The following is a 57,671-nucleotide window of genomic DNA, read 5'->3' as shown; positions in this document are numbered from 1 at the left end:
GCGGCAGGTTCGTTGACCCTCAGATGCTCCACGTACAGGGGCAGGAAAGGCAGTAGCAGGGTCATGGCTACGATGTTGGTGAATGAACCGAACACGCAAACCCATAGGTTGCGTTGCCAATGGGGTTCGAAGCCGGCCATGTTCAGATGCCTCGCCAGGGGAATCCGGCTACGTTACCCTCAGGCTTGGCATAAATAAAATTCATGTTGAGAATGTATTGGATTCTTTAAAGGAATCTCTCGGTTGTGTCAGCTGCTGAAGTTCGGCCCGCGGCGCAGGCGAATCGGCCCGTGGAAGGGGCCCTCGGCGGGAAGTTGCCGAGAGCCTTGGGTGATGACCACCTTGCCGGTGCGCGCCAAGGCCTGTGCCTGGGCGCGCACCGGGTCCATCAGTGCCCGCCAGGTATCGGCGTCGCCAAGCGCACGGGCGACGTCTGACGGGCAAATGGATGCGCCGGGGTCCCGCTGGGCCAGTAGCGCCAGCAAGCAGGCGCTGATCTCCCCGGCGTCCATGGTTACTGCGCGCTGAAGCGGAACAGCGTGGTCTGGGTGTAGGTCTTCCCTGGGTCCAGGCGGGTGCTGGCGAAATTGGGCTGGTTGGGCGCATCCGGATAATGCTGGGTTTCCAGGGTGAACGCGCCCCAGTGAGGGTAGGTCTTGCCGCCTTTGCCAGCAAAGCCCTTGAGGAAGTTGCCGGTGTACAGCTGCACTCCAGGCTCGGTGGTATACAGCTGCAGGCGCCGGCCGGAGCCCGGATCGGTCACCTCCGCGGCAAGCTTGCCCAGGTCGCCGGCGCTATCCAGTACCCAGTTGAAGTCGAAGCCGCCTTGTTGAGGTTCGGCGAATTTCAGCTGCTCATGGTCATCGCGGATGTGCTTGCCAAAGGCCACGGGATGGGTGAAGTCCATGGGCGTGCCGGCCACCGGCGCCAGTTCGCCGGTCGGGATCAGGGTTTTGTCGATGGGGGTGTAGCGCGCCGCATGCAGGGTCGCGACCTGGTTGAGGATGTCGCCTTCGCCCGCGCCAGCGAGGTTGAAGTAACTGTGGTTGGTGAGGTTGAGCACCGTGCTGCGGTCGGTGGTGGCTTTGTAGCGGATGCGCAGCACGTTGTCCTCGTTGAGGCTGTATTCGACCTCCACGTTCAAGTTGCCGGGGAAGCCCATTTCGCCGTCGGCGGAGTGGTAGCTCAGCGTTACCCCGACCCAGCCCTTCTCATCGGTTTCGCGGGCCTTCCACACATGCTTGTCGAAGCCCTTCGGGCCGCCGTGCAGCGCGTTCGGGCCATCATTTACCGGCACCTGGTACTGCTTGCCGTCGAGGGTGAACTGGCCCTTGGCCAAGCGATTGCCGAAGCGCCCGATGGTGGCGCCGAAGTATACGTCCCCGTGTGCCTGGTAGCCCTGCACGTCATCGAAGCCCAGCACCACGTCTGCCAATTGGCCGTTGCGGTCGGGCACCAGCAGCGATTGTAGCGTTGCGCCGTAGGTCAGGATGCTTGCCTGTACCCCGTGGCTGTTGCGCAACAGATAGCGCTCCACTGGGGTGCCATCGTCGAGGGTCGCGAAGCTGGCGTGTTCACGGGTCAGGCCAGCGGCTTGCACGGTACCTGCCGCCAGGCTGATGGCCAGGGCCAGGCCGGCCGCCTGGCCGCTGCGTGCGAGGAAGGGTTTCATGGGCGTTCTCCGTACGGTTGTTGTTATGGATAAACGGGTAGCCGCGATCGCGACCTCTTGAATATAGTCATACCAATTTCAACGGCAAGCGGTGCAGGTTTGGTCATGGTTGAGGTCACATGCCTCGCAACCGAGGGCTTGAAGTCTAAATAGTAATATTATTTAATGCCTCAGTCCTGTCAGCCGCGGTTGGCTCGAACGTACAACAACAATTAAAAGCGGAGGCGCCATGCACTGGCAGCCTGTTTTGCCCGAACGCTTCAAGCTGGGTGAAGGGCCTTTCTGGGACCCGCCGACCCAAGCGTTGTATTTCGTCGACATCGCAGGGCATCTGGCCTGTCGCCTCGATGCTGGGGGCTTGACCCGTTGGGCGCTGAGCGAACCGGTGTCGGCATTTATCCCCACCACCCGCGGTGATGCCCTGGTGGCCTTGGCCAGCGGCCTGTATCGGCTTGACCTGACCTCTCCCACAGACCGCCCCAGCCTGCGCTTGTTCACCGAGGTGGATCCGGTTGCCGGAAATCGCCCCAACGAAAGCCGCTGCGATCCCCAGGGCCGGCTGTGGCTCGGCACCATGCAAAACAACCTTACCCCCAGCGGCGGTGACCTGCCCGTGACCCGCGACAGCGGCGGGCTGTTCCTGATCAGCCCCGGAGCAGGCGCGCCCCAGGTCACGCCGTTGCTCGAAGGCCTGGGCATCCCCAATACCCTGGAATGGAGCGCGGACGGCCGCTATCTGTATTTCGCCGACAGCCGTGCCGGCCAGCTCTACCGCTACGGCCTTCGGCCCGACGGCAGCCTGGGTGAGCGTGAGGCCTGGGCCGCCGATGGGCCTGGCGCCCCGGACGGGTCCGCGCTGGATAGCCAGGGCTATCTCTGGAACGCCCGCTGGGGTGCCGGCTGCCTGTTGCGCTTCGACCCAGAAGGGCGCATCGCCCAGCGCATCGAAGTGCCGGTGAGCCACCCCACCAGTTGTGTCTTCGGCGGCCCGGACCTGCGCACGCTTTATCTGACTTCGGCAACGCCAGCGGCAGGGCAGAGCGCCCTCGACGGTGGTTTGTTCAAGGCAACAGTGGAGGTAGCCGGCAGGCCGTGCCATCGCTTCGCCGGCTGATGGACCTGCGCACGTGGGCTTGAGTGACACTTCGTTACATATTGCCCACAGCGCTGTGCTTGACTGAACTCGCGGTAATCGGCCCCGCCGGTACCGTTCGGCTTTCTAACAAGAACAAGGAGTGAGCCATGCCCCTATCCAAAGGGTTCCGCGTCTTTTGTGGCGCCGTAGCAACCACCGCCGCGCTGGGGTGGGCGGCACAGGCGCCTGCCGCCGACGAGGTGAAGATCGGTTTTCTGGTCAAGCAAGCGGAGGAGCCCTGGTTCCAGACCGAATGGGCTTTCGCCGAGAAAGCCGCCAAGGCCAAAGGCTTCACCCTGCTGAAGATCGCCGTGCCAGATGGCGAAAAAACCCTCGCTGCCATCGACAGCCTGGCCGCCAACGGGGCCAAGGGCTTCGTGATCTGCGCGCCAGACGTTTCCCTAGGCCCTGCCATCGTGGCCAAGGCCAAGGCCAACGACCTCAAGGTCATGGCCGTGGACGACCGCTTCGTCGACGCCAAGGGCAACTTCATGGAAGACGTGCCGTACCTCGGCATGGCTGCGTTCGAAGTGGGCCAGAAGCAGGGCGCGGCCATGGCCGGCGAGGCGAAGAACCGTGGCTGGGACTGGAAAGACACTTGGGCGGTGATCAACACCTATAACGAACTGGACACCGGCAAGAAGCGCACCGACGGCTCGGTGGACGCACTGAAGAAAGCCGGTTTGCCCGAAGACCATATCGTGTACGCCCCGCAGAAAACCCTGGACGTGCCCGGCAGCATGGACGCCACTAACTCGGCCCTGGTGAAGCTGCCGTCGGCTGCCAAGAACCTGATCGTGGGCGGCATGAACGACAACACGGTGCTGGGCGGGGTAAGGGCCACCGAGAGCGCGGGCTTCAAGCCGGCCAACGTCATCGGCATCGGCATCAACGGCACCGATGCCATCGGTGAGCTGAAAAAGCCGGACAGTGGCTTCTTCGGTTCGATGCTGCCTAGCCCCCACATCGAAGGCGAGCGGACCGCGACCCTGGTCTATGAGTGGGTAACCACTGGCAAGGAGCCGCCCAAGTACACCGCCATGGACGAAGTGACCCTCATCACCCGCGCCAACTTCAAGCAAGAGCTTGAGAAAATCGGCCTGTGGAATTGAGCCCGTCCGCGAGGAATTCCCCGATGTTGTCGACCGTTTCGCAACCCCGAGCCCCCGAGGCGCTTTCATTCAGGGGCATTGGCAAGCAGTTTCCGGGCGTGCGCGCCCTGGCCGATATCAGTTTCACCGCGTACCCCGGGCAAGTGCATGCCCTGATGGGCGAGAACGGCGCGGGTAAATCCACGCTGCTGAAAATCCTCGGCGGCGCCTACACGCCGTCGGAGGGCGAGCTGCAACTGGGCGAGCGCGTGCTGAAGTTCCGCAATGCCGCGGACAGCCTGGCCAGCGGCATCGCGGTCATTCACCAGGAGCTGCACCTGGTGCCAGAGATGACCGTGGCGGAGAACCTCCTGCTAGGGCACTTCCCGTCGCGCCTGGGGATCGTCAACCGGCGCGCGATGCACAAGCGCGCCCGCGAGCTGCTGCACGGGCTGGCGGAGGAGATCCATCCACAAACGCGCCTGGGCGACCTGTCGCTCGGGCAGCGGCAGCTGGTGGAAATCGCCAAGGCGTTGTCTCACGACGCCCGGGTGATCGCGTTCGACGAGCCCACCAGCAGCTTGTCGGCGCGGGAAATCGACCGCCTGATGGGGATCATCGGCCACCTGCGCGACGAGGGCAGAGTGGTGCTGTACGTGTCGCACCGGATGGAGGAAATCTTCCGCATCTGCGATGCGGTGACGGTCTTCAAGGATGGCCGCTACGTGCAGACTTTCGAAGACATGGCCGTGCTCAGCCATGACAAGCTGGTGACCTGCATGGTTGGCCGCGACATCCAGGACATTTACAACTACCGCGCCCGGCCTCACGGCGATATCGCGCTGGAAGTCAATGGCCTGCAGGGCCCCGGGGTGCGCTCGCCGGCCAGCTTCGTGGTGCGCCAGGGCGAAGTGCTGGGCTTCTTCGGCCTGGTCGGGGCCGGGCGCACCGAGCTGCTGCGGCTGCTTTCGGGCCTGACCCCGGCGACCGCCGGCGACGTGCACCTCGATGGTCACCGGCTGAAACTGGCCACCCCGCGCGATGCCATCGCCGCGGGCATTCTGCTGTGCCCCGAGGATCGCAAGAAAGAGGGCATCGTGCCGTTGGCCAGCGTGGGCGAGAACATCAACATCGGCGCGCGGCCGTTGCACGTGCGCCTGGGGTGCCTGCTGCGTGGCCGTTGGGAGCGCGACAACGCCGAAAAGCAGATCCGTGCGTTGAACGTAAAAACGCCTTCGGCGGACCAAGCGATGCTCTACCTCTCCGGCGGTAACCAGCAGAAGGCTATTTTGGGCCGCTGGCTGTCTTTGCCGATGAAGGTGCTGCTGCTCGATGAGCCCACCCGCGGCATAGACATCGGCGCCAAGTCCGAGATCTACCAGATCATCCATAACCTGGCGGCCAATGGCGTGGCGGTCATCGTGGTGTCCAGCGACCTGATGGAGGTGATCGGTATCTCCGACCGGGTGGTGGTGATGTGCGAAGGCGCTGTCACCGGCCAACTGCCCCGTGCCGATGCCAATGAATCCAGCCTGCTGCAACTGGCCCTGCCCGGCGCCCGTGTGGCTTCAGAACAAGAGGTGAAACATGGCTAGCGTACCCCACACCCCGTTGATGTCTGCCCACCGGTTGAACCTGCGGCGGTTCCTCGACGACTGGGTCATGTTGCTGGCGGCCATCGCGATCTTCGCTGGCTCCGCCATCTTCATCGACAACTTCCTCTCGCCGCTGAACATGCGCGGCCTGGGGCTGGCGATCTCCACCACCGGGATCGCCGCCTGCACCATGCTGTTCTGCCTGGCGTCCGGGCACTTCGACCTCTCGGTAGGCTCGGTCATCGCCTGCGCCGGGGTCATCGCCGCGGTGGTGATGCGCGACACCGACAGCGTGGTCTACGGCGTGGGCGCGGCGTTGGGAATGGGGCTGGTGGTTGGCCTGATCAACGGCATCGTGATCGCCAAGCTGCGGATCAACGCCTTGATCACCACGCTGGCGACCATGCAGATCGTCCGCGGCCTTGCCTACATCTTTTCCAACGGCAAAGCCGTGGGCGTGATGCAAGAGGACTTCTCGATCTTCGGCAACGGCCAGCTGTATGGAGTGCCGGTGCCGATCGTGATCACGCTGTTGTGCTTCCTCTTCTTCGGCTGGCTGCTCAACTACACCACCTATGGGCGCAACACCATGGCCATTGGCGGTAACCAGGAGGCCGCACGGCTGGCCGGTGTGGCAGTGGACCGCACCAAGATCGTGATCTTCGCGGTGCATGGCGTGGTCGGCGCGCTGGCTGGCGTGGTGCTGGCCTCGCGGATGACCTCCGGCCAGCCCATGATCGGCCAAGGCTTCGAGCTGACGGTGATTTCCGCCTGCGTGTTGGGCGGGGTGTCGCTCGCCGGCGGCATCGGCATGATGCGCCACGTGATCGCTGGGGTATTGATCCTGGCGATCATCGAAAACGCCATGAACCTGAAGAACATCGATACCTTCTACCAGTACGTGATCCGCGGCAGCATCCTGTTGCTGGCAGTGATCATCGACCGCCTCAAGCAACGGTAGGTGCAAAGGCCGGGGGATGCGTTCGCTGGCGCCAGCTCCCACAGAGGTTGTTGTAGGGGCAGGCGAAGCCGGCGAACCTGTTGGACCTGTTGGACCTGTTGGACCTGTTGGACCTGTTGAACCTGTGGGACCGGGCAACGCCCGGGAACCGGCCCCTACCGCCCCCGCCGTGACCACGTTCACCCACGCTATCAGCACGTGATCCGCGACAGCATCCTGTTGCCGGCAGTGATCATCGACCGCCTCAAGCAGCGGTAGGTACAAAGGCCGGGATGCGTTCGCTGGCTGGCGCCAGCTCCTACAGAGGTAGTTGTAGGAGCAGGCGAAGCCGGCGACCTGTGGGGCCTGTGGGACCGGGCAACGCCCGGGAACCGGCCCCTACCGCCCCCGCCGTCACCGCGTTCACCCACGCTACCAGTACGTGATCCGCGGCAGCATCCTATTGCCGGCAGTGATCATCGACCGCCTCAAGCAGCGGTAAGTATAAAGGCCGGGATGCGTTCGCTGGCTGGCGCCAGCTCCCACAGAGGTTGTTGTAGGGGCGGGCGAAGCCGGCGAACCTGAGGGACCTGTGGGACCGGGCAATGCCCGGGAACCGGCACTACCGCCCCCCGCCCTGACCGCGTTCACCCACGCTACCAGTACGCGATCCGCGGCAGCATCCTATCGCTGGCAGTGACCAACGACCGCCTCAAGCAGCGGTAGGTGCAAAGGCCGGAGGATGCGTTCGCTGGCTGGCGCCAGCTCCCACAGAGGTGGTTGTAGGAGCAGGCGAAGCCGGCGAACCTGTGGGACCTGTGGGACCGGGCAACGCCCGGGAACCGGCCCTACCGCCCCCGGCGTGACCGCGTTCACCCACGCTACCAGTCCGTGATCCGCCACAGCATCCTGCTGCTGGCAGTGATCATCGACCGCCTCAAGCAGCGGTAGGTACAAAGGCCGGGGGATGCGTTCGCTGGCTGGCGCCAGCTCCTACAGAGGTTTTTGTAGGGCGGGCGAACCTGTAGGACCGGGCAACGCCCGGGAACCGGCGCTACCGCTCCGCCGTGACCTCGTTCACCAACGCTATCAACCGGGCCTGGGAGAATGGCTTGGCCAGGCGCGGAAGGTCCGCGATGGGGTCGGCCGTTACGTCGGCATAGCCAGAGACCAGGATCACCGGCAACCGCGGGCGCTGTTCGCGCACCCGCGCCGCCAGTTGGGCGCCGGTCATGTGCGGCATCGCGTGGTCGGTGATCAACAGGTCGAAGTCTTCCCGTTCCAGCCACGCCATGGCCTCGCGCGCCGACGTTGCCGTGCGGACCCGGTGCCCCAGTTCCTTGAGCATTTCCACGGTGTTGGTGAGCACCAGTTCATCGTCGTCCACCGTGAGAATGCTGAGCGGCGAACTCACGCTGGCCACGTCGTCGGCGCTTTCCACCGGGGCGGCTGGCCTGTCCTCGGGTGCGGCGGTCACCGGTAACCAGATCTCGGCGGTGGTGCCAACCCCTGGATTGCTACGCAGCCGCAAGGTTCCGCCGCACTGCTCGGCCAGGCCGAGCGCCATGGACAAGCCCAGCCCCGTGCCTTTGCCAACCCCCTTGGTAGTGAAAAACGGTTCGGTGGCGCGCTTGAGCGTAGCGTCGTCCATGCCTTCGCCGGTGTCGGCCACGCACAGGCACCAATAATCCCCTGGTTTGAGCTGGGGATCGTGGGCCGGCACGTGCTGCAGGCGCGCGCCGATGATGATCCGGCCCTGGCCGCCCATGGCGTCACGGGCGTTGACCGCCAGGTTGAGCAGTGCCGCTTCCAGTTGGTTGGGATCGGTCCGGACCCATGCCGGCACCAAGGCGAACGCGGTTTCCAGCTCGATGGTCGGGCCGAGCGAGCGCTGCAACAGCTCGCTCATGCCAGCCACCAGTTGGCTGAGCTCCACCGTTTCGGCGCGCAGCTCCTGGCGGCGAGCGAAGGCGAGCATGCGCGCGATCAACGATGCTCCACGTTCGGCGCCAGCCTTGGCGTTGTCCAGCAGGCGCAGCAGTGGCGGGTCCGCGGGCAGACGCCGGCGCAGCAGCTCGAGGCTGCCAAGCACGGCCATCAGCAGGTTGTTGAAGTCGTGGGCGATGCCGCCGGTAAGGTTGCCCAGCGCTTCCATCTTCTGCGCTTGCTGCAGCGCCTGCTCGGTACGGCGGATGTTCGCTTCGCTCACCCGCAAGGCTTCGGTGCGCTCGGCGACCCGGGCTTCCAGGTCCTGGCGGAAGCGCTCCTCGCTTTCGCGTCGCTGGGCTTCGGCCCGCACCCGCTCGATATGCGCCCAGGAGCGCTCGGTGACTTCCGTGAGCAATGACAGCTCTTGAGGCGTCCACTGCCGTGGCTGCCGGTCGTGGATCGCCATCAGCGCGGTCAAACGGTCCTCTTTGACCAGCGGCATGCAGATGGTCGCCGCCAGGCCCAGGCTCGAGAACGCCTCGGCCTCGTGCGGAGCCAGCTGGCGCGCGTTGTCGTGGAGAATCAGCGGCAGGCCGGCGTGCAGGTTCTTCATCGCCAGCTGGCCGAAACTGGCCAACCGGTAATGGCCAACGATGCTGCGCGATCCCGGCGCGTTCCAGTCTCCACGGATGGTGAATCCGTCTTGGTCTGCGTCCATGTCAGCGTAGGCACACACCGCGACGCCCAGGTGCTGGCCAAGCATCTGCATGGTGACCGCCATGATCACGTCCGCGTCGGTGCTGCGCGCGGTCTCTTTGCCGAGGGCGTCGAGGAAGTGCAGCCGCCGTTCGTTGGCGCGAACGGTTTCCTCGGCCTCGCGGCGGGCCGTGATGTCGGTGGCGGCGCCGAACCATTCGAGGATCTCGCCATCTTCGTTCATCAATGGCACCGCGCGGGACACCGCCCAGCCGAAGCTGCCGTCCATGCGCTTGATGCGGTGTTCCAGATAGAAGCTGGTTTTATCGCGGATGGCCTGTTCGATGGCTAGCCTTACCCGAGGCTGCTCGGCGGGCTGGATGTAGGTGTCCAGCCAACCGCGGGTAGGGCGGGTGTTGTCATGCACAACGCCGCGGCCTTCGAGCTGATGCAGCTCGTTCCAGTCTGGCGAAAGGCGATAGATCACATCGGCGGTGGCATTCACCAGTGCGCGGAAGCGTTGCTCGCTGTGCTGCAGGTTGCGCCGAGTGAGCACCTGCTCGGTGGTTTCCACCACCACTGCGATCACTCCGGCGGGCTGGCCGAGTTCGTCATACACCGGCGAGTAGTCCAGGTTCATCCACACCTGTTCGGACTGCCCGTTGCGATACAGGGTCAGCTCCTGATCCTTGTACGCCAGGGTTTGCCCGGTCAATACCACACGCATCACGTTGTCGTTGAAGTCGGCCACTTCCGGCCAGCCCTTGCGCACCTCGGAGCCGAGCAGGCGGGGGTGACGGCCACCGGCGAAGGCCGAGTAGGCGTCGTTGTAGATCATGATGCCCTTGACCCCCCACAGCAGCACCATGGGCACCGGCGAAGCCAGCAGCAGGGCGGTGACGGTCTTCAGGCTCTGCGGCCACCCGGCCAATGGGCCCAGGCCGCTGGGGGTCCAGTCATGCCGGCGGATGAGCTCGCCGAGCTCCCCACCATGGAGAAGTTGTGGGCTATCCGCGGAAGACGCCGCGGCAGGGTCCTGGATCATCGAAGCGAGGGTCCGTTATATGGCAGTAAGGCGGGCACATGCCCAAAGGCCTGGCGATCATAGCAGGAAGCGTTGCCGTCCAAGTCAGGCATCGTTCCGTCGGATCTGGCCTATGCTCAACCAACTATAGAGCCCGCAGGGGGTCACATGGTTTCGCCGGGCGATGTACGAAATGTTGTCTACGCTGAAAGACTTTTCATACATCCCTGATTCGCATCCGCCAGGCATGGCCATCGGGCCCGACCGGGCAGGCCTCGCGGCCTCCAGTACCAGACAGGAGCAATGCATGACCGAAGTATTTGACATCCGTGACTATGGCGCCAAAGGCAATGGCGCCGACGATACCGCCGCCATCCAGAAAGCCATCGACGCCGCGGCCGCGGCTGGCGGCGGCAAGGTGTATGTGCCAAGCGGTACCTGGGTAGTGTCCGATGGCGATGGCTCGGGCAACGCGCTGGCGCTCAAAAGTAACGTGACGCTCAGCGGCGACGGCGCGGGGGCGACCACCCTCAAACTGGCCGACGGCGCCACCGCAAGCACCCATTCGCTGCTGGGCGTGGCTGCCGGTGCCACCGTGCAGGACGCCTCGGTCAGCAACCTGACCCTAGACGGTAACCAGGCTCACGCCAGTGGCCAGATCAATGGCTGGTCACAGGTTGGCGCCGGTACGGTCACCAACCTGGTGATCGACGGCGTGACGGCCACTCATTTCAGCGGCAGCGGCTTCGACCTGACCGACCCGGCGGTCAACCTGACCGTGCGCAACAGCACCGCCAGCGGCAATACCCTCGACGGCTTCAGCCTCGGTGGTTCGCTGCCGGCGGCCACGTTCCAGGACAACCGCGGCGTCGATAACGGCCGTAACGGCATCAATGTGAATCTGGGCGGCGAAGCCCTGACCCTGACCGACAACGTGGCGTCGGGCAACGGTGCCGATGGCATCTACGTGCACAACGAAAGCGGCGTGGATACCGGCTACTTCAGCGTGATCGGTGGCGATGTGTACGACAATGCTGGCGACGGCGTGCGGGTGCGCGGCATCGAATACGGCGGCGTGTATCGCCTGGACATCCACGGCAACGGCGGCTCGGGCGTCGACTTGCAAGGGACCACTCACGTAGAGGTCGCCAGCAACGTCATCCACGGCAACTCCCAGACCAGCGACACGGCCGAAGTCGCGATCCGCAGCCTGGGTTCGAACAACGGCAGCCAGAACTTCGTTTACGACAACCTCATCACCGGTGGGGCCAACTCCACCTGGGGCGTGGCCGAGATCCCTTCGGACACCGCTGGCGTCGACGGCAGCCTGATCTTCGGCAACGTGGTCAACGGCACCCAACTGGGCGACATCAACGCCGTGGGCACCGACACTCAGGTCACCAATAACAGTGATGTACTGATCCTGCGGGGCAGCGCCGCGGCCGATGACATCGCGGGCAGCCGTGCCGACGAGTTGATCAGTGGCGGGGCTGGCAACGACCGCATCGACGGGGCGTCGGGGAATGACGTGATCGTTGGCGGCGCGGGTGCCGACCAACTCACCGGCGGCAGCGGCAGCGACGTGTTCCGCTTCACCCAGGTCAGCGACAGCTACCGTACCGCGTCCAGCTCGCACACGGACCGCATCACGGACTTCAACGACTCCACCGACCGCCTCGACCTCACCGCGCTCGGGCTGGTAGGCCTCGGCAATGGCCACCATGGCACGCTCAAGGTCACCTATAACGCCAGCACCGACACCACCTACCTCTCCAGCCTGGATGCAGACAGCCAGGGCAATCGCTTTCAGCTGGCGCTGAGCGGCAACCACCTGACCACCCTGGGCGCGGACAATTTCTTCTCGCTCACCACCGGTACCGGTCATAACGATCGGCTGGTCGGCACCACCGCCGACGACACCTTGGTAGGCAATGCCGGGCGCGATGCATTGCTGGGCGACGGCGGCGCGGATCGCCTGCTGGGCGGCAGCGGCGGCGACACCCTCACCGGCGGTGCGGGCGCCGACACCTTCGTCTACACCAATGTCAGCGACAGCTATCGTAACGACGCCAGCGGCAGCTATGCCCAGCGCGACTTGATCGTAGACTTCAACAGCAATGGCCACGACCGTATCGACCTGACCGCCCTGGGCTTCACCGGCCTGGGTAACGGCCATGACGGAACGCTGAAGGTGGTGTTGAACCTGGCTGGGGACTACACCGCCTTGAAGTCCTTGGACCCAGACGCCAACGGCAACCGGTTCGAGATCCTGCTCAAGGGCAATCACCTCTACGACTTGACCGCCACCAACGTGCTGTTCGCCAATCCTGACCCTACCCATAGCGACTCGTCGCAGCCCATCACCCATCTGGATCTGGCCGGGACTTCAGGGGCAGATACCCTCTACGGCGACTGGGGCAACGACACCCTGACGGGCCTGGCGGGCAACGATACGCTGGCAGGCAGCGTGGGCGATGATCTGCTGGTGGGCGGGGCGGGCAGCGACCGCCTGACCGGAGGCTCCGGCGCGGACACCTTCCGCTACAACAGCATCGGCGACAGTTTCGTGGGCTCGGCTGACCTGATCACGGACTTCTCCAGCGAGCGCGACCACCTGGACGTCTCCGCATTGGGCTTCACCGGCCTGGGCGATGGCACCGATGGCACGCTGAAGGTGAGCTACAACGCCAGCGCCGATCGCACCTATATCCGCAGCAACGAAGCCGATACTGCGGGGCACAAGTTCCAGGTCACCCTGGTAGGCGATTACAGCCACACCTTGACCAATGACCAGTTCGTATTCGCCACCGCGGATCACGCCACTGAAGTGCAAGCGCTCGGCGTGGCGGCTCCTACCGACCATACCGCGTAGGCCACGCCGTGAATCGTGGGCTTCGCCCCGCTCCTACACCAGCGCTGTAGGAGCGGGCGAAGCCCGCGAACGGTCGCCTGAAGGCTAGGGCACCGTTGTTTCGATCAAATCCCTTATCCGCCGCGCCAGGCTATCGACCGAGAACGGTTTGGTCAGCACATGCATGCCATCCTGCACCGGCCCGTTTTCGAATACGCTGGACTCGGCATACCCGGTGATGAACAGCACCTTGAGGTCGGGGCGGCGAACCCGCGCCGCATCGGCCATTTGCCGGCCGTTCATGCCCCCAGGCAGGCCAACGTCGGTAATCAGCAGGTCGATCTCAAGGCTTGAGTTGAGGATCTGCAAACCTGCACGGCCGTCGCCCGCTTCCACTGCGTGGTAGCCCAGGTCCTCCAACACCTCGGTGACCATGATGCGCACCGTCGGCTCGTCGTCGACGATCAGCACGGTCTCACCCAGTTCGGCCCGTGGCGGCGCCCCGGTGGGTACGGTGGGCGTGTCATGAACCTCGCCCAGGTGGCGGGGCAGGTATAGCGTCACCACGCAACCGCGCCCCGGCTCGGAATGAATTCGCGCCTGCCCACCGGACTGGCGAATGAACCCATAGATCATCGACAGCCCAAGGCCGGTGCCCATGCCGATGGGCTTGGTGGTGAAGAAGGGTTCGAACGCCTTGGCCGCCACTTCAGGTGCCATGCCGGTGCCGGTGTCCGAGACCGCGAGCGCCACGTACTCACCGGCCGCCAGGTCGAATGCCTTGGCACCCCGCTCGTCGATCTGCCGGTTGCGGCTGCTGATCGTCAGCGTGCCGCCATCGGGCATGGCGTCGCGAGCGTTGATGCACAGGTTGAGCAGCGCATTCTCCAGCTGGTGCGGGTCTATCAACACGCTCCAGAGGTCGGTGCTCAGGTCGCTGATGATCGACACCGAAGGCCCCACGGTGCGCGAGATCAGCTCTTCCATGCCTTTGACCAGGCGATTGACCCGGGTCGGCTTGGGCGCCAGGGTCTGCCGTCGTGAGAACGCCAGCAGCCGGTGGGTGAGGGCAGCGGCACGCCTGGAGGCGCCTTGTGCGGCGTTGATGTAGCGGTCCAGGTCTTGGGTCCGGCCTTGGGCGATCCGGCTTTGCAGCAGTTCGAGGCTGCCGGAGATGCCGGTGAGCAGGTTGTTGAAATCGTGGGCGATGCCGCCCGTCAACTGGCCGACGGCTTCCATCTTTTGTGACTGGCGCAGTTGCTCTTCGGAGCGCAGCAGCTCGCGGGTGCGCTCGGCCACCAGTTGCTCCAGCCGCGCGTTGAGCTGCTGAAGCTGATGCTCGGCGCGGCGGCGTTCGATGGCAGTGCGGGTTCTTTCGCCCAATTCCCGGGTAAATTCGATGTCCTCGCGGCTCCAGCCACGGGGGTGGCGGCTGTCAGCGAACATCAGCGCCACCAGGTGATCGCCCTCCATCAGCGGAACGTTGAGGAAGGCGCGCACCTGGAAGGGCTCGAAACGGCCTGGCAGAGGGATTCGCGGCTCCGCCTGCACGTCGCTGACGGCGATGGTTTCGCCTGCGAACAGGTCGTCGACGAAAGTGCCCAACTGGCGCAGGTCATGCAGGCCCACCAGGGAGGTACGGCCGTCGCTGGTCCAGTCCCGCTGCACCTCGACCCGGCCGGGCGCACCGCCGATCAGGCAATAACCGGCGCGGTTGGCTTCCAGCACGTTGCCCAGGATCTCCGCGGCGACCGCGGCGATGTCATCCGGCTCCTCCATCACCCGCAGGCGGTCACTCAAGTGCAGCAGCCCCTCGCGCCGTTGCGCGGCGCGGCGTAACTCGCTGACGTCTTGGAAGATGACCATGAAGCGGTCGGCCGGTAGGGGATGCAGGCGCCCCTCATACCAGCGCCGCACATCGTCAAGGGGCCGAATGAACGGCATGGACTGCCCGCTCTCGGCGACGCGCGCGGCATCGGTGACCCAGCCCGGCGCCAGGTTCGGGAACAGTTCGCGCAACGTGCGCGCACGTACGGCCTCGGCGGGGCGCTCGAACACGCGGCAGCAGGCGGGGTTCACGTCGAGGAAACGCCAGTCCACCGCTTGGCCGTCTTCGTCGCGTATCACTTCGGCCAGGGCGAAGGCTTCATCGAAATGCTCGAACAAGCCACGCCAGTGCCGCTCGCTCTGCTCCAGTGCGCGTTCAGCCGCGCGCCGCTCGGTGATGTCGGTGAACAGCACAGAGATCCGGTGTAACTCCGGGGCGCCGATACGCGCCGCCTGAACCATGAAGTAGCGGCCCAGTGCCCGGGCCTCGCTTTCGAATTGCACCGGTTCCCCGGTGCGCGCGACCTGGCCATAGACGTCGAACCAGTGCTCGTCGTGGTCAGGCACCATCTCGCGTATCCAGCGGCCCTCGGCGTGGGCCAGCCCGGTGTGCTTTTCGAAGGCGCGGTTCACGCTCAGGAAGCGGTAGTTGTCCGCCATGCCGCTGGCATCGAAGCGCACCTCGATGATGCAAAAGCCGATGTCGCTGGCGTCGAACACATCGCCCTTGAGGGCACTGAGTTCAGCCCGCAAGGTCGCGTTTTCCGCCAGAAGTTGGTCTCGAGTGCCCTGCGCTGCGCGAACGTCCATGAGAATTCAGTGGCTGCTGTGAAGTGGAATCCGTTCGCGCGAATCCGTCAGCGCGTGGTCTTGGCCGATCATCTCGTCATAAACGGCAGGCTGCACCAGAAAGAGCGGCACGCTGTCCGGCACGTCCACCAACAGTTTGCGTGCCTGATCGACCGATGCCACATGCAGCGTTTCGCCCGTGGCGTCGAGCACCCGTTGCGATTCACCTTCAACGACCGCGTGGAGCGTGTAGGAGCCGCCTTCGACGGACACAAGGTTCAGCTCGGTTACGCCTCCAGCCTTCACGTTGCCGGCAAGATCTTCGACCTTCATGCTGATTCCTCTGGTTTGGGTACTTGATTATTCGAGAGAGGCTTGCGCCGCTAGTTCAGAAATGCCGCCAGGTTGCCGTTCGCTTCAGGCGCGGCCGGCGTGGCGGATCTGCTCGACGATCGCCGCGCCCAGCTCTAGCGTAGTGCCGGTGCCGCCGAGGTCCGGTGTGAGCGGGGCCTGTTCCGGCCCTCGGGCCAACACCGCCTCGATCGCCCGCAGTAGCGCCGCGCCCGCCTGCGCATGGCCGAGATGCTCGAGCATCATCGCCCCGCACCAGATCTGCCCGATCGGGTTGGCAATGCCGCGGCCGGCGATGTCCGGGGCTGAACCATGGACCGGCTCGAACAGGCTCGGAAAGGTGCGCTCAGGGTTGATGTTGGCCGACGGTGCGATGCCGATGGTGCCGGTGCACGCTGGGCCGAGGTCGGAAAGGATATCGCCGAACAGGTTGCTGGCCACCACTACGTCGAACCAGTCGGGGTGCAGCACGAAATGCGCGGCGAGGATATCGATATGAAAACTGTCCACGCGCACGTCGGGGTACGCCACCTGCATCGCTCGCACCCGCTCGTCCCAGTACGGCATGGTGATGGCGATGCCGTTGGACTTGGTGGCGGAGGTGAGTTGGCGACGCGGCCGGCGATTGGCGAGTTCGAAGGCGAAGCGCAGGATGCGGTCCACGCCCACGCGCGTCATCACGGTTTCCTGCAGCACGATCTCCCGCTCGGTGCCGGGGAACATGCGCCCGCCGACGCTCGAATATTCCCCCTCGGTGTTCTCCCGCACCACATAGAAGTCGATTTCACCCGGTTGACGCCCGGCCAGGGGGGAGCGCACGCCAGGCATCAGCCTGCACGGGCGCAAGTTCACGTATTGGTCGAAGCCACGGCGAAACTGCAGCAGCGATTCCCAGAGCGACACATGGTCGGGGACCACCGCCGGCCAACCCACGGCGCCGAAGTACAGAGCGTCGTAGCCTTTGAGAAGGTCGAACCAGTCGTCCGGGAGCATTTTGCCGTGGGCCAGGTAGTAGTCGGCGCAGGCGAAATCGAAGTGATCCCACTGCAGCTGGAGCCCGAACACCTCGGCAACGGCTTGCAGCGCCCGAATGCCCTCAGGCATGACCTCGGTACCGATGCCGTCGCCGGCGATTACGGCGATACGGTGCGCTGTTGCATTCATGCCGGGGCTCCTGTCGATGGCAGGGGCCATTGTGCAGGCTTGCCTCGGGGGCCGCCAGCGCGCGCAAAAAAAAGAAGCCCGGCAAGCGGGCTTCAGAGGGGGTAGCTCGGGTCGATCAGTAGTAGCGGTCGATGACATGAACGCCGGCGGCGTGTTGCGCGGCTTGCCATTCCTGCTTGAGGGTATGCAGCACTCGGCTGACGAATTCACGGTCGGCGGCGGCCTTCTTGCCGACGTAGCCCAGGCCCCGGCGGTAGGTGCGCAAGCGGGCCCGCATGTTCGGGCGGGTGCTTTCGAACTCGGCTTCCTCGGAGTGGGGCGCCAGCCCTTCGACATGGACCTGGCCCGACTCGCAAACCCACAGGATATGGCTGTCGTTACGGTCTTTGCGGATGGCCAGCAGTTGCGCCAGTTGGTCGATCGTTGGTTCGTTGTTCAGGTTCATGTTCATAAGTCCCTTGACCGCTCGTTGGTCTGTCTGGTGGTTGGTATGAACCCGATGTAGCAATGACAGGTAGGCACTACACACAAATCGCAGGCATGGGGTAGGGCGCAATCGGGATGCGGAAGGGGATGACGCGAGGTACACCCACAAGTCGCTCGATATTGCGCCGACTGCCCAACCCTTGTTCGGATGAAGCGTCAGCCGTGTCAATCTGCCTTGTGGGCAGGTACATCAGGAACAGCCCGGCGGCTCGCCGGACAGGCACAGAGTCGTTTACAAGCTCTCCCGATCGGGGAGACGTCTGCATCATGCAAGGGGGAAACGCTGCCGTCAACGGTTTTGTAGTGTAAATTTTTAAGCACTACATATTGTCCGACAATACTGCATTTCAAGGCGCTTTTGGCTTACACGGCGTGGTTCGCGCCAGCGCCAGGCGTGTCATTTACCCAGCGCCTCATACGCCGCTCATGTCAGGCCAGGGCTGGCCAACGGCGCCAGGGCGGCCCGCAACGGCTCTGGCAACGCGGGCAGTGGGCGGCGGTCGGAGGCTTGCACGTACACGTGCACAAACTGCCCCTGCGCCGCGGCCCGGTCGCTACCTTCCGCGAAGATGCCCAACTCGTAACGCACGCTGCTCCGGCCCAGGTTGGCGACCCGAAGGCCGACCTCCAGCGCCTGCGGGAAAGCCACCGACTCGAAATAATCGCAATGGGTATGCACTACCAGCCCCAACCAGTCGACGGCGGGCCCCAGCAGGCCACGCTCGAGCAGGAAACGGTTCACTGCCGTATCGAACCAGGCGTAATACACTACGTTGTTGACGTGCCCGTAGCTGTCGTTGTCTGCCCAGCGGGTCTGGATTGGCTGCCAGTGGGGAAAAGCACTGCGAGGTAAGGCCGCGGCGCGGTCAGTCATGAGGGCTCCTTGCGAAGGTTTTGCCCTGAGCGTAACCGGCGGGCGCCTGCGCCACCAGCGCAGTTGAACCAACGGGCTTTCGCCTTTCGTCGCCTGCCCGGGTAAAGCCTGTGAGCGGGATGGCGGGCGCTGCAGACCTGTGCCAGCTTTCATATAGAAGGCGAGGCTCTCAAGGTGCGGCCGCTGTTGCCTGGACCCTGGAGCGCGCCCGAGCATGCTCGCTATTCCTCCAAGTAGGGTTACCTAGATGTCTGACCTTGAGCCTGTCACTGCCGCTGTCGACCTTTCCCAAACCAGCAAGGCCTACGACCGCCTTAACAGTTACCTTCATCAATACGACCGAGGCACGGGCTATATCAATGGCCACCCGTCCTACACGGTCGACCAGGCCGCCGCGCAGATCGACCGCTACGGCTACCACTTCAACGACACCAACGGCGACGGCACGGTCGCGCTCACCTATAGCTTCACCCAGGCCAAGCCGGCGGACTTCGACAGCAACCTGGGCGACTTCATCGCGTTCAATGCCCAGCAGCAGGCCCAGGCGAAGCTGGCCATGCGCGGCTGGGCGGACGTCGCCAACATCACCTTCACCCAGGCCGCCAGCGGAGGTGAGGGGCACCTGGCGCTGGCCAGCTATTCGGTGTCCCATGGTGAAGCCGCGTTTGCCTATTACCCCAGCGGCAGCAGCCACGATGGCCAGTCCTGGTATTGGGTCAGCGATGACTACCGCTACAACGCCGAAGCGGGCCTGAACAACTACGGCGGGCAGACCCTGGTACATGAACTCGGCCATAACCTGGGCCTGGCGCATCCAGGCGACTATGACGCCTGGAACGGGGTGCTGAGCTATGACGACGACGCCGTTTACGCCGAGGATTCGCGCGGCTACAGCGTGATGAGCTACTGGGACGAATACTTCACCGATCAGAACTTCGCCAATGCCTATGCCTCGGCGCCCCTCATGGACGATATCGCCGCTATCCAGCGCCTGTACGGCGCCAACCTGGACACCCGTTCCGGCGGCACCATCTATGGCTTCCATTCCAACAGCAACCGCGCCGAAACCACGGCGACCTCGGCGCACAGCACCTTGATCTTCTCGGTATGGGATGGCGGCGGGGTCGATACCCTGGACTTTTCCGGCTACAGCATGAACCAGCGCATCAACCTGCATGACGCCAGCTTCTCGGACGTGGGGGGCTTGGTGGGGAACGTATCCATTGCCCAAGGGGTGACCATCGAAAAGGCCATCGGCGGGCGTGGCAACGACTACCTGCTCGGTAACGACGCTGCCAACGAGCTGACAGGGAACGCGGGCAACGACCTGCTCGCTGGCGGCCGCGGGGCAGACAAACTGTGGGGAGGCGTCGGCGACGACACCTTCATTTATTTCGCCCGGTCCGATTCCACCGCCGCCGCGGCCGACCGGCTGATGGACTTTGCCACCGGCCACGACCGCATTGACCTCTCCGCATTGTCCACCGCCGGCAACGATATCATCCACTTCAGCAGAACCCTCGACGGCACGGCCGGGGCTGCGGTACTGCGCGATGCCAGCTACGGGACCAACTTGTCGATCGACTTCAATGGCGACCACACCGCGGACTTCGTGATCAAGATCCTTGGCGATGCGCACACCAGTGATTTTCTCGTTTAGCCCCCGCAGCCTGGCGCGGCCACTGCTGTGGTTGTGCGCGGGTGCGGCGGTGGCGCCCGCACTCGCCAGCAGCCTGGCGCCGGCCAGCTCCCAGGCGTTGGTCGGCAATTGGGTGTTGTTTCCTGATGGCCGCAGGGGGGAGGGTTGCGTGCTCAGCCTGGCCCCGGACAACCGGGCGAGCAGTCACGATCCACATTGCGGAGCGGCCTGGCTCAGCCACCCGATCGCCGCCTGGGCCAGCAAGCCAGACGGCATCGCGTTGTCCAGGGGCGACCTGCATACGTTGCTGATGCTCACGCCGGTGGGCGGCGGCCATTTTCGCGGGCGCACCCGGCAAGGGTTGGTATTGTGGCTGGAGCGGGCCGACTGACCTCGCGGCCCGTTGTGGGCGCGGCCGCTGCTCTATGACTGCGCTAGATGCCCCAGCGCCAGCCCACCAAAGGAGTCAGCTGGGTCGATGTAGCGCATGGCTGACTTGATGTCCTTCCAGCCCACGTAATTCATCAACGACTTCATATCCCAGCCATTGCTCACCGCCCAGGTAGCGAAGCCGCGGCGCAGCGAATGGCTGGTCAGGGCGTCGCCGTCTAGGCCTGCGCGGGCGAACGCGCCACGGATCAAGGGGATGAAGCTGCTGGCATGCAGGCCCGCTTCCCCGAGGTTGCCCCAGCGGTCGAGGCGGCGAAACACCGGGCCATGAGCGATGCCTGCGGCTTCGATCCAGGCGCTATAAGCCTTGACCGGGCATAGGGTGCGCAGGGCGGGGATACGCGCTTGCTGCCCCAGCGCCTGGCGGTCGCCCTTGCTGTGGGCAAGGAAGAACGTGAGCGCCGCACCGGGCTCGACCTGGATGTGCTCCACCCGCAAGCGGGCCAGCTCGTCACTGCGCAGGCCCTTCCAGAAGCCGAGCAAGAGCAGGGCCAGGTCGCGCCGCGCGCGCAGCAGGTCAGGCAGGTTTTGCAGTTCGCGAGCGTGCTGCGCCTGCACCTCGAGCCGTTCGCAAACCTGCTGCAAATGCAACAGCGGCAGGGGTATCGCTTGCCGCGGTGGGGCCGGGTGCAGGGTACGGATGCCGCGCAGCACCTGGCGCACCATGGGCGCCTTGGTAGGGTCTGGAAAGCCTTGGCTGATGTGCCATTGGGCGATGGCGGCGAGGCGCTGGCGCAGGGTGCTCACCGCATGGCTCCCGGCGTGGTCCGCCAGGTAACGGGCGACGCTTTCCGCCGTGGCTGGCAACAACCCGCCCCAGCTCACCTCGAAATGCTCCAGCGCCGCTTTATAGCTGCGCCGGGTATTGGCGCGGGTAGCCGCCTGAATGTACTGATCTACGCGATTCATGCTGCCTTCTTCGCCCCCGTGATCCGCGAAATGCCGGATACTTCAGGAATAAGCCTCTCTCCAGGGAAAAACCTTGGCCTTCATATCAGTGCGCAACCCTGGGCGGTCTTTTTGCGCGGCGAGCTTACGCTCCCGATGATGAGTTCGGCTTGCCCAAATGCGGTTGAAATAGCCTTAGATATCTGCAGAAGGGCCGCGTGATGATACGCGGGTCCGCGGGTTTCGGTTAAAAACAGATGTTACCCGCGCAGTTGCCTCGTTGTTTGATACAACTTGTTTGATACAACCGGGGAGCATTGCTGATGTATGGCAAGAGTGGCCTTGCCGATTCACCCACCAGTCACTGGCGACCCCAGCTACGCACTGGAGCGCAAAGGCCCGGAAGGACGTCCAAAGCCACTATCGAGCGCAAAGGCCTTCCTCCAGGGGCATCGGTGCCTAGAAACCACTGGTCGCGCCTGCTAGGCATTGGCAAGCGCCCCGTGGCCTCGTGCGCCATTGCTAGAGGCTGATGGTCACTCGCTCCTGAGGGCCCCTGGCCGCGCCTTTATAGGCAGTGACCTCGATCTCGAACAGGTACTCTGGCCCGCCCAGCGGCCCGCAGCTTACGCAGTGGGCGTGGTCGATGCCACGAAACCGCTCACCGATGAAAGCCATTACCGCCGGCACGTCGGCCTGGTTGGGAATGAAAATGCGTGAGCGCACCACATCGGCCAGCTCTGACCCCAGGGCCAGCAGGGCGCCTTCCACATTGCGCAGGGCGTTCTCAGCCTGGCCCAAGGCAGTTTCGGGCATCACCCGGCTCTTGTAGTCGCGCCCCGACGTGAGCGACATAAAGATCCAGTTGTCCACACATACGGCGCGGGAGAAGCTTTCTTTTTCTTCCAGGATGCTGCCAGATTTGAGTTTAACGATAGTAGCCATGGGCGTTGTACTTCCTTCGGTTCATGGTAAGTGCCAGGCAGCTCTTGCGCTGGGTATCGCGATAGCAAGTGACTTGAACAGGCTCGGGGTCGGCGGTTAATCACCGGCTGCGACGGGTATCGAGAATATTGCCTTTTGATGATTATCAACAATCCTTGGCCTGTCAATCGGGCTTGATTCCGCCAGATTGGCGCCTGAAGGCGGGCACGCAAGCCCGTGCCAGGATGCGCTTAGCGTTCGGAATTGATTTTTGAGGGAGCTTAACTGGCTGAATTAGATGGGTTTGCGTGGCACAAACGCGTTAAATGACGGCGGGCCGGGCCTGGTCGCTCGCTTGGGGAAAGCGGGATTTGTGTGCGCCGACGGGGCAGGCTTTAGGGGTGACAGCCCGTTCGCGCACCTGAACGGGGCATAAAATAATCTAGATTTTTCCAAGCTGGCACGGGTGCGATGACACACCGTGCCAGCAGTGCGAACGCTTAACGCGTAAGTACCGGCGGCGCTTCCTGGCCTGTCTCACCGGCCCCCACGTGAGCCAGGTAACGCTCTACGGCGCGGTCGAATTTTGCCTGCCAGATGTGCTCAGCCCGCGGCAGGTCGGCGGCTTTGATGGCTTCATAAAGCGCCAGTACGTAATTGGTCGCATCGCTTTCACGATCGGTATAGGCAATGCGCGAGAGGTTGTTGAACCGGTGTATCTCAGCCGTCAGTTCGGCGAAGTACCGCTCGCAGCGCTCCAGCCCGCTCGCTTCGACGATGGCTTGCTGGAACGCCAGGTCATTGGCCACGGAAGCCGCCTGGTCAGCCTGGCGCGCGAGCTTCAGGGCCTTGTTGGCCATGCCCTCCAAGTGCTTGAGCGTCCCCGGCGCGGGTGTTGCGTGCCCGCTCAGGAGTGCTTTCAACGCCAGCTTGCCCAAGGCTGACCGCAGGCTATACACCTCCAGGATCATCTCGACCTTGAGTTCGGCGACGATTGCGCCGCGGTTCACTCGCATTTCTACCAACCCCTCCCGGCTGAGGAGTCGCAACGCTTCGCGCACCGGATGGCGGGAGATACCCAACTGGTCGGTGAGCTGCTTCTCGATCAGACGCTCACCAGGCTTGAACCCGCCCTGAATGATTGCAGAGCGGATTTGCGACGCGGCGTATTCAGCGCTTTCCATATTGCTCATCGGGGCGAGGATCGACGCTGTTTTTTTTATGTTGGAAACCATAGTCCTGGCTCGTGACAAGTAATGCCCCGAGCTTACCACAGGGCAGGCCATGATGAAGATGATCAACAATTTCAGATCAGCGCTTGACCGATTGTTGACAATCTGCAATTTTAAAACTGTCTTCACGCCACAGTGGGTTCTTCACCATGGTTCATCCCGCCGTTCTCCCTGCTCTGCCAGATAGCTTCAAGCACGCCATGCGCCGGCTAGCGGCGACCGTGAGCGTGATCACCTGCTCCGAGGGGCAGCAGTGGTTCGGCCTGACGGCCACGGCGGTCACCTCATTGTGCGCAGAGCCGGCGTCGATCATTGCCTGCATCAATAGCGCCTCTTCGGTGTTGCCTGCCCTTAACGGTTCACGACGCTTTTGCGTGAACCTGCTAAACACCGAGCAGCACGCCATCTCGAACAATTTCGGCGGCCGCCTCAAGGGCGCCGAGCGCTTCAGCGAAGGCCAATGGGAAGTAGGCGAGGGCGGTGTGCCGTTCCTGGCGGGCGCCCAGGCCAACCTGTTTTGCGAGCTGGACCATAGCATCGCCTACGGCACCCACCTGATCGTGATCGGACGGGTTACTCAGGTGCATTTCGCCGAAACCGTGGCCCCGCTCATTTACCAGAACGGCAGCTACGCGGGCACCGCGCCGCTGGCCGCCTCTTTTTGATTAGGAGTACAACCCATGAAGTTCGGTATTTTCAGCCTCATGACCCTGCGCGACCACCCGCAAGGCGCCGCCGGCGTAATGGCCGATACCCGTGAAATGGTGCAGGCCGCCGAACAGGCGGGCTTCGACATCGCCTGGTTCGCCGAGCATCACTTCTGCAACTACTCCTCCTCGCCCTCACCGCTCATGATGGCCAGCTACGCCGCGGGTTGGACCTCCAAGATCAAGCTCGGCGCCGGCGTGCTGGTGCTGCCGCTGTACAACCCGCTGCGGGTGGCGCAGGAGATCGCCCTGCTCGATGTGCAGTCCCAGGGCCGCGCGGTGATCGGCCTGGGCACTGGCTATCAGGCGTTCGAGTTTGAGCGCTTCGGCGTAAACATCGACGACAAGGTCGATATCTTCCTGGAGTACTGGGAAGTGATCGAACAGGCGCTCACCCAAGGCGTAGTCGAATTTCACGGCAAGCACATCCAGGTGCCGCGTACCACCTTCTCGGTCAGCCCGATCCAGAAGCCGCTGCCACCGGTGTACTACACCTCCACCGGCCCGGCGCTGCTCGAGCGTTTCAAGCATACCGACGCGGTGCCGTTTCTGGCCGCCAGCACGCTGGGCTCACCGGTGCTGTACAAGATGATCGACGGCTTGAACGCCAACTGGGAAAAAGTCGGTGTAGCGCCCAAGAGCAAGCCGCTGTCGATCATGCAGTACGTGCACATCACCGATAGCCGCAGCGAAGCCTTGGAGGCCGGCGAGCGCGCACGTTATGTGGGCAGGTTGGCCCACCATTTGCGTCATAACGTCTTGCCCATGGATGGCAGCTTCATTCGCGACCAGGCCGTGGAGGGCGAGCAGAGCGTCGAGCAGTACGCCGACAACATCGTTTGCGGCAGCGTGGAAGAGGTTGCCGCGAAGCTGATCGACAATCTCCAACGCCTCGACCCCGCGCACTTTGCCTGCAACTTCCAGTTCGGCTGCATGCCGCTGGCGCGCGCCCGCCGTTCGCTGGAGCGGTTCACCACTGAAGTGTTACCGCTGGTCGAGCGCGAGCTGGGCCCACTGGAGAACATCGGCAAACGCTGATGGGTTCGCCCCCGCACCACGCGGAACAGCGTGGGCGGCCTACGCCTTGCAACTCCTTACTACTGCCACTTGATGGGTATGTGTGCACGCATACCTGAACGGCCCGTAAAGGGCGGCTGTATCAGAGTGGCACGCCATGTTCGGTTATACCTTCTATTGGTCTCTGGTCTGGGATGCGATCCCCGAGCTGCTCGGCGGTGCCTGGCTCACGGTGCAACTGGCGGCCCTGTCGATGCTGCTGGGTACCGTGCTCGGCCTGCCGCTGGCGGTGGCGCGCCGAAGCGGCGAGGGCCGAAGCTACCGCCTGGCCACGGCGTGGGTGGAACTGGCGCGCAACACCCCCACGTTGTTCCAGATTTACATGATGTACTTTGGCCTGGGCTCGCTGGGCATCCAGATCAGCAGCTACTGGGCAGTGCTCATCGCCTTGACCTTCAACAATGCCGGCTACCTGGCGGAGATCTTCCGCGGCGGGCTAGGCGCCATCGCTCGCCAACAACTGGCGGCGGCGCGTTCGCTGGGGCTGACCGCGCGCCAGGGCTACCTGCATGTGATCTTCCCGCAGCTGTTTCGCATCGTCTTCCCGGGCTACGTGACCCAGGCGGTGTGGGCGATGCTCAACACCTCGCTGGGCATGTTGGTGGGCCTGCATGAGCTCAGCGGCGCGGCACAGTCGGCGCAGTCAGTGAGCTTTCGCAGCTTCGAGTTTTTCTTGATAACCGCCTTGATCTACTACGTGATCGCCAAGCTCATTGAGTTCGGCGCGCGCGCAGTGTTCTGGCGCTGGCTGAGGACCTGAGCATGCAATTCGTACTTGCAGACCCATCCTTGCACTGGCGTGACCTGTGGTTCCTGCTCCAGGGCGCCGGAAGCACGTTATGGGTCACGCTGGTGGCTGGCCTGTTCGGCACCCTGGGGGGCATTGTGCTGGGCTGGATGCGCTTCGGCTCGGTATGGCTGCGCTGGCTCACCGCGCCCTATGTGGATGTGGTGCGCAGCGTGCCGATGATCATCCAGCTGATTCTCGCCAACAGCTTTTTGGCGTTGTCCGGGCTAGGCGTAAATGCCTTCTGGTTGTCGGTGGTAGTGCTCAGCTCGTCGATGGCAGTGGTTACCGGCGAAGTGGTGCGCGCCGGCCTCGAAGCGGTGCCCCCTACCTACCGCCGCGCTGCCCGCTCGCTGGGCATCAGCTGGCTGCAGGAGTTCTGCCACATCAGCGCGCCACTCGCGCTGCGCACCAGCTTCGCCGCGTGGGTCGGCCTGTTGTTAGGGCTGGCCAAGGACAGCGCGCTGGTCAGCGTGGTCGGCTATGTCGAGTACATGAAGTCCACACAGATCCTCATCACCCGCACCCATGAAGCCCTGCTGCTGCTACTCGGCGTAGGGCTTTTCTATTTTGTGATCTGTTACCCGGTGTCGCGCTACAGCGCGAGGCTGGAAAGGAGGATGGCCCTGTGATCGAGATCCGTGGCGTTCGTAAGCAGTTCGGCAACATCGAGATCCTCAAGGGGATCGATCTGGAGGTAAACAAAGGCGAGCTGCTGTGCCTGCTAGGTGCCAGCGGCTCAGGCAAGTCGACTTTGCTGCAATGCATCAATGGTCTGGAGCCGATCCAGGGCGGCAGCATCAAGGTAGACGGCATCGAGGTGCATGCCGCTTCTACCGACCTGAACGGCCTGCGCCAGCGGCTGGGCATTGTGTTCCAGCAATTCAACGCTTTCCCACACCTGAAGGCGTGGGAAAACGTGGCGCTGGCGCCGCGTCTGGTACAAGGCAAAACCCGCCGGGAGGCCCGCGAGGTTGCCTTGCATTACCTGGCCCATGTGGGCTTGGCGGAAAAAGCCGAGCTATTGCCTTCGCGCCTCTCCGGTGGCCAGCAACAGCGCCTGGCCATCGCCCGGGCGCTGGCCATGCAGCCTACTTACATGCTGTTTGACGAAGTGACCTCCGCGCTGGATCCCGAACTGGTGGGCGAGGTGCTCGACACCATGCGTCAGTTGCGCCAGGAGGGCATGACCATGGTGGTGGTCACCCACGACATCACCTTTGCGCGCAACTCCAGCGACCGCGTGGCCTTTCTGCATCAGGGCAACGTGGCCGAAATCGGCACCGTGGCCGAGGTACTGGGCCAACCCCGTAACGAGCACACGCAGCGTTTTTTGCGGCGTGAGCATTGCTGAGCCTGCGTTGTTTCATCAACCAGTATTGAGCGCCGCGCGAGGCGTCGTCGTTGAGCGCTAGCAGCGTGAATTACTGAATAGCGGATTCTTCTTCACTCACCATCGATGGAGCGTGCCATGCAACATTCACCTCTGAAAGCGTTGTTGCCCCTGACGCTGGCTGTTGCCGGGGCTTTCGCCACCCAGGCTCATGCCGAGTCCACCCTCGACCGCGTCGTACAGGCCAAGAAGCTACGCTGCGGCGTAATGCTGGACTCACCGCCTTCAGGCTACCGCACCCCGGACAACCAGCCCGATGGCTTCGATGTGGCCTATTGCAAGGACATGGCCCAGGCCCTGGGCGCCACGGCGGAAATCGTCGAAACGCCCTCGGCCGACCGCATCCCGGCGCTGGTATCCAATCGCATCGACGTGCTGGTAGCCTCGACGACCAGCACTGTCGCTCGTGGGCTGTCGGTGGCCTTCACCCAGCCCTACATGAACTACACCACCGCGGTGATCACTCGCAAGGACAGCGGCATCAAAAGCTACGGGGACCTTAAGGGTCACACGCTGGGCGGGGTCACCGGCACCTCGACCGAGCAGCTGCTCAAGCGCGACATCGCTGCCTGGAACGATGGCAAAACCCAATACACCGCCTACGGCAGCGATACCGAGGCGTTCCTCGCCCTGCAGCAAGGCAAGGTCGACGCTCTGCTGCAGGCCACCGCGGTCGCCTCCGCGCTGATCAAGAGCGGGCAGTTCCCCACCTTCGAGATGGCAGGGCAGGCGCCATTTCCGCCGGACCTCGTTTCCATCGCCGTGCGCCGTGATGACCAACAAATGCTTGGCTGGGCGAAATTGTTCGTGTGGAACCAGGTGTCGTCCGGCCGTTTCGGGCAGTTGTACCAGCAGTACATCAGCAGCACCGAACCGCCGAGCCTGAAGGTTTCCGGCGTCGATTTCTAAACCAATGGCAACTGAACAGGATACTTTCATGATTCGCTTCGAACTCACTAACCGCCGGGTTCTGGTCACCGGCGGCGCTTCTGGTATCGGCCTGGAAACCGCGCGCCGGCTCGCCGAAGCGGGCGCCGACGTGGCCATTAACTTTCTGCCTGGCGATACCCGCGCCGAGCAAGCGCTGGAAAGCCTGGCCCAATACAAAGGCCGGGTGATCGCCGCCCCTGGCGACCTGGCCGACGCGGCTGCTGCTCAGGCCATGGTCGAACAAGCCATTGCCGACCTCGGCGGGCTCGACCTCTTGGTCAATAACGCCGGCACCCCTGGCTTGAGTAAACCCGTACCGGTGGGCGACTTGGACGGCATCAGCGAGGCGCTATGGGCCACGTTGCTCAACGTCAACCTGATGAGTGTATTTCGTTGCTCCAAAGCCGCCGCCAGCGCGTTGAAGGCTAGCCGCGGTGCCATCGTCAATACGGTATCGATCGCCGGGTTCAGCGCGGTGAGCAGTAGCATCTGCTACAGCGCCTCGAAAGCGGCGGCGATCAATCTCACCAAGAACCTTGCCCGAGGGTTGGCGCCCGAGGTGCGAGTCAATGGCGTGGCGCCGGGCGCGGTAGACAGCAGTTGGGCGATCCAGTGGACCGAGCAGCACCGCTCCACCTCCGAAGCCGCTACCCCGCTCAAGCGCTGGGCTACACCGGGCGATGTCGCCGAGGCGATTCTCTACCTGGGCTTTGGCGCGGCCATGACCACGGGTCAAGTCCTAGTGATCGACGGCGGCATCTCAATCTGACGGCCCTTCTCCGCATCCTCAGACCTACGCCAGGCATCTCATAAGGCAGATGCCCTGGCGAGGTTTGCATGATTGAGTTCGATGGGCGTTTGGTTCCAAACCAAACGCCTTGATCGCTGTTCGATCGCACTCAGCATCCCCGCGCCTCCAGCGCGCACGCCTCCAATCCTACCTTGATAGCTTTTGGCCAGTATTGCCGATGGCAATACCCGCGCCGGTGCGGTGTGCCGACCCCTCGATAGTTGGTCCGGAGCGCGCGGTTCAGGCGTACCAGCCGGTGCTCCCACTGCACCGCCATGGCCATTTAAGTGGCTAGCCCGTGATAACGCGCCATTATCCTTTATCAGAAATTCTTAAAAAATCTTGTTATTTGCGTTCTACCCATATGTAATTACACCGTACGTACCACAGAACGAAATCGAGGCGGCAAATGGCACGAGGTGGCATCAACAAGGCGCTGGTAGAAAAGGCACGTGATGCGCTGCTCGCACGAGGGCAGAACCCCAGCATTGATGCGATCCGGGTGGAGATGGGCAATACCGGGTCCAAGAGCACCATCCACCGCTATCTCAGAGAGCTGGAGCAGGCCCAGGGCACGCTTGCCGAAGGCATGGGTTCTATCAGCGACGAATTGACCACGCTGGTGCACACCCTTGCGCAGCGGCTGCATGACGAGGCACAAGCGCGCATCGATGCGGCTCAAAAGGCCTTCGATGAGCGGCTTGGTCAGTTACAAGTGGAGGCTGCCGGGCATGCCAACCGTGCCGAAGGGCTGCAACAGGCGCTTACCCGTAGCGAGGAGGCGCTGGCCCAGGCGCTGGAGCAACTGACTGAAACCCGGGCCAGCGCCCAGGTAGAGCAAACCCGCAACGCGCGGCTGGCCCAGGCCTGCGAGGATTTGGAAGCGCGACTGGCAGACAAACAGCAGCAGGTGGTTTCGCTGGAAGAGAAGCACCGCCATGCCCGCGATGCGCTCGAGCACTACCGCGCCGCAAGCCGCGAGCAAAGGGAGCAAGAGCAACGCCGTCACGAGGGGCAACTGCAACAGGCACAAGCGGAGCTGCGCCAGGCGCAGCAGGCGCTGGTGGTACGCCAGGACGAACTCACTCGCCTCAATCGCGACAACGAGCGCCTGTTGTCCGCCCTGGCGCAAAGCGAGCAACAGCAGGCGAAGGCGGCGGAGCAGGGCGTCGTCTTGCAAAAAGACGTCGCCCGATTGACCACCGCGTATGGGCAGGCGCAGGGCGCGCGCGAGGTGCTGGAGACGCAACTGGGCGAGCTGCGCGCCAACCTGGCTCAGGTGGGCGACGCCGCGGCCCGGCAAGCGCAAGAGCTGGCCGAAGCCACTGCACGTGGGCGCTTGCTCGAGCAGGCACTGGCAGAGGCCAAGGCTACGCAAACGGCCCATCACTCCGATGAAAACCCTGCCTGAGCCCAGGCAAAAAAAAGCCACCGCTCCGGGGAGGCGCGGTGGCGAACTGTTTCTCACCAAAGGACGAAGTGGAGACACGCCGGGCGGACCAGGCGGCGGGGGGTGTCTGGCCACCCGGCGGCGTCTTTACTTCGAGGCCAACGTTAGCACCGTCCTAATCCATTGATGAATCAGCCCAATTAATAGCGATTATTGCTCAAATGCATAAATAGATAAGAGGCTGGGCGGGGTTCGGCGCAAGGGCCAGATTGTTACCGTTGGTTTGAATTCGGAATATTCCGATACTAAACCCCTCTTCCAGCCCCTAAAGTGCGCGGCCAGTTCAACGGCGGCATTTTTGGCCGGGCAGCATATTCCGGGGTTTCCCCCGGAAAGTCTTCAGGCTAAGCTCTGAAAACGGGAGACCTCCCGAGCCAAGCCTTCCGGCGAACTCCCTCCAGGGGCGCCCAGGGGCGCGCCATGAACCGAAAGTTTCGAGGCTTGGCACCATGAAAACCGATTTCGCATTTTTCCCCTTCCTGCCCACGGCTTGGGCGCTGTCCCAGCCTCTGTCTCCCAACCAGGCAGATGCACTGTGAGGGCTACCGCCGCGCCCCTGCGGCTGATGCTCCTAGATGACCACGAATTCATTCTCCATGGCATGTCCCACGTGCTGGCGAATCAGGCCGATATCCAGGTGGTCAGCACGCACCACACCAGCCGTTCGTTGCTCGATGCCTTGCGCAATACCGACGTCAATATCGTGGTCATCGATTACTCGCTGAGCCCCGGCGAGGTGGATGGGCTGAACCTGATCAAGGCCATTGGCACCCGCTATCCCAATACCCGTGTGATCGTCATTTCGTCTCTGCACACCCCGGCCACCGTTGCCCTCAGCCTGCGCTGCGGAGCGGTGGGCTTCGTGGGCAAGGAGCTGGGCGCCGAGGAGTTGCTCAAGGCAGTGCGCACCGTCGCGGCCGGGAGGATCTACCTGCACCCAGACATGGAAGGCGAACTGCACCGCAACAATGTGGCTACCCATCCGCTGGGCCCGGCCGATGCCGACGACGCCGAGCCGGTGGCCGCGCTGGTCAGCACCCAGGGGCTGACCCTGCGTGAGCGGGAAGTATTACGCTGCTGCCTCGACGGCCTCTCGGTGACCGAAATTGCCCGCAAGTTCTCCCGCAGCATCAAGACCATCAGCGCCCAGAAGCAATCGGCCTACCGCAAGCTCGGGTTACGCACCGATAACGAGTTGTTCAAGCTGCGTGCCCAGCTGGAAGGTTGGTAAGGTGGTGTTGCGCGGGGCTGTCCTGCTGCTCGCCACGTTTTGCAGCCTGCCGGTGCTGGCCCAGCCGGTCAGCGATCCCTTGACCCAACTCCACAGCGAAGTTTTCACCGAGCAGGAACGGGCCTGGATGCAGGCCCATCCGGTGGTCCGCTACGCCATCGACCCCTATTGGCCCATGGAGTACCGCGACGAGCACGGGCAGCATCGCGGGCTGACCCGCGAATATGTGGATTACATCGCCAAGGTTACCGGGCTCGTCTTTGAACAGGTACCCAGCGCAAACCTGCAGCAAAGCCTGAAAATGATCGAGCGAGGTGAGCTCGATGCCGTGTCAGCCGTGTCGGCGCGGCTGCTCGAAGATGATCTTCACCACCGGCTGCTGTTCACCGATCCTTATTTCGTCGGGGCCTCGGTCATCATCACCAAGGCCGCCAGCCCGATCGCTTACAACCCTGGCAAGCTGGATGGGCAGGTGGTGGCGGTAAAGGGTGGCGGGGGCTACGAACGCTACCTGAGCCGCAATTACCCCGGCATCCACCTGCTGCTGCTCAACGACCCGGAAGAGGCGCTGGCTGCGCTCGATGAAGGCCGCGCCGACGCGGTGATCGGGCTGGACCAGGCATTGCGGCCGCTGGTGCGGCGCAAGTACTTCGATCAACTGCACCTCTCCGGGGTGATTTCCGATATGCCGGCAGTGATCGCCATGGGCATCGCGCCCACCCAGCCGGTTCTCAAAAGCGTCATCGACAAGGCCCTCGGCACGCTGACGTCCCGGGCCACCGATCAGATGGATGCCCGGTGGGTGGCGCAGAGCGACTTCGGCGTACCGTCGTGGGCGAGCCTGCTGCGCTACTACGGCTGGGAGCTGCTCGGCCTCTGCGCGTGCGTCCTGCTGCTGGTGGCCTTCGCCCGTAACGCCACCCGTGCGCGCAAGGCCGCGCAGCAGAGCGAAAGCGTGAAAACGGCGTTTCTGGCGATGATGAGCCATGAAATCCGCACACCGATGAACGCCATTCTGTCTTCCATCGAGCTGCTCCGGCGCACGCCGCTGGAGCCGCGCCAGGAGCAACTGGCGGCTTTGGCCGGTAACTCCGCCGGCAACCTGCTCGAACTGCTCGATAACGTGTTGGATCTCTCCCGGCTCGAGGCGCGCCGCGTGGAACTGGCGCCGCAGCCTACCCAGCTCTGGGCGTTGGCCGAAGCCGTGGCCGATATCCACCGCCTGGCGGCTCAGGCCAAGGGTGTTGCCTTGCACCTGCATTGCGAGGGCCCGCCGGCACCAACGGTGATGGTCGATGCCGTGCGCCTGCGGCAGATCTTGACCAATCTGCTGTCCAATGCGGTGAAATTCACCGCCGAGGGGCAGGTCGACCTGCGCCTGAGCCTGACTGAAGGCGAGCCGGCGATGCTCCACCTGGAAGTGGTCGACACCGGTGTGGGCATCGCGCCGGAGCGCCAGGCGCAGCTGTTCCAGCCATTCGTCCAGGCCGACAATTCCACCAGCCGGCGCTACGGTGGCAGTGGCCTTGGCCTGGCCATCTGCAAGGACCTGGCAACGCTGATGGGCGCGGACATCGGCCTGCACAGCACGCCAGGGCAGGGGACCACGGTCTGGTTACGCATGCCGCTGCAATGGGCCACCGAACCCGCCCTGGCCTCGCCGCCGGAACCTTCGGCCGCAGCGGCGGCAGACCTACGCCCGTGCCTGTTGCTGGTGGAAGATCACCCGGTCAACCAGCAGGCGATCGGCCTGCAGCTGGAAGCCCTGGGCTATCGCTGTGAAGTGGCGCCGGACGGGCCCGCTGCCTTGGCGAAGCTGGCCAGCGATGACCGGGGCGAGTTGGCGGCGGTGCTGCTCGATTGCCAACTCCCAGGCATGGACGGCTATGAAGTCGCCCGCAGGATTCGCCTGCGCGAGCGCGAGCTCGGCCTGCCGCGCCTGGCACTACTGGCGATCTCTGCCGCCAACGACGACGCCCACCATGAGCGGGTGTTCACCAGCGACATGGACGCCAGCCTGAGCAAGCCGCTGCGCCTGGCGGAGCTTGAAGCGCTGTTGGGCCTGTGGGTGTCGGCGGCGCCCGCGGCGCAAGCGCCGAGCCCGCACCAGCAGCTGCAAGCGATTTTCGTCAGCAGCACCGAAGCGGACCTGCTGGAAATCGACGCCGCGCTCAAGATGGGCGACGCCAGCCGAGTGGTGCACTGGGCGCACAGGATTCACGGCGCCGCGTTGATGGTCGGGGCAGGAGAAGTCGCCGCCCTGGCGGGTGCGCTGGAAGAACAGCTCAGCCGGGAGCCGCCACAGTGGCCCGGCGCCGAGCAAGTGCACGGGCTGCGGGCCGCGCTGCGGCAGCACTCGTCGGCGCTGGGCTGACCGCCCGGCGCCGGCCTTTGTCAGAGCTTGAAGCGCAGCACCGTGTTGTTAAGGCCGACTGCCAGGCGCGACAGGTCATTGCCGGCGGCCGCGGTCTGTTGCGCGCCCGCGGCGGTCTGCGTGGAGAGATCACGGATGCTCACCAGGCTGCGGTCCACCTCGCGGGCGACTTCGGCCTGCTCTTCGGTGGCAGAGGCAATGTTGAGGTTGCGGGCGTTGATCTGCCCGATCGCCGCGGTGATGTCCGCCAGGGCCGCGCCGGCGGCTTGGGCCACTTCTACGCTGACCTTGGCGCGGTCGCTGCTGTCGGCCATGGAGCTGACGGCTTGGTCGGCCCCGGCCTGGATCGCCACCATCATCTGCTCGATCTGCGCGGTGGACTGCTGAGTGCGGTGTGCCAGGGCGCGTACCTCATCGGCGACCACGGCGAAGCCACGCCCGGCCTCTCCGGCGCGCGCCGCCTCGATGGCCGCGTTGAGCGCCAGCAGGTTGGTCTGTTCGGCCACGCCGCGGATCACTTCCAGCACGCCGCCAATGCTGCGCACCTGCCCCGCCAGGGCATTGAGCTCGCCTGCGGCACGATCGACCGCGCCTTGCAGGTCGTTGATCGAGGTCACCGTGCGCGCCACTTGCCGCTGGCCGTGCTCTGCCGCCGCGCTGGACGCCTGGGCCGCTTCGGCGGCCAATACCGCGTTGCTGGCGACTTCATCCACCGCCGCCGACATCTCGTTCATCGCAGTGGCCGATTGCGCGATCTCGTCGTTCTGCCGCTGGATGCCGCGCAGGGCATCGTCGGTCACCGCCGCCATTTCCTCGGAAGTCGACGCGAGCGAGGTAGAGGATTCGCCCAGCTCGGCAAGGGTGGCGCGCAGGTTCGCTTGCATCTGGCCCAGGGCGCTGAGCAAACGGCCGGGCTCGTCGCTGCCGTCGTGGGGCACCGGCTGGCTGAAGTCGTTGGCGGCGATACGCTCGGCAACGCCGACGGCGCGGTTGAGCGGGGCCACCAAGCTGCGGGTGAAGAGGGTGGCCAGGGCGACGGTCGCCGCCAGTGCCAGCACTATCACTACCCAGGTGACCTCCTGGGCCTGGGTATAGGTCGCGCTGGCATTGGCGTCCTCGCGCTTGACCTTGCCATCGATCAGCCCGTTGAGCTTGTCGATCAGCGCCTGCACCTGTTCCGCGGCGCGGGTCATCTCGCCGCTGCTGGCGGTAAGGGCAGTGACCTCGTTCTCGTGCCCGGCGCGCACCGCCGTGAGGTAACGCGTATGCACGTCAAGGTAGGCCTGGGTCGCCTGGCGCAGCTCGGCGTAGGTCGCTTGGCCCTGCTCGCTGATCATCAGCGGGCGCAGGGTCTCCAGGTCACTGGCGAGGGCGCCACGTGCCTTGTCGATGCGCTGTTCGGCCATGGTCACGCTGTCGCCGTCCTTGGCCAGGCGCAAGCTGCCGTTGTACAAGCGGATCGACAGCAGGTCGTTCCGCACCTGGTCGATGGTTTGCACGCTGGGGAGCACGTTCTGTTGCAGGAGGGTCTGCGAGGCCCTGATGGCGGAGACCTGGCTCAGCGAGAACAGGCCAAAGGCCGCGACCAGCACGGCGAAGAAACCAAAACACAGCAGCGAGCGCTGCGCGATGCGCATGCGGCGTAAAAACATTGCAGAGACCCCTTGATTGTGGATCCCGCTAGTATCGGCTGAAACGGTTAATCCTTGATATGGCCCGTCGCTATTATCGCGTTACGGAGCGCTATTGGCCCGTCTGCGAAGCCAGGAAGGCCACCAGGTCGCTGAGCTTCTGATCGCTGCCGATCCACCAGAAATTCATCCGCGTGCCAGGAACTACGCCCTTTGGGTCGTCGATATAGGCCTTGAGCTTGTCTTCGGACCACACCACCCCGGCGTTACGCATGGCGTCGGAGTACTGGTAATCGGCGGTAGTGCCCGCCTGGCGGCCGACCACCCCGGTCAGTTGGGGGCCGAAGGCGGCCTGGGCGCCGGGGCCGATGTTGTGGCAGCCGCTGCACTTGGCCTGGAACACCGTGCGACCGGCCTCGGCGTCGCCTTCGGCAAACGCGCTCCGAGCCAAGGCCACCAACAACAAAGCGGCAAAGCGCCGCTGCGTAATCACGAGCATCTGAGATTTCCATACATGAGGCACACCGGCGCCTATGGTCGCAGCAAAGCCAGGGCCAGCACCAATGAATCGGGTGTTAACCCAGCTGTAATTTTCTGAGCTGCCGCTGCGTTCTACCGGCAAACATCTGCCGGCGCTGCCTGGTCCGCTCGATGGCGACCTGCCCCGGCTACACCGTACGTAGAGGGCATGATGCCAGCAATCCATTCATTCAAACCCCTGGTCAGTGCCCTGGCGGCCGCAGGGGCGGCCCGGGGCCCCGGGCGCTTCGCCCGCCTGGGCGTGGCCTGCCTGCTGCCGCTATCGGCGCAGGTATGCGCCGCGGAGGTCAATTTCAACATCGCCCCCCAGCCACTGCGCTCCGCGCTCGAGCAATTCAGCGAGCAGAGCGGTCTTCAGGTGCTCTACAACGCAGCGGACCTCGAGGGTGTGAGTGGCGGCACGGTGAAGGGGCGGATGGGCACGGATGAGGCGGTCAATCGCCTGCTTAATGGGCAGGGGGGCATCAGTTATCGCATGGACGGCAGCCTGCTGACGGTTACCCGCGCCAAAGTGGGGGTGGTCGACCTGGGGGTCACCGCGGTGAGTTCCGCTTCGGTGGGGTCCGCCGTCACCACCGAGGGCAGCCGGTCTTATACCTCCGGCGCGGTGACCGTAGACAAGGGCGTTCAGGCGGTGAAAGACATCCCGCAGTCGATCACGGTGATCACCCGTCAGCAGATGGATGACCAGAACACCAACAGCATTTCCGACCTCGTCAATCGCGCGCCGGGGCTGACCGCGGCCAAGTCTCCCGGTGCCGGGCTGTTTATCTATTCCCGCGGTTTTAGCATCGATACCGTGCAGTACGACGGTGTGCCGCTGCCCCGTAACACCTACTCGTTGGGCAGCTACCTTACCGAAGACCTGGGCATTTACGACCGTGCCGAAGTGTTGCGTGGGCCGGCAGCGCTGCTGCAGGGCGGGGACAGCCCGGGTGGCGCGCTGAACCTGGTGCGCAAGCGCGGCCAGGACAAGCCCGCCGTTACCGTGACCGGCACCGCGGGCACCTGGGACCGCTACGGCCTGAGCGTGGACGCTGGCGGGCCGCTGAACCAGAGCGGCACGGTGCGGGGGCGTACGGTGGTCAGCCAGAACGAAGGGGGCTCTTTCATCGACTACGTGCGGGGGTGGAAACAGACCGCCTACGGCGCGCTGGACATCGACTTCACACCCGACCTGACCGTAGGGGTAGGGGTGTCCAATCAAAAAGGCCACTCCCGCCCGGCCATGCTTGGCCTGCCGCGTTATGCCGATGGCAGCGATCCACACTGGAGCCGATCGAGCTACGTCGGCGCTGCCTGGAACCGTGCAGACAACGACCAGACCACCGCTTTCCTCGACGCCACCTACCGCCTCAACGACGACTGGCATGCCAAGGCTGCCGCCGTGTATATGAGCGAGCACAACGGTGCCACCTACCAAGCGTTGTGGAACGCGGTGCCCAACAATGGCGCCGCCAACGATTACATCGACTGGGCCACCGACTTCACCACGCGCAACAAGGGGCTGGACCTCTACCTGGATGGGCAGTTTACCGGGTTCGGTTTCGAGCAGACGTTCCTGGTGGGGGCCAACTACTCGCAGATCAAGACCGACGACCGCTATGCCCGGGCGCCCATGGCGGGCGCGGACTCCTTCGACGTGGACCATCACCGGCCGATGCCAAGCATCTACGAGCTGGCCACTCGCCGGGACGCAGCGGGCAACGGCCTGGGCCGCCTGACCGACTACGACATCATCCAGAAGGGCCTCTATAGCCGATGGTCGGTCAACCTCACCGACCCGCTCAAGCTGATCCTCGGTGCGCGCACCAGTTGGTATGACCTGACCTATACCGCCCGGGATTTCACCGGGGCTGCGATAGGCGAGCCGTCGACCACCACCACCTCGGGCGAGTTCACACCCTATGCGGGCCTCGTCTACGCGCTCACGCCGCAATGGTCCACGTACCTGAGCTACACCGATATCTTCCAGCCGCAGACCAACCAGAGCGCGCAGGGGACTGTTATCGAGCCGGTCACCGGCAAGAACTACGAGCTGGGGTTGAAGGGCGAGCTGTTCGACGGCGCGGTGAACACCTCCATTGCGTTGTTCCGCTACGACCAGCAGAACCTCGCCACCCCGGACACCGAGAGCAACAACGGCACGTGCTATTGCTCCCGGGCGGCAGGTGAGGTCCGCAGCCAGGGCCTTGAAGCGCAGATCAGCGGGGAGGTGCTCAGTGGCCTGCAACTGATGGCGGGCTACGTCTACAACACCACCCAGTACCTCAAGGACACCCGTTACCAAGGCCAGGTGTTCAGTACCTGGTCGCCCAAGCATCAACTCAAGGCGTGGGCGGACTACACCCTGCCGGGCGCCCTCGAACGGGTGTCTCTGGGAGCAGGGGTGACGGCCGTGACCGGCACCACCTCCTATGGCCGCGATCCCTCGTTCGACTTGCCGGGCTATGCCATCTGGGATGCCCGGGTGGCGTACAAGGTCAGCGATGAAATCACCGTGGCAGCCAACATGAACAACCTGTTCGACAAGAAGTACTACGTGCCGGCCTACAGCACGAGTGAGTACAACAACTACTACGGGGACCCGCGCAACCTGATGTTCAGCGTGAAATACACCCCTGAGCTCTGATGCCTCACCGAACACGCCTGGCTTTACCCCAGCCGCGTACCTAGGCAGCATGGCCGTTTTGCTCAAGAGGCTGTGCCATGCGACGTCTGCCGTCCCTGGGTGCGTTGAAAACCTTCGAGTGCGCGGCCCGTCATGCCCACTTCGGCCGCGCCGCCACCGAGCTGTGCGTCACTGACAGCGCGGTGAGCCATCAGATTCGCCAGTTGGAGGAGCAACTGGGGGTGGCGCTGTTCGTGCGGGAGGGGCGGCAGGTGCGCCCCACGCCAGCCGCCGGGCGGTTGATGCAGCGCTTGCAGCAGGCATTCGAACTGATTGGCGAGGCCTGCGACCAACTGCGCGACCCATCGTCGCTGGCCGTGTTGCGCCTGGCCGTGACCACGGAGCTGGCGCAGAAGTGGTTGATCAGCCGGTTGAGCGATTTCTCCTACCGTTACCCTCACATCACCTTGCACCTGTATGAGCAGCCCATCGAAGCGACGGTGCCCGGCCAGGACATCGACGTGGCCATCACCTATGGCGGCGGCCCGGCGGACAGCAGCGCCTATTTCGTGCGCCCGCTGCCGGCGCTGGAGTTCTTTCCGGTGTGCAGCCCGGGGCTGTTCAACCAGGGCACCCTCAAGGTGCCGAAAGACCTCGCCCGCCATTGCCTGCTGCACGACGACCAGGACGGCAAGACCTGGACCGCCTGGCTGGCCCGTCACGGCGGCGACCTGCGGCCCGCGCGGCACCTCTACCTGCCCCACGCCGGGCTCACCCTGGAGGCGGCGATCCAGGGGCAGGGGATCGCCATGGGCGACAACCTGACCGCCCAGGAGGACCTGCACAGCGGCCGCCTGGTCAGGCCGTTCGCGGCCTCGATCACTGCCCTGGGCCAGTACGCGTTGGTGTGCGAGCGGGTGCGCCAGGACCGCCCCGCGGTCGCGCAGTTACTGGGCTGGTTTGCCGAGCAGTTGGGCGATTGATGAATCCAGCTCAAGGGTTGTGCAATATTGCTCGTTGGCGCCGTTGGGCTTTGAAGCCGTAGGGTTGAGCTATTCCCGCCCGCTAACGAGGTTCCCATGGCACGCTTGCTCGACACCCTTCCCAAGCACGACGGTTTCCGCCTGCCCGGCGAGTTCGAACCCAAGGCCGGCTGCTGGCTCGGCTGGCCCGAGCGCCCAGACGTGTGGCGCAACGGCGGCAAGCCCGCGCAGCACGTGTGGGTGGAAATCGTTACGGCCATCGCCAGCAGCGAGCCGGTGACCGTGTGCGCCTCCGCCGCGCAATTCGCCAATGCCCGCCGCCTGCTGCCGCCCCAGGTGCGGGTGGTGGAGATGACCTGCAACGACACCTGGTTCCGCGACAGCGGCCCGTGCTTCGTGGTCAACGACCACAGCGGCGAGGTACGCGGCGTGGACTTCGAGTTCAACGCCTACGGTGGCCTGGATGGCGGCCTGTACTTCCCCTGGGACCGCGACGACCAGATCGCCGCGAAGATCCTCGAGATCGAGAACCTCGACCGCTATCGCGCGCCACTGATCGCCGAACTGGGCGGCATCCAGAGCGATGGCCAGGGCAGCATCCTCACCACCGAGCAGTGCCTGCTCAACCGCAACCGGAACCAGCACCTGGGCAAGGCCGAGGTCACCCAACGGCTGACCGATTACCTGGGCGCCGAGCAGGTGATCTGGTTGCCGCGCGGCTGCAAATTCGATGAAACCGACGGCCATGTGGACGACCTCGCGTGCTTCGTGCGCCCCGGCGAAGTGGTGCTGCAATGGACCGACAACCGCGACGACCCGCAGTGGGAGATCTATCAAGAGGCCTATGACGTACTGCGCAGCACCCGCGACAGCCGTGGCCGTGAGCTCAAGGTGCACAAACTGGCGCAGCCAGACCCACTCGAGTGGACCGCCGCCGAAGCCGCCGGGCTGGACCAACTGGACACGACCCACACCCGCGAGGCGGGCACGCGGATTTGCGCCTCCTATATCAACTACTACGCCGGCAACAGCGCCATCGTGGTGCCGCTGTTCGGTGTGCCGGAAGACCGCCAGGCGCTGGCGACCCTCACCGAACTGTTCCCACGCCATCGGATCATCGGGATCGAGAATTCTCGGGAGATTCTTCTCGGCGGGGGCAACGTCGCCTGCATCACCATGCCGCAATACGCCGGCGCGCGGCAGGGTAGCCAAGGAGGGGCGGCATGAAGAAAACCTATCTGGGGCTAGGCCTGCTGTGGTTGTTGGTGCCCTGGGCCAGCCAGGCGGCAGACCCACCCAGGCCCACGGTCAACCTGTACATCTGGGGCGAATACCTGGCCCCAGACACCCTCGCCAACTTCGAGAAGCAAACGGGCATCCGGGTGGTCGCCGACCACTTCGATAACCTGGAGATCGTCGAAACCAAGCTGATGACCGGCCGCAGCGGCTACGACCTGGTCCTTACCGCCGGCCAGCACCTGTCACGGGCCATCGCCGCCAAGGCGATCCAGCCGCTGGACAAACAACAGCTGCCCCATTACAGCGGCATTGGCGAAGCCTTCCGCCGCGAGATGGCGGTGTTCGACCCGGGTAACCGCTATGCCGGCATCTATGGTTGGGGCACCACCGGCTTCGGCTACCAGCAGCAGGCGATCGCCAGCCGCCTGCCGAATGCGCCCACGGACAGCTGGGCCATGCTGTTCGACCCGGCGGTGGTGTCCAAATTCGCCGACTGCGGGGTGAGCCTGCTGAACGACCCCAACGAGGTTTTCGCTGCGGTGATGCGCTACATGGGCCTGGACATCAACCGCCAGAGCCTGGACGACCTCAAGCTGGCCGAGCAGCAACTGGCGAAAATCCGCCCCTACGTGCGGTACTTCGACAACGACCTGAACCTCAACGACATGGCTAACGGCAACACCTGCCTGTCGATGTCCTGGAACGGCAACATCGCCATGGCCGCGACCCAGGCCGCGGCCGCCAACAAGCCGTTCAGCCTGGTGTACAAGATCCCCAAGGAAGGCACGCTGATCTGGTTCGATGCCATGGTGATCCCCGCCGATGCGCCGCACCCGGCCGAGGCCCACGCGCTGATGGACTACCTGATGACCCCGGAGGTGATCGCCCCGATTACCGACACCATCCACTACGCCAACGCGATCACTGCCGCCGATGCCCTGGTGGCCCCGGCCATCCGCAACGACCCTGCCACCTATCCACCCGCCGAGGTGCGCGCCACCTTGTACAGCAAGAACGACAACAGCAAAGCCTTCAACCAGGCCATGACCCGGGCCTTCACCCGGTTGAAGTCGGGGCTGTAGGCACTGGCGCCAGCCCGCGAACCCAGTGGGAGAAGGTTCGCGGGCTTTTGCCCGTTCCCGCAGGCGGCTGTGTTCGGGTAGGCGCTGGCGCCGGCCTGCGAACCGTGCCGCGTGGGTTTGCCAAGCTACGCTATGCGGACCCCCGCCTATCTCGAGGTCCGTCATGATCCCTAGCAACCCGTTAGTGCTGCTCCTGGCCGCTGGCGTCATCGCCGGTTGCAGCGCCAACAACACCCACTCCGACGTCACCGCGCCGGGCGCCGCGAAGAAAGCCGATACCGTGGCCCTGGACAGCGGCGCCGCGCTGTTGCAAAGCCGGCCGCCGATCGACGCGCTCAACGCCTACCTGGACGGGTTTCATTTCTATAACGGGCATATCCATTCGCAAATGGAAGCGCACCATTACTGCTCGATCCTTAACGAGGAGGTGATCCAGTGCGTGATCTACGACGGCAACGTCAAGGATGCCAAGCTGATGGGGGTCGAATACATCATCAGCGAGCGGCTGTACGCCGGCCTTCCTCCCCAGGAGCAGGCCCTGTGGCACAGCCATATGCATGAGGTGAAATCCGGCCAACTGGTGGCGCCTGGCATCCCGGGGCCTGCCGAGCACGCGCTGATGGACAAGCTGGTGCACACCTACGGGAAAACCTGGCACACCTGGCACACCGACCTGGACAAGACCCTGCCGCTGGGCGTGCCCCAGCTGATGATGGGCTTCACCGCGGACGGCCAGGCCGACCCCGCCATGGTCAGCCAGCGCGACAGCCGCCTGGGCATCGACAGCGCCGAGGAGAAACGCAGCCGAGCCGATATCGTCGCACCGCCGGTGAACCCGGCAGCCGACGCATGGCAGCACGGCAAGGTGGTGCAGCTCGCCGACCCGACCGGCCAGCAGCATGATGCAATGCCCTCCAGCGGCGGCACGGCAGCGCCCGATCCGGCCAAGAATGCTCATTCCGCCAAGCCCTGAGCGCAGCCGTGGCGGGCATTGGTCAGCCCAGCGGAAGTGGCGCTTTGCCACGGAACTGATCGGGAGTACATTGCCTTCATTGCCATGGTTGTTGCCTGTCCGTTGTCGTGGCCTATAAGCACCAAAGGGGGGTGACATGTGCGAGCACGACAACGACGCCGCGGCCGAGCAGGCAATCAATGCATTTTTCGACGAACTGGCGCAGGTACGCATGCCCCACGGCATCGCTTGGGGGCATCAGACCCAGGTCGAGGAATTTCGCGCAACTGCGCTGGCGGCCCAAGGCGCGGCTTATCCGCGTGACGAGTTGTTGGGCTACCTCAGCGGGCTGGCGGTCGCCGGCGCGCTCAATGCCAACCAGGTAAGCCGCTTCACTGAACTGATCCGCGACTTCACCGGGCGTGGCTGGATGTAAACCCCCATCTGCGGGCTGGGCTCGAGCCCGCCAGGGGCACATTCCTTTTCCTTCATAACCCCCAGCCTGTCGGCCGCGCGCTTTATACATCGGCATGAGCGCGCAGCCGGGCGGCCGTGGCACCCGCCGCTTTTGGGTGCAGTTGCAATTCACTGCGTGAATCCTGCCCATACACCACCAACATCCTCATGTATCCCAGCGGGGTCCCCCTGCTAGGCTCTGCCTCCGTTGCCGCCATCCACGCTTGCCGCCTAGAGAGCCTCCATGACTGACCTGCTGCTCAACGAACGGGAACTGCGCTTTGCGCTGTATGAGTTGCTCGATACCCAAGCGCTGCTGGAGCGGCCGCGCTATGCCGAGCATGACCGTGGCGTGTTCGATGCCATCCTCGACACCGCCCGGCAGCTGGCCGCGGACTTCTACGCGCCCCACAACCGCAAGGGCGATACCCACGAGCCCACGTTCGATGGCGAGCGGGTCACCTTGATCGACGAAACGAAACAGGCCTGGGATGCGTTTGCCCAGGCAGGTTTCCTCGCCGCCCAGCACGATTACGAAGAGGGCGGCCTGCAGCTGCCAGAAGTGCTGCTGCGTGCCTGCATGGCCTATTTCAACGCCGCCAACATCTCCATGGTGGCGTACTCGTTCCTGAGCATCGGTGCCGCCAACCTGGTGAAAAGCTTCGCCAGCCCGGAGCTGCGCGAGCGCTTCTTGCCGCCCATGCTTGATGGCAGGTTCAGCGGCACCATGGCCCTGACCGAGCCGGGGCAGGGCTCCGCCCTGGGAGATCTGCGCACCAGTGCCCGGCCGGCAGCGGACGGCACCTACCGGGTGTTCGGGCAGAAGATGTTCATCTCCGGTGGCGACCACGAGCTGACCGAGAACATCGTGCACATGGTGCTGGCCCGGATCGACGGCGCGCCGGCGGGCGCCCGGGGCATTTCGCTGTTCCTGGTACCCAAGTACCTGGTGAACGCCGATGGCCAGCTGGGTGCGCGCAACGACGTGGCCCTGGCGGGCCTGCTGCACAAGATGGGCTATCGCAACACCACCTCCACGGTGCTCAGTTTCGGCGAAGGCGAGGGTGCCCACGGTTACCTGGTCGGCGAGCCTGGCCATGGGCTGGCGTACATGTTCCAGATGATGAACGAGGCCCGTATCGGCGTTGGCCTCGGTGCCGCCAGCCTCGGTTACCAGAGCTATATCCATGCCCTGGCGTATGCCCGCGAACGCCCGCAAGGCCGCTTGCCGGGCGCCAAGGACCCCGCCACCGCACAGGTGCGGATCATCGAGCACGCCGATGTAAGGCGCATGTTGCTGCAACAGAAGGTCTACGCCGAAGGCAGCCTGGCTTTGTGCCTGTATGCCAGCAGCCTGGTGGAAGACGCGCGCACCGCGGCCGGCGAACAGGCTCGGCGCGATGCCGCCGAGCTGTTGGACCTCATCACCCCCATGGTCAAGTCCTGGCCCTCGCGTTATGGCGTGCTGGCTTCGGATATCGGCTTGCAGGTGCTGGGAGGCGCCGGCTACACCCGCGAATACCCGCTGGAGCAGTACTACCGCGACAACCGCTTGAACCCCATCCATGAGGGAACCGAAGGCATCCAGGCGTTGGACCTGCTTGGGCGCAAGCTCGGCTCGCGGGGCGGCGCCGGCTATGGGCTGTTCCTGACCCACGCCCGGCACACGCTCACCGAGGCCGGCAACGACACCGGTTGCCAGGCGTTGGCCGCGGCGCTGGAAGACGCCCTGGGGGTGCTCGAACAGGTGACGACAGCGCTGCAGCAGCAGATAGCGGCCGATATCGACCGCGGCCTGGCCAATGCCAGCGCATACCTGGACCTGTTCGGCCGCGTGTTGGTGGGTTGGCTGTGGCTGCGCCAGGCGCTGGTGGCAAGCCGCGCGCTGGGCGAGGGCGCCAACGGCAGCGAGGCCGACTTCTACAACGGCAAGCTCCAGGCGGCGCGTTATTTCATGACCTGGGAGCTGGCGCCACTGCCCGGCCTTGCCAGGCTGTTGATCGAGGGCAACAGCCTGACGTTCGACATGCAGGACCGCTGGTTCTGATCAGCCATTGGCCGCCAGTAGCGCTTGCACCTCTGCCATGGTTGGGGCATGCGCCCCGGCATGGCTGCACGACACCGAGGCGCAGGCGGCGGAAAAACGCAGGCGCTCCTGCAGGTCGCTGATGCCCAGCAACCCCGACGCCAACCAACCGGCCATGCTGGCGTCGCCGGCGCCTACAGTGTCGGCGACCTGCACGCGAATGGCCGGCTGTTCGAAGCAGCCGTCGGTGGTATGCAGCACCATGCCGTGTTCACCTCGGGTGAACAGGATCTGCGCGGTGGCATTCAAACCGCGCAGTTCGGCCAAGGCGTGCTGCTCATCCAGGCCCGGGTAGATCTGCCGCAGGTCTTCGTCCGAGAGCTTGATCACGTCCGCCAGGGCCACCATGGTCGGGAAGGTCCGCTGCCGATAGGCGTCATCCATCAGGTTGCGCCAGTTGGGGTCGTAGCTGATGCACTTGCCGGCGGCCCGCGCCTGCCGGGCGATCGCCACCAAGCGCTCGCCCAGTGGCTGGCGCGCCAGGCTGATACAACTGAAGTGGCACAGTTGCGCAGCGTCGAGCCAGCCGGTTGGCAACGCAGCGGCATCGAAATGCAGGTCGGACTCGCCAGCGAAAAAGTACCGGGGAGGGCGGCTGGACGCCACGATGGCCACCAGCGGGTCGGTATCCGCGCGCTGGATGAACGCCATGTCCAGCCCGGCGGCTTCCGATTGCCAGGCGATTTCGTCTCCGAGCGAGTCGCGGCTGATCGAACCGGCGAAGGCGCTGGGCACGCCCAGCAGGCTCAGGCCGCGGGCCACGTTCCACGGGGCGCCGCCTGGATAGCCTTGCCAGTGGCCCGGCGCGCCTTGCACGATGTCGGTCAAGGCTTCGCCGAAGACCACTGCGCGGGGCATTGCCATGTTTGATTCTCCTTGGCTTGGGTTTTAGCGGCCTAACATAAGGGGAAACCTTCCAGGCGGCTAGCACGGCGACCCTTGGGTTCCGATACTTTCTTGCGGCCCGAAGCGTTCGGCGGGCGCCGCGCACCGCGGACGGATGCCTCTTGAAAACAAGCTTGCACGCGGGCACCATCTCGCCCACTAACGCAGCCAGTTCGCGGCGTACGGGCGCGTTGTCGCCTGCCCCCGCGCCCTTTCTGACAGATCATGGCTGCACCAGGTGAGTCCCCTCATGAATCCCCCCTCGACCGGCCCTGGGCCCACGCAAGCGACGCAGGCCGCGACGGCCAGCGATGCCGCCGAGCGCCTGCAATTGGCGCTGGATGCCGGCGCGATCGTCGGTACCTGGGTCTGGGACGTACCCAACGACCACTTCAGCGCCGACGAGCGCTTCGCTCGGTCGTTCGGGCTGTCTGCCCAGCGGTGCGTCGACGGGCTGTCGCTGGACGAGGTGATGGCTTCGATCCACCCCGAGGATAGCGCCCGGGTTGCGGCCGCCATCGCCGAAGCCCTCGGCCGTGGCGGGCCCTATCGCTGCGAATACCGCGTGCTGCAAACCGACGGCGTGTATCGCTGGATCGAGGCCAATGGCCGGGTGGAGCTGGACAGCACCGGCCAGCCGGTGCGGTTTCCCGGCGTGCTGCTGGACATCGAGATGCGCCGCGCCGCCGAAGCCGAGCGCGACCGGCTCACGGCCCTGCTCAGCACCTTCACCGCCGCGGTTCCGGGCGTGGTGTACGCCAAGGACGTGGCGGGGCGGATGCTCGTGGCCAACCATGGCACCACCGAGCTGATCGGCAAGCCCCCGGCGTTCTACCTGGGTAAAACGGACGTCGAGTTCCTCGAAGACAAGGCCCAGGCCCGGCAGATCATGGCCACCGACCAGCGAATCATGCGCGGCGGCAAGGCCGAGCAGATCGAGGAGCGGGTCGATATGCCCGACGGTTCGGCGGTGGTGTGGCTCTCGGTCAAGGCGCCGCTGTTCAATGATGCGGGGGAGGTGATCGGGCTGATCGGCTCCTCCATCGACGTGACCGCGCGCAAGACCGCCGAGGCGGCACTGCAGGACCTCAACCACACCCTCGAAGCACGCGTCGCCGCCGCCATCAGTGAACGGGAAGCGGCCGAGGCAGCCCTTCGCCAGGCGCAGAAAATGGAAGCGGTGGGGCAGCTCACCGGCGGGATCGCGCATGATTTCAACAACCTGCTGGCCGGGATCAGCGGCAGCCTGGAAATGATGCAGATGCGCCTTGCCCAGGGGCGCGGGGCGGAAATCGACCGGTACCTGTCCGTGGCCCAGGGCGCGGTGCAGCGAGCGGCGGCCTTGACCCACCGGTTGCTGGCGTTCTCTCGCCAGCAAACCCTCGCCCCGGTGCCCACCGACGTCAATGGCCTGATCCGCGGCATGGAAGAACTGATCCGCCGTTCCGTGGGCCCGGCGGTGGGCATCAGCGTGGACTTGGCAGCGGAACTCTGGCCTGCGCTGGTCGACCCGGCGCAGGTAGAGAACGCCCTGTTGAACCTGTGCATCAATGCCCGCGATGCCATGCCCGGCGGCGGCAGTATCGTCATCCAGACCTACAATACCCACCTTGCGGCCGGTGCCGACCTGGCACCCGAGCTGGCCCCTGGCGAATACCTGACGATTTGCGTGAGCGACACCGGCGTGGGCATGGGGGCGCACGTCCTGGCCCGGGCCTGCGAGCCTTTCTTCACCACCAAGCCGGCGGGGGCGGGCACCGGCCTCGGGCTGTCCATGGTCTACGGCTTTGCGCGGCAGTCTGGCGGGCAGATCAGAATCCATTCCGAGCCAGGCGTCGGCACCCAGGTTTACCTTCACCTGCCGCACCATGCCGCGCCCGTGGTGTCGCGCAACGCGCTTCCATCCTTCGCCGGCGCCCACCGCACGGTCAGTGGCGTTACCGTGCTGGTGGTAGATGACGAGGCGTCGATGCGCGTGCTGCTGACCGAGCTGTTGACCGGCCAGGGCTACGTGGTGATCGAGGCGGCCGACGGCCATGCCGGGCTGCAGTTGTTGCGCTCGGATGTGCGCATCGATCTGCTGGTGACCGACGTTGGCCTCCCGGGCGGCATGAACGGCCGCCAGATGGCCGATGCGGGGCGCCTGGCCCGGCCGGGCCTGCCGGTGCTGTTCATGACCGGGTATGCGCAAAGCCATGTGCTCGACCAGTGCCATCTGGAGCCCGCCACCGAGTTGCTCACCAAGCCATTCGCGTTGGATGCGCTGATGACGCAGGTAAGCGGGCTGCTCGGGGATCAGCGCACACCGCGCTAATGGCTATGCCAGAGGCGTTTCTTGAACATCGAGGGTTGTGCCACTGCCGATAATCCCTGAATCACGATTCAGGAGCGCGCGCATGGCTATGCATATCCCAGGGCAGGTTCCACCGGCCACCTTACGCAAGGTGATCGCGGCTTCGGCCATCGGCAACTTCGTGGAGTGGTTCGATTTCGCGGTGTATGGCTTCCTCGCCACGGTCATTGCGGCGCAATTCTTCGCCAGCAGCAGCCCTGGGGTTGCACTGCTCAAAACCTTTGCGGTTTTCGCCGTGGCCTTTGCCCTGCGCCCGCTGGGCGGCGTGGTGTTCGGCGCGTTGGGCGACCGCCTGGGGCGCAAGCGTATCCTGGCGGCGACCATCCTGATGATGGCCGGGGCTACCACCGCTATCGGCTTGCTCCCCACCTACGCCAGCATCGGTGTGCTGGCGCCAGTGCTGCTGACCTTGGCCAGGTGCGTCCAGGGCTTTTCCGCCGGCGGCGAGTACGCGGGGGCCGTGGCGTACCTTATGGAGCATGCTCCCAGGCACAAGCGCGCCTGGTACGGCAGCTTCGTGCCAGTGTCGACCTTTTCGGCCTTTGCCCTGGCCGCGGTGCTCGCTTACGCCCTGGAGGCCAGCTTGACCGCCGACGCCATGGCCAGCTGGGGCTGGCGCGTGCCGTTCCTGCTGGCCGCGCCGCTGGGCATCGTCGGGCTGGTGCTGCGCTGGCGCATGGAAGAAACGCCGGCGTTCAGGGCCGCCCGGCGAGCGGCAGACGTCCACGGCCACTCGCCGCTGCGCCAGACCCTGCGCGACCACGGCGCCGCCATATGCTGCCTCGGAGCGTTTATCTCCCTCACCGCGCTGTCGTTCTATATGTTCACCACCTACTTCGCCACCTACCTGCAGGTCGCCGGCCACCTGAGCCGCGCGCAGTCGTTGCTGGTGTCGACCGTTGCGCTGCTCTTCGCCGCCGGCGCCTGCCCGGTGGCCGGGGCGTTTTCAGACAAGGTGGGCCGGCGCAGAACCATCGGCTTCACCTGCCTCTGGCTCATGCTGACGGTTTTCCCCGCATACTGGCTGGCAGGCACGGGCGCGGTAGGCCCAGCGATCGCGGGGGTGCTGCTGCTCGCCGTGGGCGCGGTGCTGTGCGGCGTGGTCACCGCCGCGCTGCTGGCCGAAACCTTCCCCACCCGCACCCGCTACACCGCCTCGGCGATCACCTACAACCTGGCGTACACGCTCTTCGGCGGCACCGCGCCGCTGATGGCCACTTGGCTGATCGACCTGACCGGCAGCAACCTCGCACCGGCGTTCTACCTGGTCCTGATTGCAGTGCTGGCCCTGGCCGGCGGCCTCGCGCTGCCCGAGACCTATCGCATCTCCCTCGAGGGCGAGCAAGAGAGCGAAGGCTTGGAGCCGGCCTTGCAAGGAAGCTGACCGCCGGGTGCGTAGGAGCGGATTTATCCGCGAACCGGAAACGCCGCCGATGGTGACCTGCCGATCAGGGTGTATTCGCGGATAAATCCGCTCCCACAGTGCCGTGCGCCGGATCAACCCATCATCGCGCCTGCGAGTGAGCACGAAGCCAGAGGTGTGGCGCCGGCCTTGCAATAACGCTGGGCGCCGATTGCGTAGGAGCGGATTTATCCGCGAACCGAAAACGCCGCCGATGACGACCTGCCGATCAGGGTGTATTCGCGGATAAATCCGCTCCCACAGTGCCGTGCGCCAGAGGCTCTCTTACCCAACCATCATCGCGGCCTGCGAGTGCATACGAGGGCAGAGGGGTGGCGCCGGCACTGCAAGACGGCTGAGCGCCGATTGCGTAGGAGCGGATTTATCCGCGAACCGAAACGCTGCCGATGACAACCTGTCAATCAGGGTGTATTCGCGGATAAATCCGCTCCCACGGTGCCGTGCGTAGGAGGCTCTTTTACCAAACCCATCAACCGCCGAAACAGCGCGGTAAGCTGCTCATCGCTGACCGCCAGCAACCGGTCCCCAACGTAGTATTCGGTTTTGCTCCAGCCGGGAACATCGCAGGCCTGCACGTCGTTGAACAACCAATAGCCTTCCTGGCGGGCAATTTGGTCCCGCGCTTCGAGTAGCGTTTGCCGATCTGCGTCGATGTACAGGTGGAACATGTTTACCTGCGGTATTCGCGGCAGCACGCGGATACCGCAGATAGTGGACAGACATCCCGCTGCACTCAATGCTCTTTGGTAGCAGGCCTCTAGCATCGCCAGGCGACGGTCGAAACCCATGGCGGCGCTCATCACCATTGGGCCCTGCTTGATCAACGTGCCTCCAAGCCGCCTGCGCCATACCCGGGCTTGTTCGATAAAGTCCGCATCGCCCGCCAACAGGGCGCCGGCGATACCACCGAGCCCCTTATAAGCCGAGACGTATACTGATGCGAAGCCTTCGGCAATCTGAGCGTAAGAGCGCTGATAAAACGCACGGGTTTCCCACAACCGGGCACCGTCCATATGCAGCGGCGTGTCAGTGTCTTTGGCAGCCGATTTAAGGGCTTGCAGCTCGTCCCAATCTGGAAGTTGACCGCCTATCTCGCGTGCGGGCAACTCGGTTACCAGGCAACTGAGTGGCTCGGCAATGGCCAAAAGATCACTGGCGAGTATGGGCCTTAGACGATTGCCGACTGTCACTGCCTGCAGTTGGAATAGCGCCTGATAGGCCTGCTCCTCGTGAATCAGCAAATGTGAAGTTGCGTGCAGGCCTATGCGTGGCAAGCGCCGACGCTCGGCCCAGATCTGTAGCGCAATCAGCTGGGCCATGACACCGCTGGGGAGGAATAGCGCGGACGCTTTACCCAGCACCTCGGCGACTTTCGCTTCGAAGTCATTGATGAGCGCGCCGCTGCCGTAGCGATCATGGTTCACCTCATTGGCCCGCGCCCACTGCGCCATCTCCTCAAACCATTGTGCTGGCGTAGGTTCAGCGAACCCATTCAATTCCGCGCTGCAGGCTAAACGCAGCCGCTGGCGTTCTTCATCAGTAGGTGAAATCACAGGCATGCCTTATAGGGCGAAAGAGGTTCTGTCAGTTGCGGCTTAGCAAAGCAGAAACCCTAGGATGCGTCCAACCACGGCCCTCGGGCTTAACCCGACGAATGAGCTTGCGTGGGGTTTATCGGTGCCAGCCCGCTGCCCCGCCGATACTCCCTAGGCGTCTGCTTCATCTCGCAACGAAACTGGCGGTTGAAGTTGGAGACGTTGCTATAACCGACGTCGAAGCAGATCTCGGTGACGGACAGTTCGGTTTGCGCCAGCAGGCGGCAGGCGCGCTGGATGCGCAGTTTGCGCATCAGGTCGATGAAGCCGTGGCCGGTGATGCGTTTGAAGAAGCGCGAGAAGCCGGGCTCGCTCATTCCCAGGCGCTCGGCGATCACCGACAGGCGAGGGTCGGCGGTCAACTCGGCCAGCAGGTAGTCGAAGGCCTGATGCACCCGTTCGGCGCTGCGTGCGTCCAGGGACGGCGCATAGCAGGGGCTGGCCAGGGTGTGCACCTCAGGGGAGGGCGCCTGGGCCAGGGTAGCCAGCAGTTGCAGCAACAGGGCCAGCCGCGCCAGGCCCTGGGCGGCGCCGATGCGTTCGAGCAAGCAGGCGGCCTGTGCAGCAGTGTCGCCGCTGTACTCCAGGCCGCGCCGGGCCAGGTCGAACAGGGTTTTCAGTTCGCCGAATTCGGGGAAGGTATTGCGCAACGCCAACAGCGCCGCGCCATCGAATTGCAGCACCACGTCGCGGTTGGGCAAGTATTCCCCGGCGGCCAGGTCACCGATCCAGTCATGGGGCAGCCCCGGCCCGATCAGCGCCACGTGCCCAGGGCCGAAGGCGCCGATGTAGTCGCCGGCCACCAACCTGCCGCTGCCCTGGCGGATCAGGTGAATCTCAAACTCCGGATGGTGGTTCCAGCGGGCCAGTGGGTAAGGGTAGCCGTGCTCGTACCAGCGAAAGAACTGATCCGGCGGCGGCAGGATCACTTCGAGCTCGGCCGGCGGATGCTCCAGGAGTGCGCTGCGCTTGATCGGCATCTGCTGCCCCTTCTTATCGTTGTTAGGCGGTGTGGCCGGCTAACCCTACGTTGAAACCGCCCGGCCCGGCTAGCCTCGGTGGTGCGGGGTTTCGATACTTTTTTGCCCGGCATGCCAGGGTGCGCCCTGGGTAAAAAAAGCATCGAACGGGCGTACTGGATTCGTTTGTTCGTGGCAGCCCGGCGCTGCTCTAATCGGCGCGTCCGCCACCGATGTGCGGTTGGCAATAACAAAAACAACAGCTCCAGCGGGCCTGGCCCGGAGCGGAGAGCCTCCATGAAGCGTACCCCTGCGTTGATCCTCGCTGCCGGCCTGGGCGTGACACTCGCCAGCCCGGCGGCCGAAACCCTCACCATCGCCACCGTGAACAATGGCGACATGATCCGCATGCAGCGGCTGTCCAGGTTCTTCGAGCAGCAGCACCCCGAGGTCAGCCTCAACTGGGTGGTGCTCGAGGAGAACGTGCTGCGCCAGCGCCTGACGACAGATATCGCCACCGCCGGCGGGCAGTTCGATGTGCTGACCATTGGCACCTACGAAACGCCCTTGTGGGGCGCCAAGCACTGGCTCGAGCCGTTGGCCGACCTGCCCGCCGACTACGATGTGGACGACCTGTTCCCAGCAGTGCGCCAGGGGCTGTCGGTCAACGGCAGCCTTTACGCCCTGCCGTTCTATGGCGAAAGCACGGTGACGTATTACCGCACCGACCTGTTCAAGGCTGCGGGGCTGAGCATGCCGGCAGCGCCTACCTGGACGCAGCTGGGCGAGTTTGCCGCCAGGCTCACCGACAAGAGCAAGGGCCAATACGGGCTGTGCCTGCGCGGCAAGGCGGGGTGGGGGGAAAACATGGCGCTGCTGAGCACCATGGCCAACGCCTTCGGCGCCCGCTGGTTCGACGAGCGCTGGCAGCCGCAGCTGACCAGCCCGGAGTGGGCGGCGGCCGCGAACTTTTATGTGAACGCTTTGCAGCACTATGGCCCGCCGGGCGTGACCAGCAACGGCTTCAACGAAACACTGGCGCTGTTCAACAGCGGCAAGTGCGCCATCTGGGTGGACGCCAGCGTCGCCGGCTCGTTCACCACCGACAAAACGCAAAGCTCGGTGGCAGACAACGTCGGCTTCGCCGCCGCGCCGGTGCAGGCGACCGATAAAGGCAGCTCGTGGCTCTATGCCTGGTCGCTGGCGATTCCAGTCACCTCCCAGCACAAGGCGGCGGCCAAGGCCTTCATCGCCTGGGCCACGTCCAAGCCCTACGTGCAGCTGGTCACCGAGCAGGACGGCATCACCAACGTGCCGCCGGGCACGCGTCGGTCCACCTACAGCCCGGCCTATCTCCAGGCCGCGCCCTTCGCCCAGGTCACCCTCAACATGATGCAGCATGCCGATCCGTCCCACCCTTCGGCGCAACCGGTGCCATACACCGGCATCCAGTACGTGACCATCCCCGAATTCCAGGCCATCGGCACCTCCGTAGGCAAGCTGTTCTCCGCCGCGCTGACGGGGCAGATGACCGTGCAGCAAGCGTTGGCGGCCGCGCAAAGCAGCACCGAACGTGAAATGAAACGAGCGGGCTATCCGAAATAACCGGCCATGCCCAATACCGAGGATCAGCACATGAAACGACTTGAAGGTAAAAGCGCGCTCATCACAGGTTCGGCGCGGGGCATCGGCCGGGCCTTCGCCCAGGCTTACCTGGCGGAGGGCGCCAGCGTGGCCATTGCCGATATCGACCTCGAACGCGCCCGGGCCACCGCCGCCGAACTCGGCCAGGGCGCTTACGCGGTGGCGATGGACGTCACCACGCAAGGCTCGATCGACCAAGCCATCGCCACAGTGATCCGGCAGGTGGGGAAGCTCGACATCCTGGTCAACAACGCCGCATTGTTCGACCTGGCCCCCATCGTCGAGATCAGCCGCGAAAGCGTTGACCGGCTGTTCTCGATCAACGTCGCCGGCACCCTGTTCACCCTGCAGGCCGCGGCGCGACAGATGATCGCCCAGGGCCACGGCGGCAAGATCATCAACATGGCCAGCCAGGCCGGGCGCCGTGGCGAGGCGCTGGTGGGGGTCTATTGCGCCACCAAGGCGGCGGTGATCAGCCTCACCCAGTCGGCGGGGCTGGACCTGATCAAGCACGGCATCAACGTCAATGCCATCGCCCCGGGGGTGGTGGACGGCGAGCACTGGGACGGCGTGGATGCCCTGTTCGCCCGCTACGAAAACCGCCCCAGGGGCGAAAAGAAGGCCCTGGTCGGCCAGGCGGTCCCGTTCGGGCGCATGGGCACCGCCCAGGACCTCACCGGCATGGCGGTGTTCCTGGCTTCGAGCGACAGCGAGTACGTCGTGGCGCAGACGTATAACGTCGATGGCGGGAACTGGATGAGTTGAAGGTGCGAGCCGTGGTTCGCAGCCCGGCGCGGGCGCGCGGCCGAAGCCTGCGAACCTGTCAGAACGCCGCGAGAACCTGCCCTAGCAAGGCCATCGCCCGCTCGCTGTCCTCGCCCCAGGCATGCCCGTAGTTGAGCCGGGCGCAGTGCCGGAACGAGCGGGAGGCGGAGAAGATCGGCCCTGGCGCCAGGCTGATCCCTTGGGCGAGGGCCACCTTGAACAGGGTGAGCGAGTCTACCCGCTCAGGGAATTCGAACCACAGGAAGTACCCGCCATGGGGGCGGGTGACTTTGGTTTCGGCGGGGAAATAGCGCTCCGCCGCGGCGAGCATGGCTTGCTGCTGGCTTTCCAGGCTGTGCCGCAACTTACGCAGGTGGCGGTCATAGCCGCCGTGTTGCAGGTAGTCGGCGATGGCCACCTGTGCCGGCACCGAAGGGGAAATGGTGGTCATTAGCTTGAGCTGGGCGATCTTCTCGGCGAAGCGCCCACCCGCCACCCAACCGATGCGGTAGCCGGGCGCAAGGCTTTTGGAGAACGAACCGCAGTGCATCACCAGCCCGTCCCGGTCATGACTTTTCAGCGGGCGAGGGGGCTGGCTGTCGAAGTACAGCTCCGAATACACGTCGTCCTCGATCAGCGGCACCTGGTGCTGGTGCACCAGCTCGATCAGCCGCTGCTTGCGCTCGGCGGTGAGGCTGGCGCCCATGGGGTTCTGGAAACTGCTCATGAACCAGCAGGCCTTGATCGGCAGCCTGGCCAGGCTGTCGGCCAGGCCGTCGAGGTCGATACCGTCGCGCGGGTGCACCGGGATTTCCACCGCCTTGAGCTTGAGCCGTTCGAGCACCTGCAGGCAGGCATAGAAGGCCGGGGCTTCGATCGCCACCAGGTCGCCCGGCGCGGTCACCGCCTGCAGGCACAGGTTCAGCGCCTCCATGGCACCGTTGGTAATCACCAATTCGTCCATGGGCAGCATCACCCCGGCCAGGGTGTAGCGCAACGCGATCTGCCGTTTGAGGGGGTCGTTGCCAGCGGTTTGGTCAGCGATGATCTGATGCGGCGAGAGCGCCCGCAGCCCTTGCCCCATGGACTTGGCCAGACGGGCCAGGGGAAACGCGTCGGCGCTCGGGAACGCCGAACCGAAGGGCACCGTGTGCGGGTCTTTCAGGGAGCCGAGCACGGAGAACACCAACTCGCTGACGTCCACCTCTTGCACCGCGGTCTCGCGCTTGCTCATCTTCGGCTCGGCCAGGCTGCCACGGGCATGCTCGCGTACGTAATAGCCGGAGCGGGCCCTGGCCTGGATCAGGCCGCGGTCTTCGAGCAGGTAATAGGCCTTGAACACCGTGGCGGGGCTAACGTCGTAGTTGCGGCAGGCGAGCCGCACCGAGGGCACCCGTTGGTTGGGCGCGAGAATGCCGGAACGGATCAGCGCGGCGATCTCGTCGGCCAGTTTTTCGTAGCGCTTGAGCTTGTGCATCTGATCCGCCTGGCAAGGAAAACACGCCACTATAGCGGATCAGTAGCCACGGCGCGCTACGCCTGGGTGTACCGCAGCCAAACCGAGCCGTCCTCCTGCGCCTCGGCATTGCTCAACTTGAGGTAAGTAGGTTGCTTCCAGGCGGCCGGGGCGATTTCGAATGACGCCGGGTGTTCACCACGGCCATCCACCAGCGGCAGGATCAGCACGCTCAGTTCGTTCACCAGGCCCGCATTCACGAATGACCCGCTCACATGTGGGCCGCCTTCGACGATCACGCGCTTGCAGCCCAGCTCCGTACCCAAAATGCCCAGTGCCTGCTTGAGGTCGACGTCGTCCTTGCCGGCGAACAGGTAGGACACGCCTACCGATTGCAGGTAGGCCAGGTAGTCATCGCAAACGCCTTCGGTGAGCACTTCCACCACATGGGCGCCCTCTACCTCGTTGCGCTTCCAGCCCACCTTGCCCTGTGGGTCGATCGAAACCGCGTAAAGCTTGGCGTCGCGCTTGGCGAAGTGATGCGTGCGCGGGATCGGCCCCTTCGCCAGGCCGGTTGGATAGCCTTCGTCGTGAGCGATCTCCTGCATCGTCACCCGGCCGCAGACCCAGGCATCGAAGGCGAAGGTCTGCGCCAGCTTTTCGTAGCGCTCGCCGGCGGCGTTCTTGAACGAACGATCCCAGCCGTCGGTAAGGG

General features: G+C 64.6%; 46 protein-coding genes and 1 pseudogene (2 of these 47 only partly in view). 28 read left to right on the top strand and 19 right to left on the bottom strand.

Going from position 1 to position 57,671, the window contains the following annotated elements; genetic code table 11:
* The 3 genes from OGL93_RS09905 to OGL93_RS09895 all read right to left on the bottom strand — a co-directional run.
* Positions 1 to 140: the beginning of an MFS transporter gene (locus OGL93_RS09905; protein WP_263262462.1), read on the bottom strand. Its footprint begins 1,063 nt before the window's first position; 140 of the gene's 1,203 nt are visible here — the first part of the coding sequence; its start codon is at positions 138 to 140; the stop codon falls past the left edge of the window.
* Between the two features lie 108 nt (positions 141 to 248).
* The gene (locus OGL93_RS09900; protein ID WP_263262461.1) at positions 249 to 512 is read right to left on the bottom strand and encodes a DUF3253 domain-containing protein; all 264 of its coding nucleotides are present in this window, start codon (positions 510 to 512) and stop codon (positions 249 to 251) included.
* A 2-nt stretch (positions 513 to 514) separates the two neighbouring features.
* Positions 515 to 1,672: an aldose epimerase family protein gene (locus OGL93_RS09895; RefSeq protein ID WP_263262460.1), complete on the bottom strand. Its 1,158-nt coding sequence runs from the start codon at positions 1,670 to 1,672 to the stop codon at positions 515 to 517.
* 229 nt (positions 1,673 to 1,901) lie between these two features.
* On the opposite strand from OGL93_RS09895, the gene OGL93_RS09890 reads away from it, so the two are divergent.
* The 4 genes and pseudogenes from OGL93_RS09890 (at position 1,902) to araH (ending at position 6,454) form a co-directional block, all read left to right on the top strand.
* Positions 1,902 to 2,786, top strand: coding sequence for an SMP-30/gluconolactonase/LRE family protein (locus OGL93_RS09890; protein WP_263262459.1), 885 nt, complete (start codon positions 1,902 to 1,904; stop codon positions 2,784 to 2,786).
* Positions 2,787 to 2,995: 209 nt separating this feature from the next.
* Positions 2,996 to 3,919, top strand: a pseudogene (locus tag OGL93_RS09885) (substrate-binding domain-containing protein); the annotation flags it as partial.
* 23 nt (positions 3,920 to 3,942) lie between these two features.
* Positions 3,943 to 5,493, top strand: coding sequence for an L-arabinose ABC transporter ATP-binding protein AraG (gene araG / locus OGL93_RS09880; RefSeq protein WP_263262457.1), 1,551 nt, complete (start codon positions 3,943 to 3,945; stop codon positions 5,491 to 5,493).
* A 19-nt stretch (positions 5,494 to 5,512) separates the two neighbouring features.
* On the top strand, positions 5,513 to 6,454 hold the full coding sequence (gene araH, locus OGL93_RS09875) for an L-arabinose ABC transporter permease AraH (protein WP_263262536.1): 942 nt from the start codon (positions 5,513 to 5,515) through the stop codon (positions 6,452 to 6,454).
* Between the two features lie 1,033 nt (positions 6,455 to 7,487).
* Here araH and OGL93_RS09870 read toward each other — a convergent pair.
* Positions 7,488 to 10,103, bottom strand: a complete 2,616-nt coding sequence (locus OGL93_RS09870; RefSeq protein WP_263262456.1) for a response regulator — start codon at positions 10,101 to 10,103, stop codon at positions 7,488 to 7,490.
* Between the two features lie 286 nt (positions 10,104 to 10,389).
* On the opposite strand from OGL93_RS09870, the gene OGL93_RS09865 reads away from it, so the two are divergent.
* Positions 10,390 to 12,954, top strand: coding sequence for a M10 family metallopeptidase C-terminal domain-containing protein (locus OGL93_RS09865; protein ID WP_263262455.1), 2,565 nt, complete (start codon positions 10,390 to 10,392; stop codon positions 12,952 to 12,954).
* 84 nt (positions 12,955 to 13,038) lie between these two features.
* On the opposite strand, the gene OGL93_RS09860 is transcribed toward OGL93_RS09865, so the two are convergent.
* The 5 genes from OGL93_RS09860 to OGL93_RS09840 form a co-directional block, all read right to left on the bottom strand.
* Positions 13,039 to 15,570 carry an ATP-binding protein gene (locus tag OGL93_RS09860; RefSeq protein ID WP_263262454.1) on the bottom strand — a complete coding sequence of 844 codons (2,532 nt, stop codon included), beginning with the start codon at positions 15,568 to 15,570 and terminating at the stop codon, positions 13,039 to 13,041.
* A gap of 6 nt (positions 15,571 to 15,576) precedes the next feature.
* Positions 15,577 to 15,882, bottom strand: coding sequence for a DUF6482 family protein (locus OGL93_RS09855; RefSeq protein ID WP_263262453.1), 306 nt, complete (start codon positions 15,880 to 15,882; stop codon positions 15,577 to 15,579).
* Positions 15,883 to 15,966: 84 nt separating this feature from the next.
* Entirely contained in the window at positions 15,967 to 17,064 is a 1,098-nt protein-coding gene (locus tag OGL93_RS09850; protein WP_263262452.1) for a tartrate dehydrogenase, read from the bottom strand.
* Between the two features lie 115 nt (positions 17,065 to 17,179).
* A complete protein-coding gene (locus OGL93_RS09845; protein ID WP_263262451.1) occupies positions 17,180 to 17,509 on the bottom strand; it encodes a hypothetical protein in 330 nt (109 codons plus the stop codon).
* A 465-nt stretch (positions 17,510 to 17,974) separates the two neighbouring features.
* Positions 17,975 to 18,424 carry a thioesterase family protein gene (locus tag OGL93_RS09840; protein ID WP_263262450.1) on the bottom strand — a complete coding sequence of 150 codons (450 nt, stop codon included), beginning with the start codon at positions 18,422 to 18,424 and terminating at the stop codon, positions 17,975 to 17,977.
* 247 nt (positions 18,425 to 18,671) lie between these two features.
* Here OGL93_RS09840 and OGL93_RS09835 point away from each other — a divergent pair, with 247 nt between their 5' ends.
* Both OGL93_RS09835 and OGL93_RS09830 read left to right on the top strand, forming a co-directional pair.
* Complete coding sequence (locus OGL93_RS09835) at positions 18,672 to 20,084, top strand: serralysin family metalloprotease (RefSeq protein WP_263262449.1); 1,413 nt, start codon at positions 18,672 to 18,674, stop codon at positions 20,082 to 20,084.
* Positions 20,056 to 20,454 carry a protease inhibitor Inh/omp19 family protein gene (locus tag OGL93_RS09830; RefSeq protein WP_263262448.1) on the top strand — a complete coding sequence of 133 codons (399 nt, stop codon included), beginning with the start codon at positions 20,056 to 20,058 and terminating at the stop codon, positions 20,452 to 20,454. The genes OGL93_RS09835 and OGL93_RS09830 overlap by 29 nt, the downstream gene beginning before the upstream one ends.
* Before the next feature lie 32 nt (positions 20,455 to 20,486).
* On the opposite strand, the gene OGL93_RS09825 is transcribed toward OGL93_RS09830, so the two are convergent.
* From OGL93_RS09825 to OGL93_RS09815, 3 genes are all read right to left on the bottom strand, one after another.
* The gene (locus OGL93_RS09825) at positions 20,487 to 21,422 is read right to left on the bottom strand and encodes a site-specific integrase (RefSeq protein WP_263262447.1); all 936 of its coding nucleotides are present in this window, start codon (positions 21,420 to 21,422) and stop codon (positions 20,487 to 20,489) included.
* A 501-nt stretch (positions 21,423 to 21,923) separates the two neighbouring features.
* The gene (locus OGL93_RS09820) at positions 21,924 to 22,346 is read right to left on the bottom strand and encodes a Rid family hydrolase (protein WP_263262446.1); all 423 of its coding nucleotides are present in this window, start codon (positions 22,344 to 22,346) and stop codon (positions 21,924 to 21,926) included.
* 479 nt (positions 22,347 to 22,825) lie between these two features.
* The gene (locus OGL93_RS09815; RefSeq protein ID WP_263262445.1) at positions 22,826 to 23,560 is read right to left on the bottom strand and encodes a GntR family transcriptional regulator; all 735 of its coding nucleotides are present in this window, start codon (positions 23,558 to 23,560) and stop codon (positions 22,826 to 22,828) included.
* 146 nt (positions 23,561 to 23,706) lie between these two features.
* Here OGL93_RS09815 and OGL93_RS09810 point away from each other — a divergent pair, with 146 nt between their 5' ends.
* The 10 genes from OGL93_RS09810 to OGL93_RS09765 all read left to right on the top strand — a co-directional run bounded on the left by OGL93_RS09810 (position 23,707) and on the right by OGL93_RS09765 (position 34,296).
* Positions 23,707 to 24,222 (top strand): flavin reductase family protein, encoded by a 516-nt coding sequence (locus OGL93_RS09810; RefSeq protein WP_263262444.1) that lies wholly within the window; start codon positions 23,707 to 23,709, stop codon positions 24,220 to 24,222.
* A gap of 15 nt (positions 24,223 to 24,237) precedes the next feature.
* Positions 24,238 to 25,302, top strand: coding sequence for an LLM class flavin-dependent oxidoreductase (locus OGL93_RS09805; protein WP_263262443.1), 1,065 nt, complete (start codon positions 24,238 to 24,240; stop codon positions 25,300 to 25,302).
* A 136-nt stretch (positions 25,303 to 25,438) separates the two neighbouring features.
* Entirely contained in the window at positions 25,439 to 26,101 is a 663-nt protein-coding gene (locus OGL93_RS09800) for an amino acid ABC transporter permease (protein WP_263262442.1), read from the top strand.
* Between the two features lie 2 nt (positions 26,102 to 26,103).
* Positions 26,104 to 26,760 carry an amino acid ABC transporter permease gene (locus tag OGL93_RS09795; RefSeq protein ID WP_263262441.1) on the top strand — a complete coding sequence of 219 codons (657 nt, stop codon included), beginning with the start codon at positions 26,104 to 26,106 and terminating at the stop codon, positions 26,758 to 26,760.
* Entirely contained in the window at positions 26,757 to 27,482 is a 726-nt protein-coding gene (locus tag OGL93_RS09790; protein ID WP_263262440.1) for an amino acid ABC transporter ATP-binding protein, read from the top strand. Before OGL93_RS09795 ends, OGL93_RS09790 begins: the two co-directional genes overlap by 4 nt.
* 117 nt (positions 27,483 to 27,599) lie before the next feature.
* Positions 27,600 to 28,430: a transporter substrate-binding domain-containing protein gene (locus OGL93_RS09785; protein WP_263262439.1), complete on the top strand. Its 831-nt coding sequence runs from the start codon at positions 27,600 to 27,602 to the stop codon at positions 28,428 to 28,430.
* Positions 28,431 to 28,458: 28 nt separating this feature from the next.
* Complete coding sequence (locus tag OGL93_RS09780) at positions 28,459 to 29,220, top strand: SDR family oxidoreductase (protein WP_263262438.1); 762 nt, start codon at positions 28,459 to 28,461, stop codon at positions 29,218 to 29,220.
* Between the two features lie 430 nt (positions 29,221 to 29,650).
* Positions 29,651 to 30,652, top strand: a complete 1,002-nt coding sequence (locus OGL93_RS09775) for a DNA-binding protein (protein WP_263262437.1) — start codon at positions 29,651 to 29,653, stop codon at positions 30,650 to 30,652.
* Between the two features lie 574 nt (positions 30,653 to 31,226).
* A complete protein-coding gene (locus OGL93_RS09770; RefSeq protein ID WP_263262436.1) occupies positions 31,227 to 31,922 on the top strand; it encodes a response regulator transcription factor in 696 nt (231 codons plus the stop codon).
* A complete protein-coding gene (locus OGL93_RS09765) occupies positions 31,900 to 34,296 on the top strand; it encodes an ATP-binding protein (RefSeq protein ID WP_263262435.1) in 2,397 nt (798 codons plus the stop codon). The genes OGL93_RS09770 and OGL93_RS09765 overlap by 23 nt, the downstream gene beginning before the upstream one ends.
* A gap of 20 nt (positions 34,297 to 34,316) precedes the next feature.
* On the opposite strand, the gene OGL93_RS09760 is transcribed toward OGL93_RS09765, so the two are convergent.
* The gene (locus OGL93_RS09760) at positions 34,317 to 35,948 is read right to left on the bottom strand and encodes a methyl-accepting chemotaxis protein (RefSeq protein WP_263262434.1); all 1,632 of its coding nucleotides are present in this window, start codon (positions 35,946 to 35,948) and stop codon (positions 34,317 to 34,319) included.
* A 91-nt stretch (positions 35,949 to 36,039) separates the two neighbouring features.
* Positions 36,040 to 36,426, bottom strand: coding sequence for a cytochrome c family protein (locus OGL93_RS09755; RefSeq protein WP_263262433.1), 387 nt, complete (start codon positions 36,424 to 36,426; stop codon positions 36,040 to 36,042).
* 192 nt (positions 36,427 to 36,618) lie between these two features.
* Between OGL93_RS09755 and OGL93_RS09750 the strand changes: the two genes are divergently transcribed.
* The 7 genes from OGL93_RS09750 (at position 36,619) to OGL93_RS09720 (ending at position 45,837) form a co-directional block, all read left to right on the top strand.
* Entirely contained in the window at positions 36,619 to 39,099 is a 2,481-nt protein-coding gene (locus OGL93_RS09750) for a TonB-dependent siderophore receptor (protein WP_263262535.1), read from the top strand.
* Positions 39,100 to 39,176: 77 nt separating this feature from the next.
* Complete coding sequence (locus OGL93_RS09745; protein WP_263262432.1) at positions 39,177 to 40,061, top strand: LysR substrate-binding domain-containing protein; 885 nt, start codon at positions 39,177 to 39,179, stop codon at positions 40,059 to 40,061.
* 96 nt (positions 40,062 to 40,157) lie between these two features.
* Positions 40,158 to 41,288 carry an agmatine deiminase gene (gene aguA / locus OGL93_RS09740; RefSeq protein WP_263262431.1) on the top strand — a complete coding sequence of 377 codons (1,131 nt, stop codon included), beginning with the start codon at positions 40,158 to 40,160 and terminating at the stop codon, positions 41,286 to 41,288.
* Positions 41,285 to 42,382 carry an extracellular solute-binding protein gene (locus OGL93_RS09735; protein ID WP_263262430.1) on the top strand — a complete coding sequence of 366 codons (1,098 nt, stop codon included), beginning with the start codon at positions 41,285 to 41,287 and terminating at the stop codon, positions 42,380 to 42,382. Before aguA ends, OGL93_RS09735 begins: the two co-directional genes overlap by 4 nt.
* A 163-nt stretch (positions 42,383 to 42,545) precedes the next feature.
* Positions 42,546 to 43,355, top strand: coding sequence for an OBAP family protein (locus OGL93_RS09730; protein WP_263262429.1), 810 nt, complete (start codon positions 42,546 to 42,548; stop codon positions 43,353 to 43,355).
* A 136-nt stretch (positions 43,356 to 43,491) separates the two neighbouring features.
* The gene (locus OGL93_RS09725; RefSeq protein ID WP_263262428.1) at positions 43,492 to 43,770 is read left to right on the top strand and encodes a hypothetical protein; all 279 of its coding nucleotides are present in this window, start codon (positions 43,492 to 43,494) and stop codon (positions 43,768 to 43,770) included.
* 264 nt (positions 43,771 to 44,034) lie between these two features.
* Positions 44,035 to 45,837 carry an acyl-CoA dehydrogenase gene (locus OGL93_RS09720; protein ID WP_263262427.1) on the top strand — a complete coding sequence of 601 codons (1,803 nt, stop codon included), beginning with the start codon at positions 44,035 to 44,037 and terminating at the stop codon, positions 45,835 to 45,837.
* Here the strand turns inward: OGL93_RS09720 and OGL93_RS09715 are convergent, their stop codons facing one another.
* On the bottom strand, positions 45,838 to 46,740 hold the full coding sequence (locus tag OGL93_RS09715; protein WP_263262426.1) for a carbohydrate kinase: 903 nt from the start codon (positions 46,738 to 46,740) through the stop codon (positions 45,838 to 45,840).
* A 271-nt stretch (positions 46,741 to 47,011) separates the two neighbouring features.
* On the opposite strand from OGL93_RS09715, the gene OGL93_RS09710 reads away from it, so the two are divergent.
* Entirely contained in the window at positions 47,012 to 49,075 is a 2,064-nt protein-coding gene (locus OGL93_RS09710) for a PAS domain-containing sensor histidine kinase (protein ID WP_263262425.1), read from the top strand.
* Between the two features lie 88 nt (positions 49,076 to 49,163).
* A complete protein-coding gene (locus OGL93_RS09705; RefSeq protein WP_263262534.1) occupies positions 49,164 to 50,498 on the top strand; it encodes an MFS transporter in 1,335 nt (444 codons plus the stop codon).
* A gap of 440 nt (positions 50,499 to 50,938) precedes the next feature.
* Here the strand turns inward: OGL93_RS09705 and OGL93_RS09700 are convergent, their stop codons facing one another.
* Together OGL93_RS09700 and OGL93_RS09695 are read right to left on the bottom strand one after the other, a co-directional pair.
* Entirely contained in the window at positions 50,939 to 51,988 is a 1,050-nt protein-coding gene (locus OGL93_RS09700; protein ID WP_263262424.1) for a beta-eliminating lyase-related protein, read from the bottom strand.
* A 191-nt stretch (positions 51,989 to 52,179) separates the two neighbouring features.
* Positions 52,180 to 53,112, bottom strand: a complete 933-nt coding sequence (locus OGL93_RS09695; protein ID WP_263262423.1) for an AraC family transcriptional regulator — start codon at positions 53,110 to 53,112, stop codon at positions 52,180 to 52,182.
* 276 nt (positions 53,113 to 53,388) lie between these two features.
* On the opposite strand from OGL93_RS09695, the gene OGL93_RS09690 reads away from it, so the two are divergent.
* Together OGL93_RS09690 and OGL93_RS09685 are read left to right on the top strand one after the other, a co-directional pair.
* Positions 53,389 to 54,696, top strand: coding sequence for a sugar ABC transporter substrate-binding protein (locus tag OGL93_RS09690; RefSeq protein WP_263262422.1), 1,308 nt, complete (start codon positions 53,389 to 53,391; stop codon positions 54,694 to 54,696).
* A gap of 30 nt (positions 54,697 to 54,726) precedes the next feature.
* Positions 54,727 to 55,500 (top strand): L-iditol 2-dehydrogenase, encoded by a 774-nt coding sequence (locus tag OGL93_RS09685; protein WP_263262421.1) that lies wholly within the window; start codon positions 54,727 to 54,729, stop codon positions 55,498 to 55,500.
* 58 nt (positions 55,501 to 55,558) lie between these two features.
* Here OGL93_RS09685 and mapR read toward each other — a convergent pair whose 3' ends face one another.
* Both mapR and OGL93_RS09675 read right to left on the bottom strand, forming a co-directional pair.
* Entirely contained in the window at positions 55,559 to 56,977 is a 1,419-nt protein-coding gene (gene mapR, locus OGL93_RS09680; RefSeq protein ID WP_263262420.1) for a GntR family transcriptional regulator MpaR, read from the bottom strand.
* A 56-nt stretch (positions 56,978 to 57,033) separates the two neighbouring features.
* A protein-coding gene (locus OGL93_RS09675; RefSeq protein WP_263262419.1) for a dihydrofolate reductase family protein crosses the window boundary here: on the bottom strand, positions 57,034 to 57,671 show its 3' portion. Its footprint extends 49 nt past the window's final position; 638 of the gene's 687 nt are visible here — the last part of the coding sequence; its start codon lies beyond the right edge, outside the window — the gene reads right to left on this strand; its stop codon occupies positions 57,034 to 57,036.

Source organism: Pseudomonas sp. RIT-PI-S (assembly GCF_025642975.1).
GTDB lineage: Bacteria > Pseudomonadota > Gammaproteobacteria > Pseudomonadales > Pseudomonadaceae > Aquipseudomonas.
The sequence above is the reverse complement of the archived record's forward strand: the minus strand, read 5'-3'. Positions and strand labels throughout refer to the sequence as shown.

Bases quoted from the DNA above. Each gene is read 5' to 3' on its own strand.
- araH (WP_263262536.1), top strand. From the start codon at position 5,513: ATGTCTGCCCACCGGTTGAACCTGCGGCGGTTCCTCGACGACTGGGTC.
- araG (WP_263262457.1), top strand. From the start codon at position 3,943: ATGTTGTCGACCGTTTCGCAACCCCGAGCCCCCGAGGCGCTTTCATTC.
- OGL93_RS09710 (WP_263262425.1), top strand. From the start codon at position 47,012: ATGAATCCCCCCTCGACCGGCCCTGGGCCCACGCAAGCGACGCAGGCC.
- OGL93_RS09815 (WP_263262445.1), bottom strand. From the start codon at position 23,560: ATGGTTTCCAACATAAAAAAAACAGCGTCGATCCTCGCCCCGATGAGC.
- OGL93_RS09845 (WP_263262451.1), bottom strand. From the start codon at position 17,509: ATGAACCTGAACAACGAACCAACGATCGACCAACTGGCGCAACTGCTG.
- OGL93_RS09900 (WP_263262461.1), bottom strand. From the start codon at position 512: ATGGACGCCGGGGAGATCAGCGCCTGCTTGCTGGCGCTACTGGCCCAG.
- OGL93_RS09795 (WP_263262441.1), top strand. From the start codon at position 26,104: ATGCAATTCGTACTTGCAGACCCATCCTTGCACTGGCGTGACCTGTGG.
- OGL93_RS09835 (WP_263262449.1), top strand. From the start codon at position 18,672: ATGTCTGACCTTGAGCCTGTCACTGCCGCTGTCGACCTTTCCCAAACC.
- OGL93_RS09780 (WP_263262438.1), top strand. From the start codon at position 28,459: ATGATTCGCTTCGAACTCACTAACCGCCGGGTTCTGGTCACCGGCGGC.
- aguA (WP_263262431.1), top strand. From the start codon at position 40,158: ATGGCACGCTTGCTCGACACCCTTCCCAAGCACGACGGTTTCCGCCTG.
- OGL93_RS09730 (WP_263262429.1), top strand. From the start codon at position 42,546: ATGATCCCTAGCAACCCGTTAGTGCTGCTCCTGGCCGCTGGCGTCATC.
- OGL93_RS09810 (WP_263262444.1), top strand. From the start codon at position 23,707: ATGGTTCATCCCGCCGTTCTCCCTGCTCTGCCAGATAGCTTCAAGCAC.
- mapR (WP_263262420.1), bottom strand. From the start codon at position 56,977: ATGCACAAGCTCAAGCGCTACGAAAAACTGGCCGACGAGATCGCCGCG.
- OGL93_RS09745 (WP_263262432.1), top strand. From the start codon at position 39,177: ATGCGACGTCTGCCGTCCCTGGGTGCGTTGAAAACCTTCGAGTGCGCG.
- OGL93_RS09755 (WP_263262433.1), bottom strand. From the start codon at position 36,426: ATGCTCGTGATTACGCAGCGGCGCTTTGCCGCTTTGTTGTTGGTGGCC.
- OGL93_RS09785 (WP_263262439.1), top strand. From the start codon at position 27,600: ATGCAACATTCACCTCTGAAAGCGTTGTTGCCCCTGACGCTGGCTGTT.
- OGL93_RS09820 (WP_263262446.1), bottom strand. From the start codon at position 22,346: ATGGCTACTATCGTTAAACTCAAATCTGGCAGCATCCTGGAAGAAAAA.
- OGL93_RS09895 (WP_263262460.1), bottom strand. From the start codon at position 1,672: ATGAAACCCTTCCTCGCACGCAGCGGCCAGGCGGCCGGCCTGGCCCTG.
- OGL93_RS09735 (WP_263262430.1), top strand. From the start codon at position 41,285: ATGAAGAAAACCTATCTGGGGCTAGGCCTGCTGTGGTTGTTGGTGCCC.
- OGL93_RS09760 (WP_263262434.1), bottom strand. From the start codon at position 35,948: ATGTTTTTACGCCGCATGCGCATCGCGCAGCGCTCGCTGCTGTGTTTT.
- OGL93_RS09720 (WP_263262427.1), top strand. From the start codon at position 44,035: ATGACTGACCTGCTGCTCAACGAACGGGAACTGCGCTTTGCGCTGTAT.
- OGL93_RS09850 (WP_263262452.1), bottom strand. From the start codon at position 17,064: ATGAATGCAACAGCGCACCGTATCGCCGTAATCGCCGGCGACGGCATC.
- OGL93_RS09715 (WP_263262426.1), bottom strand. From the start codon at position 46,740: ATGGCAATGCCCCGCGCAGTGGTCTTCGGCGAAGCCTTGACCGACATC.
- OGL93_RS09700 (WP_263262424.1), bottom strand. From the start codon at position 51,988: ATGGCGCAGTGGGCGCGGGCCAATGAGGTGAACCATGATCGCTACGGC.
- OGL93_RS09685 (WP_263262421.1), top strand. From the start codon at position 54,727: ATGAAACGACTTGAAGGTAAAAGCGCGCTCATCACAGGTTCGGCGCGG.
- OGL93_RS09840 (WP_263262450.1), bottom strand. From the start codon at position 18,424: ATGACTGACCGCGCCGCGGCCTTACCTCGCAGTGCTTTTCCCCACTGG.
- OGL93_RS09865 (WP_263262455.1), top strand. From the start codon at position 10,390: ATGACCGAAGTATTTGACATCCGTGACTATGGCGCCAAAGGCAATGGC.
- OGL93_RS09855 (WP_263262453.1), bottom strand. From the start codon at position 15,882: ATGAAGGTCGAAGATCTTGCCGGCAACGTGAAGGCTGGAGGCGTAACC.
- OGL93_RS09695 (WP_263262423.1), bottom strand. From the start codon at position 53,112: ATGCCGATCAAGCGCAGCGCACTCCTGGAGCATCCGCCGGCCGAGCTC.
- OGL93_RS09775 (WP_263262437.1), top strand. From the start codon at position 29,651: ATGGCACGAGGTGGCATCAACAAGGCGCTGGTAGAAAAGGCACGTGAT.
- OGL93_RS09860 (WP_263262454.1), bottom strand. From the start codon at position 15,570: ATGGACGTTCGCGCAGCGCAGGGCACTCGAGACCAACTTCTGGCGGAA.
- OGL93_RS09870 (WP_263262456.1), bottom strand. From the start codon at position 10,103: ATGATCCAGGACCCTGCCGCGGCGTCTTCCGCGGATAGCCCACAACTT.
- OGL93_RS09690 (WP_263262422.1), top strand. From the start codon at position 53,389: ATGAAGCGTACCCCTGCGTTGATCCTCGCTGCCGGCCTGGGCGTGACA.
- OGL93_RS09800 (WP_263262442.1), top strand. From the start codon at position 25,439: ATGTTCGGTTATACCTTCTATTGGTCTCTGGTCTGGGATGCGATCCCC.
- OGL93_RS09805 (WP_263262443.1), top strand. From the start codon at position 24,238: ATGAAGTTCGGTATTTTCAGCCTCATGACCCTGCGCGACCACCCGCAA.
- OGL93_RS09725 (WP_263262428.1), top strand. From the start codon at position 43,492: ATGTGCGAGCACGACAACGACGCCGCGGCCGAGCAGGCAATCAATGCA.
- OGL93_RS09825 (WP_263262447.1), bottom strand. From the start codon at position 21,422: ATGAATCGCGTAGATCAGTACATTCAGGCGGCTACCCGCGCCAATACC.
- OGL93_RS09830 (WP_263262448.1), top strand. From the start codon at position 20,056: ATGCGCACACCAGTGATTTTCTCGTTTAGCCCCCGCAGCCTGGCGCGG.
- OGL93_RS09890 (WP_263262459.1), top strand. From the start codon at position 1,902: ATGCACTGGCAGCCTGTTTTGCCCGAACGCTTCAAGCTGGGTGAAGGG.
- OGL93_RS09750 (WP_263262535.1), top strand. From the start codon at position 36,619: ATGCCAGCAATCCATTCATTCAAACCCCTGGTCAGTGCCCTGGCGGCC.
- OGL93_RS09705 (WP_263262534.1), top strand. From the start codon at position 49,164: ATGCATATCCCAGGGCAGGTTCCACCGGCCACCTTACGCAAGGTGATC.